This is a genomic window from Streptomyces sp. AM25 (genome assembly GCF_058146165.1).
This window is the reverse complement of the sequence record NZ_JBKIWN010000001.1, coordinates 297127-354797: the sequence shown is the minus strand read 5'-3', so window position 1 is coordinate 354797 and position 57671 is coordinate 297127. Positions and strand designations below refer to the sequence as shown.

The 57671-nt window shown below is 70.5% G+C and carries 42 protein-coding genes and 1 pseudogene (1 of these 43 running past the window's edge); 22 read left to right on the top strand and 21 right to left on the bottom strand.

What is annotated here, in order from left to right:
- Nucleotides 1-304, bottom strand: the 5' portion of a protein-coding gene (locus tag ACLHRZ_RS01300) for a DUF937 domain-containing protein (RefSeq protein WP_490416287.1). Its footprint begins 263 nt before the window's first position; the window shows 304 of its 567 coding nt (coding positions 1-304); its start codon is at nt 302-304; its stop codon lies beyond the left edge, outside the window.
- Nucleotides 305-649: 345 nt separating this feature from the next.
- Between ACLHRZ_RS01300 and ACLHRZ_RS01295 the strand changes: the two genes are divergently transcribed.
- Both ACLHRZ_RS01295 and ACLHRZ_RS01290 read left to right on the top strand, forming a co-directional pair.
- Nucleotides 650-1312: a DUF4232 domain-containing protein gene (locus ACLHRZ_RS01295; protein ID WP_490416286.1), complete on the top strand. Its 663-nt coding sequence runs from the start codon at nt 650-652 to the stop codon at nt 1310-1312.
- Between the two features lie 35 nt (nt 1313-1347).
- Nucleotides 1348-2175: a class I SAM-dependent methyltransferase gene (locus ACLHRZ_RS01290; RefSeq protein WP_490416285.1), complete on the top strand. Its 828-nt coding sequence runs from the start codon at nt 1348-1350 to the stop codon at nt 2173-2175.
- Nucleotides 2176-2192: 17 nt separating this feature from the next.
- On the opposite strand, the gene ACLHRZ_RS01285 is transcribed toward ACLHRZ_RS01290, so the two are convergent.
- Complete coding sequence (locus ACLHRZ_RS01285; RefSeq protein ID WP_490416284.1) at nt 2193-2810, bottom strand: histidine phosphatase family protein; 618 nt, start codon at nt 2808-2810, stop codon at nt 2193-2195.
- A gap of 302 nt (nt 2811-3112) precedes the next feature.
- On the opposite strand from ACLHRZ_RS01285, the gene ACLHRZ_RS01280 reads away from it, so the two are divergent.
- Both ACLHRZ_RS01280 and ACLHRZ_RS01275 read left to right on the top strand, forming a co-directional pair.
- The gene (locus tag ACLHRZ_RS01280) at nt 3113-4432 is read left to right on the top strand and encodes a tetratricopeptide repeat protein (protein ID WP_490416283.1); all 1320 of its coding nucleotides are present in this window, start codon (nt 3113-3115) and stop codon (nt 4430-4432) included.
- Nucleotides 4433-4960: 528 nt separating this feature from the next.
- Nucleotides 4961-6619 carry a hypothetical protein gene (locus tag ACLHRZ_RS01275; protein WP_490416282.1) on the top strand — a complete coding sequence of 553 codons (1659 nt, stop codon included), beginning with the start codon at nt 4961-4963 and terminating at the stop codon, nt 6617-6619.
- Between the two features lie 131 nt (nt 6620-6750).
- Here ACLHRZ_RS01275 and ACLHRZ_RS01270 read toward each other — a convergent pair whose 3' ends face one another.
- Entirely contained in the window at nt 6751-7836 is a 1086-nt protein-coding gene (locus ACLHRZ_RS01270) for a NucA/NucB deoxyribonuclease domain-containing protein (RefSeq protein WP_490416281.1), read from the bottom strand.
- A gap of 1115 nt (nt 7837-8951) precedes the next feature.
- Here ACLHRZ_RS01270 and ACLHRZ_RS01265 point away from each other — a divergent pair.
- Nucleotides 8952-10235, top strand: a complete 1284-nt coding sequence (locus ACLHRZ_RS01265; RefSeq protein WP_490416444.1) for a hypothetical protein — start codon at nt 8952-8954, stop codon at nt 10233-10235.
- Between the two features lie 199 nt (nt 10236-10434).
- Here the strand turns inward: ACLHRZ_RS01265 and ACLHRZ_RS01260 are convergent, their stop codons facing one another.
- Together ACLHRZ_RS01260 and ACLHRZ_RS01255 are read right to left on the bottom strand one after the other, a co-directional pair.
- The gene (locus ACLHRZ_RS01260; protein WP_490416280.1) at nt 10435-11643 is read right to left on the bottom strand and encodes an MFS transporter; all 1209 of its coding nucleotides are present in this window, start codon (nt 11641-11643) and stop codon (nt 10435-10437) included.
- Nucleotides 11640-12449 carry an alpha/beta fold hydrolase gene (locus ACLHRZ_RS01255; RefSeq protein ID WP_490416279.1) on the bottom strand — a complete coding sequence of 270 codons (810 nt, stop codon included), beginning with the start codon at nt 12447-12449 and terminating at the stop codon, nt 11640-11642. The genes ACLHRZ_RS01260 and ACLHRZ_RS01255 overlap by 4 nt, the downstream gene beginning before the upstream one ends.
- Before the next feature lie 80 nt (nt 12450-12529).
- Between ACLHRZ_RS01255 and ACLHRZ_RS01250 the strand changes: the two genes are divergently transcribed.
- The 3 genes from ACLHRZ_RS01250 to ACLHRZ_RS01240 all read left to right on the top strand — a co-directional run bounded on the left by ACLHRZ_RS01250 (nt 12530) and on the right by ACLHRZ_RS01240 (nt 16209).
- Entirely contained in the window at nt 12530-12934 is a 405-nt protein-coding gene (locus tag ACLHRZ_RS01250; RefSeq protein WP_490416278.1) for a MerR family transcriptional regulator, read from the top strand.
- Nucleotides 12935-13995: 1061 nt separating this feature from the next.
- Nucleotides 13996-14832 carry an AfsR/SARP family transcriptional regulator gene (locus ACLHRZ_RS01245; protein ID WP_490416277.1) on the top strand — a complete coding sequence of 279 codons (837 nt, stop codon included), beginning with the start codon at nt 13996-13998 and terminating at the stop codon, nt 14830-14832.
- 126 nt (nt 14833-14958) lie between these two features.
- Nucleotides 14959-16209, top strand: coding sequence for a cation:proton antiporter (locus ACLHRZ_RS01240; protein WP_490416276.1), 1251 nt, complete (start codon nt 14959-14961; stop codon nt 16207-16209).
- Between the two features lie 13 nt (nt 16210-16222).
- On the opposite strand, the gene ACLHRZ_RS01235 is transcribed toward ACLHRZ_RS01240, so the two are convergent.
- The 8 genes from ACLHRZ_RS01235 to ACLHRZ_RS01200 form a co-directional block, all read right to left on the bottom strand.
- Nucleotides 16223-17485 (bottom strand): MFS transporter, encoded by a 1263-nt coding sequence (locus ACLHRZ_RS01235; RefSeq protein WP_490416275.1) that lies wholly within the window; start codon nt 17483-17485, stop codon nt 16223-16225.
- Nucleotides 17482-18636: a pyridoxal phosphate-dependent aminotransferase gene (locus ACLHRZ_RS01230; protein WP_490416274.1), complete on the bottom strand. Its 1155-nt coding sequence runs from the start codon at nt 18634-18636 to the stop codon at nt 17482-17484. The genes ACLHRZ_RS01235 and ACLHRZ_RS01230 overlap by 4 nt, the downstream gene beginning before the upstream one ends.
- 202 nt (nt 18637-18838) lie before the next feature.
- The gene (locus ACLHRZ_RS01225) at nt 18839-20617 is read right to left on the bottom strand and encodes an NAD(P)/FAD-dependent oxidoreductase (protein ID WP_490416273.1); all 1779 of its coding nucleotides are present in this window, start codon (nt 20615-20617) and stop codon (nt 18839-18841) included.
- Nucleotides 20598-24533, bottom strand: a complete 3936-nt coding sequence (locus ACLHRZ_RS01220) for a non-ribosomal peptide synthetase (RefSeq protein ID WP_490416272.1) — start codon at nt 24531-24533, stop codon at nt 20598-20600. The genes ACLHRZ_RS01225 and ACLHRZ_RS01220 overlap by 20 nt, the downstream gene beginning before the upstream one ends.
- On the bottom strand, nt 24530-26173 hold the full coding sequence (locus ACLHRZ_RS01215; protein WP_490416271.1) for an MBL fold metallo-hydrolase: 1644 nt from the start codon (nt 26171-26173) through the stop codon (nt 24530-24532). Before ACLHRZ_RS01215 ends, ACLHRZ_RS01220 begins: the two co-directional genes overlap by 4 nt.
- A complete protein-coding gene (locus tag ACLHRZ_RS01210; protein WP_490416270.1) occupies nt 26170-26904 on the bottom strand; it encodes a hypothetical protein in 735 nt (244 codons plus the stop codon). Before ACLHRZ_RS01210 ends, ACLHRZ_RS01215 begins: the two co-directional genes overlap by 4 nt.
- Nucleotides 26905-26955: 51 nt before the next feature.
- The gene (locus tag ACLHRZ_RS01205) at nt 26956-33933 is read right to left on the bottom strand and encodes an amino acid adenylation domain-containing protein (protein WP_490416269.1); all 6978 of its coding nucleotides are present in this window, start codon (nt 33931-33933) and stop codon (nt 26956-26958) included.
- Nucleotides 33930-35195, bottom strand: a complete 1266-nt coding sequence (locus ACLHRZ_RS01200) for a KamA family radical SAM protein (RefSeq protein ID WP_490416268.1) — start codon at nt 35193-35195, stop codon at nt 33930-33932. The genes ACLHRZ_RS01205 and ACLHRZ_RS01200 overlap by 4 nt, the downstream gene beginning before the upstream one ends.
- 297 nt (nt 35196-35492) lie before the next feature.
- Here ACLHRZ_RS01200 and ACLHRZ_RS01195 point away from each other — a divergent pair, with 297 nt between their 5' ends.
- From ACLHRZ_RS01195 to ACLHRZ_RS01165, 7 genes are all read left to right on the top strand, one after another.
- Nucleotides 35493-36746, top strand: a complete 1254-nt coding sequence (locus ACLHRZ_RS01195; protein WP_490416267.1) for a hydroxymethylglutaryl-CoA lyase-like TIM-barrel protein — start codon at nt 35493-35495, stop codon at nt 36744-36746.
- Nucleotides 36743-38011 carry a 3-isopropylmalate dehydratase large subunit gene (locus ACLHRZ_RS01190; protein WP_490416266.1) on the top strand — a complete coding sequence of 423 codons (1269 nt, stop codon included), beginning with the start codon at nt 36743-36745 and terminating at the stop codon, nt 38009-38011. Before ACLHRZ_RS01195 ends, ACLHRZ_RS01190 begins: the two co-directional genes overlap by 4 nt.
- Before the next feature lie 6 nt (nt 38012-38017).
- On the top strand, nt 38018-39100 hold the full coding sequence (locus tag ACLHRZ_RS01185) for an isocitrate/isopropylmalate dehydrogenase family protein (protein ID WP_490416265.1): 1083 nt from the start codon (nt 38018-38020) through the stop codon (nt 39098-39100).
- On the top strand, nt 39097-40164 hold the full coding sequence (gene speB, locus ACLHRZ_RS01180; RefSeq protein ID WP_490416264.1) for an agmatinase: 1068 nt from the start codon (nt 39097-39099) through the stop codon (nt 40162-40164). The genes ACLHRZ_RS01185 and speB overlap by 4 nt, the downstream gene beginning before the upstream one ends.
- A complete protein-coding gene (locus tag ACLHRZ_RS01175; RefSeq protein ID WP_490416263.1) occupies nt 40161-40685 on the top strand; it encodes a 3-isopropylmalate dehydratase small subunit in 525 nt (174 codons plus the stop codon). The genes speB and ACLHRZ_RS01175 overlap by 4 nt, the downstream gene beginning before the upstream one ends.
- A complete protein-coding gene (locus ACLHRZ_RS01170; protein WP_490416262.1) occupies nt 40682-42292 on the top strand; it encodes an MBL fold metallo-hydrolase in 1611 nt (536 codons plus the stop codon). Before ACLHRZ_RS01175 ends, ACLHRZ_RS01170 begins: the two co-directional genes overlap by 4 nt.
- A 61-nt stretch (nt 42293-42353) precedes the next feature.
- Nucleotides 42354-43028, top strand: coding sequence for a nitroreductase (locus tag ACLHRZ_RS01165; protein WP_490416261.1), 675 nt, complete (start codon nt 42354-42356; stop codon nt 43026-43028).
- Between the two features lie 34 nt (nt 43029-43062).
- Here ACLHRZ_RS01165 and ACLHRZ_RS01160 read toward each other — a convergent pair whose 3' ends face one another.
- From ACLHRZ_RS01160 to ACLHRZ_RS01150, 3 genes and pseudogenes are all read right to left on the bottom strand, one after another.
- Nucleotides 43063-44268 carry an acyl-CoA dehydrogenase family protein gene (locus ACLHRZ_RS01160; RefSeq protein WP_490416260.1) on the bottom strand — a complete coding sequence of 402 codons (1206 nt, stop codon included), beginning with the start codon at nt 44266-44268 and terminating at the stop codon, nt 43063-43065.
- On the bottom strand, nt 44265-44516 hold the full coding sequence (locus ACLHRZ_RS01155) for a hypothetical protein (RefSeq protein WP_490416259.1): 252 nt from the start codon (nt 44514-44516) through the stop codon (nt 44265-44267). Before ACLHRZ_RS01155 ends, ACLHRZ_RS01160 begins: the two co-directional genes overlap by 4 nt.
- A pseudogene (locus ACLHRZ_RS01150) lies at nt 44479-44979 on the bottom strand (cysteine hydrolase family protein); the annotation flags it as partial. The gene ACLHRZ_RS01155 and the pseudogene ACLHRZ_RS01150, both read right to left, overlap by 38 nt.
- Nucleotides 44980-45254: 275 nt before the next feature.
- Here ACLHRZ_RS01150 and ACLHRZ_RS01145 point away from each other — a divergent pair.
- Nucleotides 45255-45692, top strand: coding sequence for a MarR family winged helix-turn-helix transcriptional regulator (locus ACLHRZ_RS01145; protein WP_490416258.1), 438 nt, complete (start codon nt 45255-45257; stop codon nt 45690-45692).
- Nucleotides 45693-45941: 249 nt separating this feature from the next.
- Here ACLHRZ_RS01145 and ACLHRZ_RS01140 read toward each other — a convergent pair whose 3' ends face one another.
- On the bottom strand, nt 45942-46475 hold the full coding sequence (locus ACLHRZ_RS01140; RefSeq protein ID WP_490416257.1) for a GNAT family N-acetyltransferase: 534 nt from the start codon (nt 46473-46475) through the stop codon (nt 45942-45944).
- Between the two features lie 118 nt (nt 46476-46593).
- Entirely contained in the window at nt 46594-48006 is a 1413-nt protein-coding gene (locus ACLHRZ_RS01135; RefSeq protein WP_490416256.1) for an amidase, read from the bottom strand.
- A gap of 301 nt (nt 48007-48307) precedes the next feature.
- On the opposite strand from ACLHRZ_RS01135, the gene ACLHRZ_RS01130 reads away from it, so the two are divergent.
- Nucleotides 48308-48940, top strand: a complete 633-nt coding sequence (locus ACLHRZ_RS01130; protein ID WP_490416255.1) for a DJ-1/PfpI family protein — start codon at nt 48308-48310, stop codon at nt 48938-48940.
- 78 nt (nt 48941-49018) lie between these two features.
- On the opposite strand, the gene ACLHRZ_RS01125 is transcribed toward ACLHRZ_RS01130, so the two are convergent.
- The 3 genes from ACLHRZ_RS01125 to ACLHRZ_RS01115 are packed head-to-tail and all read right to left on the bottom strand — an operon-like array spanning nt 49019 to nt 51716.
- Nucleotides 49019-49885 carry a TauD/TfdA dioxygenase family protein gene (locus tag ACLHRZ_RS01125; protein ID WP_490416254.1) on the bottom strand — a complete coding sequence of 289 codons (867 nt, stop codon included), beginning with the start codon at nt 49883-49885 and terminating at the stop codon, nt 49019-49021.
- 17 nt (nt 49886-49902) lie between these two features.
- Nucleotides 49903-50952, bottom strand: coding sequence for a threonine ammonia-lyase (locus tag ACLHRZ_RS01120; RefSeq protein WP_490416253.1), 1050 nt, complete (start codon nt 50950-50952; stop codon nt 49903-49905).
- Nucleotides 50949-51716 (bottom strand): GNAT family N-acetyltransferase, encoded by a 768-nt coding sequence (locus ACLHRZ_RS01115; protein ID WP_490416252.1) that lies wholly within the window; start codon nt 51714-51716, stop codon nt 50949-50951. The genes ACLHRZ_RS01120 and ACLHRZ_RS01115 overlap by 4 nt, the downstream gene beginning before the upstream one ends.
- Before the next feature lie 447 nt (nt 51717-52163).
- On the opposite strand from ACLHRZ_RS01115, the gene ACLHRZ_RS01110 reads away from it, so the two are divergent.
- The 5 genes from ACLHRZ_RS01110 to ACLHRZ_RS01090 all read left to right on the top strand — a co-directional run bounded on the left by ACLHRZ_RS01110 (nt 52164) and on the right by ACLHRZ_RS01090 (nt 57640).
- Entirely contained in the window at nt 52164-53543 is a 1380-nt protein-coding gene (locus tag ACLHRZ_RS01110) for an aminotransferase family protein (RefSeq protein WP_490416251.1), read from the top strand.
- Between the two features lie 86 nt (nt 53544-53629).
- Complete coding sequence (locus ACLHRZ_RS01105; RefSeq protein ID WP_490416250.1) at nt 53630-54274, top strand: nitroreductase family protein; 645 nt, start codon at nt 53630-53632, stop codon at nt 54272-54274.
- Between the two features lie 11 nt (nt 54275-54285).
- The gene (locus ACLHRZ_RS01100; protein ID WP_490416249.1) at nt 54286-55293 is read left to right on the top strand and encodes an aldo/keto reductase; all 1008 of its coding nucleotides are present in this window, start codon (nt 54286-54288) and stop codon (nt 55291-55293) included.
- A gap of 191 nt (nt 55294-55484) precedes the next feature.
- Entirely contained in the window at nt 55485-56624 is a 1140-nt protein-coding gene (locus tag ACLHRZ_RS01095) for an acyl-CoA dehydrogenase (protein ID WP_490416248.1), read from the top strand.
- Between the two features lie 56 nt (nt 56625-56680).
- Nucleotides 56681-57640: a 3-oxoacyl-ACP synthase III family protein gene (locus ACLHRZ_RS01090; RefSeq protein WP_490416247.1), complete on the top strand. Its 960-nt coding sequence runs from the start codon at nt 56681-56683 to the stop codon at nt 57638-57640.
- Nucleotides 57641-57671: the final 31 nt, after the last annotated feature.

The window sequence follows — 57671 nt, the reverse complement described above, 5'->3', positions numbered from 1 at the left end:
CGAGGGCGTTGATGACGGTGTGCTTCTCCTCGCCGAAGACATCGTCGACAATCTCGGCCCCTGCTTTGGCGTCGACCTGGTCGATGTCGACGCCGCCGTCGAGCAGACCGTCTTCCTGGTGCCGGTCGATCAGGCCCCGTACGGACTGGCCCTGTTGGGGACTGCCGGCCCGTGCCTGGAGCCCGCCGAGCAGGGCAGGCAGGGCCTTGTGCACGGCATCGGAGGCGGTGGCCCCGTCGACGCCGAGCTTCGCGGCGATCTGCCCGACCGGGACCTGGGACAGCAGGTCATCGAAGGTAGTCATGGCTTCACCTGTACTTGTCGGCGGTGGCCCGCAACAGTTGGCATCGAGGACAACGCGCGCCCGGCGGCTGCCCCGGGCGCGCGGCGAGGCGGGTTGAGGAGGGCATGTCACCGGCTGCCGTCAAGGTCCGCCGGGTCACGGGTCTGTCCCAGTGCCCGGAGGCCGTGAACACGTGGGAAGACGGCATGGCATGCTGCGCCCGGCTGTGCCTGTAACAGGCATGTATCAGGGGGTGGTTGGGCGGAACGGTTCGCCCCGCCACGCCGGTCCTGGTGATCAGAATCGCTCGCTCGTACCGACTCGTACCGAGCGGCCGGCACCCCAACCGATACCGAGGAAGAATCGATGCGCGTTCACAACCTCACCTTCGCTGTCCTGGCCGTTGCCGCGGGGCTCTCGCTCACGGCCTGTCAGAACGACGATGGCGGCACAGGGCGGAGCGACCCGTCGTCCGCGTCCTCCGCGTCTTCCTCGGGCGGCGGTTCGGGCTCGGCCGGTTCGGATCAGGGCAGCGGGAAGAACTCCGCCGGAAAGAGCTCGGGCGGGCAGGGCACGGCAGCCGGCACCGGCTCCCACGAGAGCGGAAAGGTCTCCAAGTGCCGTACCGACGGGCTGGAGATCACGGCCAAGGACGGCACCATCGACGGCGATCCCGACGGAACCGTCGTGGTGCAGCTGAAGAATCGCGGCAGCCATGACTGCGCGATCTCCGGGTACGCGGGCGTCGACCTGAAGACCAACGCGGGGTCGATTTCCGCGAAGCGCACCGGTGAGCAGGCTCCCTCGGCCGTCCTCAAGGTCGGGCAGCCGACGTTCTTCGGCATCACCTACCCGATCAACAAGTCGGGCGGATCCGGCGTCCGCATCACGGAGCTGCTGGTGACCCCGCCGAACGAGACGAAGACGGTCACCCTCCGCTGGCCTGGCGCCGCCACGCTGCCCGTCACGGACACCCCCGGCTCCCCGGTGAAGGTCGGTCCGATCGGAAGCGCCGGTCAGGGCGGCTGATCGGCACGCCCCCGAAGTCGCCCTAGTGTGCTGCCATGCGCGACGACACACCTGACGAAACGTCCCGCGTCCACCTGAGCCGGACCTTCGACGAGGACCCCGAACTGTACGACCGGGCCAGGCCCGGGTATCCGCGGGAGCTGTTCGACGACCTCGCCGGGACGGCCGGTACCGGCCCCGGCGTCCGGGTGCTGGAAGTGGGGGCCGGCACCGGCAAGGCGACCGTGCCGCTCGCCGAGCGCGGTTGCCGGATCACCGCCGTCGAGCGGGGTGCGGGCATGGCCGCCGTCGCCCGGCGCAAGCTGGCCGGGTTCGGGGCCGTGGAGGTCGTGACGGCGGACTTCGAGACCTGGCCTCTGCCCGCGGAGCCGTTCGACGTGGTCGTCGCGGCGACGGCGTTCCACTGGATCGATCCCGCAGTCCGGATGGTCAAGACCGCCGACGCGCTGCGGGCCGGAGGCGCCCTCGCCGTGGTCGCCACGCAGCATGTGGCGGGCGGCAGCGAGGAGTTCTTCGCCGAGGTCCAGGGCTGCTACGAGCGGTACGATCCGGCCACCTCTCCGGGGCTGCGGCTTCCTGCCGCGGAGGACGTCGACACCTCGGAGTACGTGGACGAGGTTGCACGCAGCGGCCGGTTCGGCCCTGTCGTCTTCCGGCGTTATGAGTGGGACCTGACGTACACCACGGCCGCTTACCTGGACGTGCTGCGGACCTACTCGGGCCACCGGGCATTGCCGCTGCAGGCCAGGGAGGGGCTGCTGGGGTGCATCGCCGGGCTGATCGACGGACGGTACGGAGGCCGGGTCACCAAGCGGTACTTGACGGAACTGCGGGTGTCGCGAACGGTCCCGTGCTCACGCTAGCGGCGGCGCACCGCCTTTCAGTGCTGCCGCCCGAACTCGACCAGCCGCAGACGGTCACCGTCGCGGACCCACTGCGAGACGGAGGCGTTCGGAACGGGCCACGGAACGGCGGGCCGTTCACCGCAGGCCACGTACCGCAATGCCACCACCACGGCGTCGTGCGCCACGAACAGCACCCGCTGCCCGGCGAGTTCGCCCAGCAACCCGTGGAGGCGCTCGGCGACATCGGGCAACGACTCCCCGCCGGGCGGCCGGTAGTCCCAATCGCCCATGCATTGCGGGGCCTGCTCGCGCAGGGCGACCTCGTTGAGCCCGTGGAACACGCCCATGCTCCGATCGCGCAGGCGCTCGTCGAAGCGGGCCGTCGGCAGGCCGGCGCACCGCGCCATCGCCGTCCAGGTCTGCCGGGCCCGCAGATAGGGTGACACGACGACCGTCTCCGGTGGCTCCTGGTCTGCCAGCCATCGCCCGACCCGGGCGGCTTGCTCCCACCCGGCCTCCGTCAGGGGCACGCCGGGATCGCTTCCGGTCGGCAGCGCCACGGGCACGCCTTCTGCCCGGGCCTGCTCGAACAGCATGTTCGCCAGGCTCTGCCCGTGCCGCACGGCGACCACGTGCTCAGGCAGAACCGGCATCAGTCCGACGAGTCGTCCGTTGTTCCGGACTGCTTCCGGGCCTTGTACGAACCGGACGGCGCGGCGCTTTGCCCCTCAGAGGTATGTCACCCGGCGGCGCACTCATGAGGCAAGTACTGCCCAGGTGCGGCACGTCGGACACGTCCGGCGCGCTCGCCGCTGCTCCCTCCGGACCCTCGGCAAGGTACTCAGGTGCCGTGGTGTGGTGTCCGTCCCTCCGGTACGGGGCAGGGATGGCCCCGGTGCGAGGCAATCCGACCCGGCGGGAGGGCACAGTGGTCACGGACCGGCACGCTCATGCGATGACCCACACCGACGCCGATGCGGCGCGGCATTACGAGCAGGCCCTCGACAGCCTGCTCCACTTCCGTGAAGACGTCGCCGCCGAGTCCGCGGCGGTGCTCCAGGCCTCGCCGAGGTCCGTCATGGGGAGCGTCTTCCGGACGTATCTCGGCCTGCTGGGCACGGAGGAGAAGGACGCGGCCGAGGCGGCCACCGCCTTCGAGGCGTACCGCCAGGACGTGTCTCCAGTCGGCCTGACCGCGCGTGAACGTATGCACGTCGAGGCGGCCTCCTGCTGGCTGGACGGTGACATGCACCGGGCGGGGCGCATCCTCGCCGACCTCGTCGTGGCGCACCCGCAGGACGCCCTCGCCCTCGCGGTCGGCCACCAGATCGACTTCCTCACCGGCAACGCCGTGCTGCTGCGTGACCGCATCGGCGGCGCACTGTCCGCCTGGGATGCCGACGATCCCCACTACGGCCTGCTCCAGGGCATGTACGCGTTCGGCCTGGAGGAGGCCGGGCACTACACCCTCGCCGAACACGTCGGCCTGGAGGCCGTGGAACGCAACGCGCGCGATGTCTGGGGCATCCACGCCGTCGTGCACGCCTACGAGATGCAGGGGCGGCACGAGGACGGCATCCGCTACCTCGACGCCCGCACCGACGACTGGTCGACCGGCAACTACCTCAACGTGCACAACTGGTGGCACTACGCGCTCTATCAGCTGGCGACGGACCGCACGGACAACGTCCTGGCCGTCTACGACGCCTCCGTGCACCACGACGGCTCGGCCGGGGCCGCCATGGAACTCCTGGACGCCGCATCGCTGCTCTGGCGGCTGTACCTGGCGGGCACCGACACCGGCCACCGCTGGCCCGCACTGGCCGACGCCTGGGCGCAGCGGGGCGACGGCGCCTACTACGCCTTCAACGACGTCCACGCCGTCATGGCCTACGTCGGAGCCGACCGCATCTCCGATGCCGAACGCCTCGTCCGTGACCGGGAGATGTGGTTGAGGAAGGCCGGCACCGGTCGCCCGGAGCCGTCCAACGTCGTGATGACCGCGGAGATCGGCCTGCCGGTGTGCCGCGCGCTCGTGGCCTACGGACAGCGACGGTACGCCGCCGCGGTCGACCTGCTCCTTCCCGTACGACATCGCCTCCACGGGTTCGGCGGCAGTCACGCCCAACGGGACGCCGTGCAGCGGACGTTGGTCGAGGCGTCTCTGCACGCGGGACGCCGCGACCTGGCCCGCACCCTGCTGAGCGAACGCCTCAACCTGCGCCCCCAGTGCCCCTATGGCCGGGGTGCGCGGGCCCGGCTGCTGCGCTCATAGCGTTTGCCGACCAGCGCTTGGAGGCGCTGGACGATGCGGCGCACCACGAAATCCAGGGCTTGACAACACTACTGCGGGGACTGGTGCAGGCAGCCGGGGCACATAGTTTGCAGCATGCTGCACGGCCCGACGCGGCAGGGTGAGCGATCGCCCGTCACATCCGTGCGGACCAGCACACGGTGGGTTCGGCGGTCCCTCACCGACGTCCACGCGATCGGGCCGTGCCAGCCGCTACTGATGATGGACAGAGGAGGCTTTGTGCCGGCGCACCCTGCTCGCATGCCCGCTACCGACCGCGGTAGCCCGGACTCGTGGCCGGCGGACCGGTTCCAACGGGGTTCGGGCAGCTGGTCGACCGCTGTGGCAGAACCGGAGCACGAGCCGGACGCCCTCGATCCGCTGGCACAGCGCGTCCACGCATCCGAGGACCAGCGGGCGGGCCGGACGGCGGCACACTGCGGACAAGGCCCAACAGGCCTGGGAACCTCTGCAGCACGGCTGACCGCGCCGTCCCATTCCGAGCCCGGTGTGTCCGCCCGCTTGGACGTGCTGTGGACCCGCAAGCGCGCGGCCGGTTCGGCCCTGGCGGCCCATGTCGCGCAGGTGCGCCGCCGCCTGGCCCACAGCCCGACGTCCCAACGCCCCGGCGGCTGGGTCTGCGACCCCGAGGGGACCTTGGCCGCGATGAGGCGCGATCCGGCCGCATGGGGGGAACGGTATGCGCCGTGGATGATGGAATGCGGGGAAGTGGTCGAGCACGGGCGGGTGCTGCTCGACGAGATCCGCAGTGTGCGCGGCGCCGTCGCCGGGGTGAGCGCCTCAGGACGGGCCGGGCTGGTCCCGGTCAAAGTGGGCGCGGACCGCGCGGGGGCGCTGATCGGCCGGGCCCGGCTCGGTGAGAATGCGGGTCGCTCCACCAAGTCGAATCTCTCCCCGTGCGGCACCTCGGAGTGGGCCGCTGTCATGCAGGAGTTCGGGCTCCAGGGGGTGGCGGCGTATCCGAATTTCGCAGCCGGCTGCTGGGGCGGGGGCCTGATGCCGGACATCTACGACGACTGGCGTCAGGACTACGTCGCCATGCTCATCTACGGCTTCTATCTCGAGTACAACGTCGACACCGCGTACGGCGGGGTGGAAAACCGCCTGCAACACGAGATCCTTGCACTGTGGGACATGCCCGACCTTCCCCCCGACCTGCAGGCACGGCGGGCGCACGTGGCAGCCGACCTCGCCTTCTTCGACAGCAAACGACGAGACGAGGCCGACGTCCACGATCTGCCCACCAGCGGCCTGAATGCCTGGGTCTACCGTGACCGCGACCTGTGGCGCGACTTCAAAGCCGCCGACAGCGGCTACTTCACCTACTATCTCTCCTTCATGCCCGGCTCCTGCGGCCGCGACGACATGATGCTCACCGGCCTGGTCGCCGACTGGGCCGACCTCGGACCGGACCTGCGCTTCCAGGAATGCGGCCAGTCGGTTCTCGCGCTGACCCGCGGCTCGGTGGCCATGCCGGACCTGCTGGCCTGCTACGAGCGCACCGTCTGGATGTTCAATGCGCACTGGACCGAGGAAGGCGGCGTCCGCGCCGAGCGCTACGCCGCGTGCATGGCGGTCCTGGCTGTCGGACCGTGGCTGCTGGGCAATCACCGCCACGACGTGTGGCGGTACTACTCCCTGGCCGCCGACCTGTGCGCCGCGGCGCAAGAGCGGGACCTGTACGCCTCCGGCCAGCTTGCCGACTGCTATGCCGAGGACCTGACCCCGACCATGCCGGCCGGCAGATCGCGCGTGCACGTCCCGCGCCGTGACCTGCCGTTCAGCATCGAGGTCGACGGTATCCGGCACACCGGCTCCGTCAGCCTGCACACAGTGGTCTGCGACGCCGTGGCCGACGGCGTGCTGCCCATGGGCATCGTCGACCACGAGTTCGTCGTCCCCTGGCTGCTGAGCGAGGGCAGAATCTCCCCCGCGAGCTTCCTCAGGCACATGGACCGCACCTACTGCCGCCACTTCGCCCAGCTCATGCGCTGCGGCCACGGAAGCGACTTCAAACGCGCCTTCAGCGAGCCGGTCGCGGCACTGATCATGGAGCAGTGGTGGCACGGCATGTACTTCGCGATCGGCGTCGGCAGCCTGATCGAGGCCCAGTCGGACCGGGTCGCCGGCGACCGCGCGCACGCCTGACCGGCCTATGTCTTCTACGGCACTGTGGCCGTTGCGGCCATCCACCTGTGGCTTCGTGCATGACCCGTCAGACGGAACCTGACCGGCCCCTGGTCGGCCTCCCCGGGTGCCTGGGGAGGCAGACCCGCCGCCTACGGGGTGATGATCACCTGGTAATTCTCACCGATGAGGATGCGGTCGGACTGCACCGCCCGCCCGAGCTCGCCCCCCGCATTGGTGTTGTCTTCGAGGTCGACATGGGCCCGTATGCAGGGCGCGTTGTACGGGCTTACGCCGGTGCCCCGGTCGACGGTGACGCCCGCAACGTCCCATACACCGCCGATCTGGCGCGGGGTGATGTCGATACACTGTTGACCGTCGTTCCCGCCCTGCACGGACCTGGCGAAGGGGTACTCGTCGCAGGAGTCGTTGGGGACACCGGTGGCGCCGTTGACGAATTTGAACTTCCCCCGGTAACAGGTCTTGGCACGCCTGTCCTTGGCTTCCGGGTCGAGCGGGTCGTAGAACCGGATCAGCGGGTGGTCGGCGTCGCCGTAATGGCCCAAGAGGTTCTTCTGCGCCCACTCGTAGGCGACGGCCGCCCCGTGGAATTGCGATTTCGAGAAGGTCACGTTGGCCATGTGGCCCGTGACGATGCAGCCGGAGGTGCCGCCTACCGACTGGTCACAGCGCAGGAGGGGCCCGAAGAAGCTCCCGTCGTTGGTGACGGGGCGCGCGCCGATGGTTTGCCCGTGCACGTGGTAGGAGAGCTGAACCTCAAGGCTCAAGTCCTTGGGGGTATTGGAGGTGTAGGTGATGCGTCCGGTGGCGTCGGCCCCGGTCTCGCTCCCTTCCGGGCCCAGGACCAGGGCCGCGCCGCCCCAGGCCGGTCCGCCTGTGGAGCAGCCGCCGCTGCAAAAGGAGTCGAGGGACATTTCCACGCCCTCGGTGCCGGGTGTCATTTCCTCGGTTATGGCGGTGATGTGCTCGGTCCAGCGCCCGCCCGGCTCGGAGTTGGGCTCGCCCATGATCATGAGCGCGACCAGGGTGTATCCGATCAGATTTCCCTTACCGTCGGTGACCGGGAACTCGACCCGCTCCCGCACGCAGTAGGCGAGCCGGGTGGAGACGACCTCAACACCGGATTTGTCGTAGCAGAGTTCCGCCGGAGTCGGCCTCTCCGGACTGCGCTCGGTGGCAGGGCCGCGCACGGTGGCGGGTGCGGGAAGGTTGTGCACGGGGCCCGGGGATACCTTCATGCAGGACCAGGCCGCGCCCTGGCGGTGGAGTTTGGATCCGGGGGCGACGGGCTGACAGGTGCCTTTCCCCTGAGGGGGAGCCGCCGGTGCGGCGGCTGCGGGGGAGGCGCCCAGCAAGGTACACAGCGCTGCGGTGAGGGCGAGCGAGGCTATCGCCGCCAGCAGTCGTCTGACGCGTTTCAAAGGTGGTCCCCCTTTTTCCGGTGGCATGTAAATCCACTCGGGATCGAACCGGCGTAGTGCCAGAATCTTCCACGTTCGTTCTTCGGCCCGTTCGGACCTCACACCGCCGCCCGTCTTCGCGACGGCACTACCGCGGTCGGCAGGATGCGCGGGCCCGGCGGCCGTCGCTGGACCGCTGAATGCGGCAGCGGCGGCCGGCGTCGCCCCTGACAGGGCACGGCACCGCCTGTTCGGTCTTCGGTCCCGTTCCTCCGTGGTGACGATGTAAACCTGGTACGGACATGTTCGCTTTCTCCTTGTTTTCCGATTGGTTGTGTTCCGTGCCTGCACTGGATGCGGTCGGGGCTCATACGGACGCTGTCGGTCGGCCGTCAGGATCGACGCTCCTCCTTCCGGCTCACCGCCGGACACCGTCCGGCTCGATTCGCTGGATTCTCTTCGGTCGCGCCGATGCCCCTCTGCCCCCGTCGTTCATAGGGCCGTTCACGCCGGCGCGCAAACATTCAAGGCACCACGGCCGCCGAAGGTCCTCGGTTTCAGAATGGGCAAGTTGGCCGAATATCGTGATGGTTTGGTGGCGGCCGGCCGCGTCGGCGGACGATGAGAGGCCGGTCCGGCAGTCGCCGGCCGTCGAGGTGACGGCAGCGGAATCACGGCTGAAACGGTCCGTCTGTGCGGCGGCGGTGGCGGATCGTAGCTTCGCAGATGAAATTCTGATGGCCCCCGGGCAGGTCAAGGCTGCGTAACAGCCCATGAAAGGTCATGGGTTTCACCTCGGACCGGCCGATTCCGTCATCGTCACTGCGTCGCTGCCGACGCTAAGTTCGCCTCGATCGACCACCGCTCCCCACCACATAACTGGCAGAGCTCCGGCCTGGGGCGTCATGGCGCCCGGCCAGGGAAAGGGCATGATGAGCCACTTAAGATCTTCCGGCCGCTGGACCAGAGGGCTGGTAGCCCTCACCGTAACCGCTGCATCGACGCTTGCCGCCCTCACTGCCGTGGCCGGCCCCGCCGCCGCGGCAGGGCATCCGAAACCCGCCACAACCGCCGACAAGCCGAAGCCCGGCGACGCCTGCACCTCCGCCGATCTCGGTACCCGCCACCCGATCATCAAGAGCGCCGAAGTCGCTCCCACCATCACGCACTTCAAGGGCTGGTACGTCACCGAAGGCTCGACCGGCAACCAGAGCGTCAGCACGAACACCACGGAGACCATCTCCGTCTCCGTCGGCCTCAACGGCACCGTTCAGGGCAGCTTCGCCGTCGAGACCCTCGGCTCCGTCGGCGCGAGCCTGGGCCTGAACGTCCAGGTCAACTACACCCACACATCCAGCACCTCCCAGTCGATCTCGTGGAACTTCCGCCAGCCCGGCTACTACGGCCTGTACGAGGGGACGAAGAAGGTCACCGGCACCTACGGCAGCCTCAACTGCAACCGCTCGGACGCGGGCGGCCTGAAGTGGACCGAGGGCCCCGACACCGGCAGCTACACCACCTACACCACCCTCGAAGAAGGCGCAGTGCGCTGCGAGGACAAAGTCCCCGCCAACAGCATCATGGCCAAGGCAAAGGGCCTGTTGGACTGCGGGACCCCCGCCGCCACCGCGAAGCACCCGGCAGGTCCCGTCCCCTCGGCCAAGGCCGACCAGGCCAAGCATGACGCCGACAACGCCGCAGCGGCCGCCAAGGCCGCCCAGAGCATGAAGGCCACCCGGGCCGCCAAGCCCGCCCCGCACGCCGCGCTGAACTGCCAACCCGGCGCCTACAGGATCGACGTCCCCGGCAAGGTCCTGAACTGGAGCGCACCGCTCCTGCCCAACGACGGCATCCGCCTGCGCGAATCCACCTTCTTCAGCGCCCACCTGGACAACTGGCGCCTGTGCAACGTGACCGAGCACAACGGGGTCATCGAGGCGTCCCTGTGGAACTGGGGCAACGGCGGGTGCGCGACCATCCCGGCGGACATCGCCAACCAGGAACAGGCCTACCTGACCACGGCCAACTGCGGTGAAGACGACCTCCAGCGGTTCTACATCTACCGCGACGTACCCGGCAGCTCGAACATCGGTCTGCAGAACAAGTACACCGGCTCCATGATGGGCCACGACCGGTACGCGGACGGGGAGTTGATCCGCCAGTACTCCAGCGGCAGGCAGGACGGTACGGGTACGTACGCCCTGACCGGAGTCTGACGGCCCACATCCCGTGAGCGCGGCCCCGCACGTGAATCCCAGGCCTCCCGGTTTCGTGCGGGGCCCTCCGGGTCTCTGTTCCGAGCCCGGCCTTGGGGGCCGGTGGAGCAGCCGATATCGGCTGCTCCACCGGCCCGCCGCCGGCTCGAACTCCTCCGTTCCTCGAAGGCCACCGCCTGCCCGAGCGGACGTCCGGCATTTACCGCGACAGCGGATGCGGGAAAGCGGCCCGCGTGGTCCAGGCAAAGACGAAGGCCGGTACCACGGGGAGCAGGGCCGTCCACGGGAGCATCGTGAGCGGAGAGGTGCTCAGCAGTCCGCCCGTCAGTGCTCCTCCTCCGATGCCCAGGTTGAACGCGGAGACGTACCAGGAGGACGCGGCGTCGGGTGCGGTAACTCCCAGGCGGAGAACGCTCGATTGCAGTGTTACCGGCAGTGCGCCGAAGGCGACGCCCCACAGGGCCACGGCCACCACAGTGAGTGGCTGCAGCCGGACGCTCGCACCGAGCAGAGCCAGTGAGCCGGCCATCAGGGCGATGGTGCCGAGCAGGACGGTGTGCGGGCGACGGTCCCCCAGGACACCGCCGAGCCAGGTTCCCAGGAAGCCTGCCAGTCCGTACAAGGCAAGAAGCATGCTGGTGGCGGCCTCGCCGAAGGCAGCGGCGTCGTGCAGGAGCGGGGTCACGTAGGTGTAGACGGTGAAGTGTCCGAGGACGAGCAGCGCGGTCGCTGTCACCATGTGTCGCAGGCCAGGCAGGCGCAGCGCCCCGCCGAGGCCTGTCGACCGCGGCGGGGTGGGGCGGTTGGGAATGTCGGGCAAGAGCCGCTGGGCGGCGGCGAGTGCCCCGAGACCGAGGGCCGCCGCGCCGCAGAAGGCACCGCGCCATCCGAGGACGCCGCCGAGGACGGTGCCCAGGGGGATGCCCAGGACGAGGGCCGTCGAGTTTCCGAAGAAGACGACGGCTGTTGCGTGGCCCGAGCGGCCGGGCGTGGCGAGTGCGGCGGCGTATCCCGCGACGATCGACCAGAAGACCCCGTGCGCCATCCCGCATAGGAACCGGCCGATCGCCAGCATCGGATAGCTTACTGCGGCCGCAGAGAGCACCGTGCCGAGGGAGAAGACCGCACTCACGGTGATGTAGAGGCGCTTGCGCGGCCAGCCCGCGGTCCGATGGGTGAGCGGAGCTGCCGTGAGCCCGACGGTGAAGGCGTACACGGTGACCAGCAGCCCCACCCGTGATCGCGCGACTCCCAGATCGTCGCTGATCGGTGTCAGCAGCCCGACCGGCAGCAACTCTGTGGTGACGACGACGAAGGTTGTAGTGGCGAGGACGAGCAGGCCGGCCCGGCGCCGGGCCGGCGACTTCGTGGGCGGGCCGGCCTGATCCGTGAGGAGCGGTGCGTTCACGCTGACGTGGCGGGCAGAGCGGCGAGGAACTCGCGGACGTGGCGGAGCCAGGTCGCTCGGTCTGTCGTGTTCAGGATGTGGGCGGCGCCGGGCAGTTCGATCAGCTGGGCGTCCGGGATGCCGGCCGCCAGGCGGTACGAGCTTTCGGGCAGCACCAGCCGGTCGCCGGTCGGCGCCACCACCAGGGTGGGTGCGGACACCTTCGCCAGGTCGGTCCGGACGTCCACGCGGGACACCAAGTCGAAGTGGTCCACCATGCCCGGCGGCATCGCGGCCAGGGTCCGGGCGACCGGTGCGTCGAGGTCGGCCGGTTCCACGTCCGCCAGATCTGCCGGAGACATGCAGGACAGGAGGGCGAGTCGTGCGAGGTCGTCCCACTGACCCGCGGCCGCCAGGGACTTGATCAGCTGGGCGGCGAGGGCCAGGACGGGGTCGGCGGTGGGGAAGCCGGCGGTGAGGACGAGGGCCCGTACACGGCTGGGGTGTCGTGTGGCGATCCGGACGGCCACGGCACTTCCGAGGGACTCTCCGAGGACGGCGAAGGAGTCCTGGCCGGCTGCCACGGCGGCCGCGACCAGGTGGTCGGCGAGGTCGTCCAGGTCCAGTGGTCCGACGGCGGCGGGGGAGCCGCCCGCTCCGGGGTAGTGCGGACCGACGAGGGTGTGGTCCCGGGCGAGGTCGTCGAGGACGAGGCCGAAGTTTCCCTCGATGCTGCCGCCGGCGCCGTGCGCGAGCAGGAGTGCGGGGCCGCGCCCCTGCACGAGGACATCGAGGTGAGAGGTGGGAAGCGCATGATCAGTGGTCATGCAGCCGACGCTAAACTCCGACATCAGTGTCAGAGTCAAGTAGCGGCGTGTGCAAGGGGAGCAGGGATGAGGCAAGCGGTATGCGCATGAAGGAGATGGTGCGGCGCACCGGGGTCCATGAGCGACTGCTGCGCTACTACGAGCAGCAAGGACTGCTGACGCCCGAGCGGCTGCCCAGCGGCTACCGCGTCTACGGCGAGTCGGACGTCGAGACGGTGCGCCGTATTCGCTGTCTGCTGGCGGCAGGTCTTCCGACCGCTCTGATCGCTCAGGTTCTGCCGTGCATTCGGACGGACGGCGAGCGCCTGGTGCCCACCTGCCCGGAGCTGCTTGCCCAACTGCGCCGGGAGGGCCGGCGGATCACTCGTGCCATCGAGGACCTGCAGGCGTCGCGCACGATGCTCGACGCCATCATCGCCGCCGCGCCCCCTGTGGGCGCCGGGACGCCGAGGGCGACTCGGCCGGGCGTTGCCGAGGCAAGCTGACAGGGGACACTCGGCGAGCCGCCGGGCCACCGTCGCGGTCTGCGCCATGCTCGCGCGACTCGGGCCATGTCGTAGAGCCCGCCCCCCGAACGGCGGGGCACCGTGGGCCCGTTGCCCATCCGGTCGGCGCAACCTGAGTGACGGGTCTCGGGCGGATGCGTGCGTCGTTGCCCGGGCGGGTCCCCAGCGGGCACGATGGGAGCACTCCACCGGTCGTTGCGTCGAGGAAGCCGCCCTTGTTGGATCCGCATGCTTGACGGACGGCCTCGACGAGGCCGATATCGCCCTGATCAACGACGCTTTGGCGCTCGTCGGGCCGGCGGACGTACGCGCGGCCGTGCGGGGCCTGCTGCCGCGGCTCACGGAGGGGGAGCCGGAGTCTGCGGCCGCTCACCGCGATGTGGCTCATGCCGCCGCGCCGGTGGTCACGAACCTGCACATACGGGCGCCTGCCGGGCGAGAGCCGTGCGAGGCCGGGCTCTTCGTCCTGAGGGCGGCACCTGCCGGATCGGCGGGAACGGCGGCGATCGGCCGGACAGCCCGGCGATTCGCGTGGGCCTGCATCGTTGTTCTGTGTCATGCAAGGCGCGGGCGTCCAGGACTGGTTTCCACGGGACAGGGCATAGTGTCACCGGGAGTATGGGCCGGACAGCATTGTTCCTGGGGGAATTTATGCCGGGCAGGGGGGCGAACGCGGAGCACGATGTCGTGGCCCGCGGGGGGAGCCTGGACTCGGCAGTCGACCGAGTGTTCGACTTTTGTGGTGGTTGCAGCGATGCCGCCACCGTAGGCGTCTGCGGCTTCACCGGAAACTTTCGTGCCCGTTTCCTCACGCGGAACGTTTGCCTGCGCCTGGTGCACGGCCCGCGCCGAAGATCCTGTCCCGGACATCTGCTGCCGCACGGCAGCGAAATGTTGGCCACCAGCCGCCCACTGACTCACTGAAGGCCGTCTGACCCGGTGGCCTGCCACGCGGGCAGAACCCGAGGTGAGTTCTCTTCGCCTTCGACGAAGTCGCGACATTCTCCGCAACCCGTTTGATATGTGAAGGGATCGGCTCCGTGTATTACGCAGTCCTCGGACCGCTCCACCTGGTCGCCAATGGCGAAACCCGATCCATGAGATCCCGGAACTCGTCCATTATTCTGGCCACGCTCCTCGTGAATGCAGGAAGCGTCGTCACCGTCGACGATCTCATCGGTGAGGTGTGGGCGCGGCCGCCGTTGCGGGCACGCGATGCGATTTACGTGAACATCTCCAAGTTGCGCCAAAAACTTGGCGACACGTCACAGGAGGGTGTTTTACGGAGCCAGTTTCCCGGCTATGTCATGCGGCTTCATGACGAGCAGCTCGACCTCCAGCTGTTCCACCGTCATCGCGTCGAGGGGCATCGCCTCATGGCGAAGGGTGACTACAAGATGGCGATACGGGCGTGGAAAGCCGGGCTTTCGCTCTGCCGGGGCACCCCGCTCGGCGGGGCCCACTCGGGGCCGATCCTCGGCAGTTTCGACTCGTGGCTGCAGCAGTCGCGCGCGGACTGTATCGAGCTGACCGCCTGGTCGCAGCTTCGCGCTGGTCAGTCCCACTCGGCGGTCGACTTCCTCTCTCTGCATCTGGCGCAGTATCCGTTGAACGAGACCTTGTACCAGCAGCTCATGCTCGCGTTCTACCTGTCGCACCACCGTGCCCAGTCCCTCGGGGTATTTCAAAGGGCCTGCCGGGCACTTGGTGACGAACTCGGTGTCGGACCCAGCCGGGAGCTGCAGTTGATGCAGGACATCGTGGTGACCGACGACGTAGTCCGGGCCGAGCGCGTGCTCTCGACCGCTGTGGCGTCGCATGTCAGCAGCCTGCGGCCGTCAGGTGAGCTCTGGTGCCGCGCCAACTCGGTCGGCTAGTGCGTGCAGTTGGTGCGCATCGGAGCCGACTTGCCGAGTCGCTCCAACGGTGCGGCTGCGCCGGCCTCGCGAACAGGAAAGGGAAAACGTGGTCCTCCTGCCCCTTCGCTCCGTACCCGTGATGCGATGAGCGCCCCGGACGCGAGCTCGTTACTGCTCGCCTTTGCCGTTCTCGTCCTCGTCTGCCAGGCGATGGCTGCCCTCGCGCGCCGCCTCGGTCAGCCCTCGGTGGTCGGGGAGATAGTCGGCGGCCTGCTCCTCGGCCCCACCCTGTTCGGGGGCAGGCTCACCGACGCGCTCTTCCCGGCCGATGTCCGCCCGTCGCTCGGTGCCTTTGCGAATGTCGGCGTGGCGCTGTTCATGTTCCTGGTGGGACTCGAGTTCGATCCGCGTGTCGTGCGTCGGCACGCGGGCACGATGGGCCGGCTCTGCGCCGGGTCGCTCGTGGTGCCGTTCGGGCTCGGGGCCCTGCTCGCGTTCTGGTTGCTCGGCAATCACCCGAGCCGGCAGCCGGTGGTGTTCGTGGTGTTCCTCGGAACGGCCATGGCCGTCACCGCCTTTCCCGTCCTTGCCCGGATCATCGTCGACTTCGGTCTGCTCACCAGTCGGGTCGGCGGACTTGCACTGGCGCTGGCGGCCGTTGGCGACGTGATCGCCTGGACCGTGCTCGCCGTCGTCGCCATCGTCAGGGCGGGTGGGCACTCCTGGCACCTGTTGCTGCTCCTTCCCTACGCCGCGGCCATGGTGTTCGCCGTCCCCTGGCTGTTGCGCGGCCGGGTCGTGGGCAGACTGCCCCGGTCCGTGGTCGTGTCGCTCGTGGTGGCGGGTGCGCTCGCCTCCGGCGGTGCGACGGAGTGGATGGGGCTGCATCTGATCTTCGGGGCCTTCCTGTTCGGCCTCGTCGTACCCCGCACCGGACTGCGCGCCGGGTTCCGGGAGAGCCTTGGTATCTCGATCGAGCCGCTGGCGTCGTTCCTCATGCCGATCTACTTCGTGGTCGCCGGCTTCCGCGTGGACCTCTCGCACCTCAACGTCACTGCGATCGGCGAGCTGTTGCTGATTCTGCTCGTCGCGGGCGGCGGGAAGCTCCTCGGCGTCTACGGCGGGGCCCGGGCCGCCCGCCTCGATCACCGGTCGGCCGCGATGCTCGCCACGCTGATGAACGTGCGGGGCCTGACCGAGCTGGTGCTGCTCACGGTCGGTCTCTCCCTGGGGATCCTGGATCCCGACCTCTACTCGCTGATGGTCGTGATGGCCGTCGTGACCACGGTCGTGTCGGGCCCGCTGTTGCGATGGAGCAGCGGCTCGTCGCTGAAGGGCCAAGCAGCACCGGGTGCCCGGCTCCCGACGCCGAGCCGGAGCGAGCGGGACGGATAGCGCCTTCCGCCGCTCAAGCGGCCTCCCACACGAAACTCCTTATGCGCGGGACCGGGGAGAACAGGATCGGTACCACGGCCGAGGCGAAGAGCAGCGCGGCCACCAGGAGAATGGTGCGCGTGTCGGCGAAGCCGCCGAGCCATGAGGTGACCAGGCCGCCGAGGGAAATGCCCCCGAACACCAGGGTCCGGTAGCCCGCCACGACCCGCCCCAGGAGCCCGTCGGGAGTGACGCTCTGCCGCAGCGTCGCGGTGAGGACGTTGTAGACCGCCAGACCACCGTTTATGACGGTCAACAAGGCGGTGAGAACGACGGCGAGAGACGTCTGCCGTTCCGAGACGGCAGGGATGAGCAGGGCGGGAACGGTGCCGGCGGCGGCCGCCGCGAGGAAGGCGACGCCCACGGGAAGGCGCCGGGAGAGCCAGGGCGCGCCCGCGGCCCCGGCCAGGCCGCCGGTCGCGCCCACTGCGAGGACGATGCCGATGACGCCGATGTCGAACCCGAGAACACGGTTCGTGTAGACGAGGAATGCGGTCTGGAAGATGGCCCACGCCAGGTTGTAGAGGCTCCCGGCCAGGGTGACCGCCCGCATCGGGGGCGTGCTCACGAGGAAGTGCAGCCCGTCGCAGAGGTCCCGCCAGGGGGTGCCGGCACGTCGGGTCGGTCCGGGCTCCCGTCGCTTGATGAGCAGGAGGGAGAAGACGGACACAACATAGGAACCCGCGTCGACGGCCAGGCACATCGGCGCGGAGAGCACCTGCACGAGCAGTCCGAACAGCCCCGGCCCCGCGACCTCCGCCGCCGCCTGGCTCACGGACATGCGTCCGTTGGCCAACAGCAGGTCCTCGGCGGCCACGAACTTCGGCAGGTACGCCACGAGGCACAGGTCGAACAGCACGGTGAACGCCCCGATGCCCGTGGAGAGGGCCAACAGCCAGGCCAGGGTCAGCCACCCGAATGCCGCGAGCACCGGGACGGCGCCGACGAGCAGGGCGCGGGCGGCGTTGGCGATCATCAGCAGCGGGCGGCATCTTATGCGGTCGACGAGAACTCCGAGCGGCAGCGCCAGGACGAGAAAGGGAAAGTACTCGACGAACCGCAGCAGGCCCAGGCCGGTGGCGTCGGCGCCGACCACGACGAGGGCGGTGATCGGCAGGCCCAGGAGACTGACCTCGGCACCGAACATCGAGACCGTCTCGCCCGTCCAGAGGATCTGGAAGTCACGGTTGCGTCGCAGCCCCGTTCGGGGCGGGGCATGGGTCTCCGGTGGCGTCACCGCGGTACCTGCTGTCCCGGCCGGTTCGTGCGCGGGCGGGTTTCGCGTTCTCCCGCGCTCGCCGGAACGGGACCGGTCAGTTGCCGAAGACGGTCGAATGCTGCGTGGAGGCAGTCGGGGACCGCGCCGAACGAGAGGCGCACCCGGTCGTCCGTGCCTTGCCAGAAACCGCTGCCGGGCATCAGCCGCACGCCTGCCTCCGCCAGCGCCCGGTCGCAGAGTCGCCGGGCGTCGTCGTCCGGGTCGGCCAGCCTCAGCCAGAGGAACGGGCCGCCCGCCGGAGGCGCCGCCGCCTCGAAGACGTCGAGCATGGGCAGGGCCTTCATGGCGATGGCCCGGCGCTCGGCCAGTACCGGCAGGTTCCCGTCCACCGGCTGTTCCAGCAGAGCCGCCGCCGCCTGCTGAGCCACCAGCGACGGGCCCATGCGCAGACGTTCGGCCACCCCGGTGAGCACTTCGGCGTTCGCCGGCGCGGTGGAGATCCAGCCGATGCGGATGCCGGGGCATCCGAAGCTCTTCGACACCGAGTTGACCTTCGCGACATGGCCGCTGTCGATCAGGGCCTGGTCCTCGCGGGGGCGTGCACCCCCGACGATCAGCTCGTCGTACACCTGGTCCATGACGAGCAGCGCGCCGTCCGTGCACGCTGCGTCGGCGTGCAGGGCCACGGCGCCCTCGGTGAGGAGACGGCCGTCGGGGTTCGACGGGCTGTGCACCAGCCGTATCCGCGCGGGAGCGGCACCTCGGGGTGCTGCGTCCAGCGGGACGACGGTGGCGCCGAGGTTCTCGAGGATCTCCCGGTAGAAGAGGACGCTCGGTGCCTGGACGGCGGCCCGGTCGCCGGAGGTCAGGAAGGTGTGGGTGACCAGGAACAGTGCCTCGGTCGCACCGTGGGTCACCACGATGTGGCGCTCGTCCAGCGCCAGGCCGTACTTCGCGTTCTCCCGGGCCGCGATCCGGCGCCGGAGGTCCCGCATTCCCTGCGGGTCGGGATAGGTCTCGGCGCTGAACGAGACCCGGCCGGTCGATGTCGGCAGACCTCGCATCAGGGCTTCCGCGAGATCCCACGTGGGCCGTCCGCTCTTCTGCGCCGCACGTGCCTGACGCTCGATCACGGACAGCTCGTGCCATCGACGGCTCGGCACAATCATGGGCACTCCTCGGGAGTGGAGAGGTGTGGCTCGACGGCGGTGGTCCCGGCGCCGCCACCGAGCCTTCTGACGGGTCGCCCCGGGCCAGGGAACATGATCACCACATGACCGTGACCGATTTCTGGAACACGCCCTGGACGCGCCATGAGAAGTGCGGTTCGGTCCCTGCGGGCCGCTGGGGTCCGCACTTCGGCAGGATCGTTCAGAGCTGCAGGTGGATCGGCAGCGCGGATGGCGTCGTGCCGGGTTCCGGTGGCGGGGCGTCGAACAGCGCCGTGAGACCCGCGTACGCCTGGTGGAGCGATCGCGGTGTCGTCGTGGGCTCGAACAGCCCGTCGGACTGCCATCGTTCGGGGTCCAGGCCGATCGCCCAGGCGTTGAGCCAGGGGTGCCGGTCCAGGTGTGCCCGCCGCTCGGGCAGGGCGTCCTCCACGGCGATGAGGAAGATGGCCAGGGCCACTTCCTCGAGCACGGCCATCGAGTGGCGGTGGTCGTCCACGAGTTCGGCCACCGACTTGCCTTCGACGAGGTTGCGTTCATAGGCCTCGCGCAGGAACGGGATCTTGTAGTAGTCGATGAAGCGGAAGTCCCGGCCCTGCCCCGCCGCGCGCTCCCACTGCTTGAACAGCCGCTTGACCTGGACGGCCAGCGGGTACAGGCCCGGGGTCGCGGCACGGACCGCGGCGGCCTTCTCCTCGTCGAGGAAGATGCCGTTGAACATCTGCGGGGTCGCCGTGGTCCAGGAGAGCAGCGTGTCCCAGATGAAGGACAGTGCCATGATCAGCGGTTCGCCGAAGTACGAGTAGGAGCTGTGGATGTTGTACTCGAGCCAGTCGTTCTGGCCGAGCACGAAGCGGCTCAGCTCCTCGGCCCGCTCCGGGCGCAGTCCCCTCCGGGCGTCCTCGCCGATCAGCTCGATCAGTGCCGAGTTCTCGAAGGCGATCATGTTGGAGCCGGGGGAGTAGAACGGGTCGGCGAAGGCCGCGGCCTCCCCGATGCAGCCCCAGCGGTCCTCGGAGAACACCTGGGCGGAGGTGTAGCTGTAGTCGCGGACCGCCAGGAAGTCGAGCACCTCGTGACGGCTCAGCGCGGGCACGACCACCGGTTCGTGCCGTTCCAGCCATGCGACGGCGCCGGGAAGGGTGCTCATGGCGTCGATGTCGTGGAGGTCGCCGGACGTCACGATGCCGACGCTCGTGTTGCCGGAGCCGAGCGGGATCAGCCAGACCCAGTAACCGGGGCCCATGAGATGGACGGTGGAGAGCCGGCGCTGTCGGCCCGGCACCCGCTCGTGCCAGCCGGCCTGGTCGTCGGGGACGAAGTCCTCGACGTCGAGCCGGCCCGTGACGCGGAACCACGCGGCGTTGAACTCGCCCTCGGTGGGGCGCAGCAGGCCCAGTTTGCGCTGGAGGAACCGGGCCCGCCCCATGGCGTCGACCACCCACCGGCAGCGTGCGCTGCGGGTAGCTCCCGCCCCGTCGACGTACGTCACCAGGTGCGGGGTCCGGCCGGGGCCCAGGCCGATGTCGCGGACCTTGCTGCCGGTGGCGATCTCGACACCGGCCTTGAGGTTCATCTCGTAGAGGTCGTTCTCCAGGACCCCGCGGTCGATCTGGTAGGTGGACCGCCCGGGGAACGCCGACAGCCCGATCTCGGAGGCGTGCGCGAACGGCTCGCCCGCCCGCCCGAAGAAGTAGCGCAGGCCCAGCTTGGGGAGATGTTTCTCCGCCATGTAATCGGCGAGCCCGAGGACCGAGGAGAAGTAGAAGCCCGCGATGTCCACCGTCGATTCGCCGACCTTGTGGGCCGCCAGCGGCACCGGGTAGGTCTGGCCGTCGATGGTCAGGACCGAGGCGTCGGGCTGCTCCCGGCGCAGGTGGCGGGAGAACGTGGCGCCCGCGAGTCCGCCGCCGCAGACCACGACGTCGTACCAGGGGATGCCGTCGCGGGTCTCGGAGTGTTCAGGGCTGAACAGTGTCACGGGAGTCCTCCGGATCGCCGGGTACGGTGCCGCTGCCCGGGGTGTCGGCCGTCGGCCGGGACAGTGCTTCGGACCACAGGGCCAACAGCCGTGCGGCTTCGGTCTCGTCGAGCCGGTCGAGGTCGTGTTCGAGGGTGGCGACGAGCCGGGGAGCGCCGCCGGGAACGGACGGTTCGAGCGACACCCCGAGCACGAGCGGGTGGTGGAGCTGCCCGAGGGCGACGCACTCCTCGACCACGGTCAGCCGGCCGACGGCCCCACGGGCGTGATGGAAGTGCACGAAGTTGAACCACCCCGCGACCGCCCGGTCGTCCGCGACGCGGTCGGCGAGGGGGAACCCCGCGTAGGGCTCCAGCGCCTCGAGTCCGGCCTGGACCGCCTGCGCCGCAGGGGGTGGCGCGCCGGCGTCCCACCGGGAGGTGACGGGCAGGATGTTCCAGAACAGGCCGGTGGTGCGGAGCGGTTCGGTCAGCCGCTCCGAGCGGCCGTTGGCGACGACGCCGACCGTCAGGGACGGTGTGCCGGTGTGCCGGTGGAGGGCGGAGACGAACGCGGTCAGACAGCGGGCCTTGGGGGAGACACCCTCGGTCCGGGCACCCGCGAGGATCGCCTCGGTGCGCTCCGGGGGCACGACGGTCTCCGTGCTGCCCACGCGCTGCATCACCCGGTGCCGCGAGGCCGTCGAGGCGTCCGGGAGCGCGGCGAGGGCCTCGGCCCAGAAGCCCCGCGCCTGCGAGTCGTCGGCGAGCGCCCGTTCGAGTGCGACGAACTCCCGGTACGAGTCCACTGCGGGCGCCGTGGTGTCCGGGCGGCCGCCGTCGCGGAGCGCTTCGTAGTCCTCGAGCAGTTCGTTGCGCAACTGGACCCCGCTCCACCCGTCCGTCATCGCGTGATGCGCGGACATCACGACGTCGGCCTCGGTCGCGGAGCGCACCACGATGCGGAAGCGGGTCCACGGCACGGCGCCTTCGGTGGTGAACGGGGCGGCGAGATCGGCCTCGACGACGGCGTTCAGCACCTGTTCGGCGTTGCCCTCCGGGCCGGTGACGACGGTCTCGACGAGGGTGTCCTCCGCGGGCAGCACGCACTGCAGCAGCCGCCCCGAACCGGGGACATCGACCACGGCCGTGCGCAGCGACCGGTGCCGCTCGACCAGACCGCGCAGCGCCCGCCGCAGTACGCCGACGTCCAAGTCGTCGTCGCGCAGCCGCCATCCCGCGACGCAGTGGTAGGCGTGCAGTGCCCGCAGGGCCGGCTCGGCGGACCAGGCCACCATGCGCTCCTGGAGGTGCGTCAGCGGGTAGGCGTCCTCGCACCGCTCCGGCAGGTTCCGGGCCTCGACGTCGGTCAGGGCCACCGCCGGGCGCACGGCCGGTGCCACGGGCCCGGTGTCGTCGGCGCGTCCGGCGACCATGTGCGCGAGCGCCCGCACGGTCCGGTGCTCGATGACGTCGCTGGTGCGCAGGGCGATCCCCGCGCGCTGCGCGGCCTGCACGGCCTGGATCAGCCGGATCGAGTCGCCGCCGAGCCGGAAGAAGTCGTCCTCGGCGCCGACCACGGACAGGCCCAGTACCTCCGCCCACGCCTCGGCCAGAGCCGATTCGAGCGGGTTGACGGGCCGGCTGACCGGGCGTTCGGCCATCCGCTGCGTGTGCACGTCCATGAGGGCGCGGTGATCCACCTTGCCGTGCTCGGTGGTGGGAAAGACGTCGATGCCGTGCACGGCACCCGGGATCATGTAGGCGGGGAGCATCCGGGCGAGGTGCCCGGAGAGCTCGTGCGCCAGCACCTCGTCGTGCTTCGGGCCGTGGGCGCCCGGCCCGCGGACGAAGGCCACGAGAACCCCGCGCGCGGAATCGGCCACCACGACGGCGTCCTCGACGCGGTCGTGCGTGCGCAGCGCGTTCGCGATCTCGGCGGGTTCCACCCGGAAACCACGGATCTTCACCTGCCGGTCCCGTCGCCCGGCGAAGACCAGTTCCCCGTTCTCGTCCCAGGCGCCGAGGTCGCCGGTGAGGTGCAGCATGCCGCCGTCCGGGCGGAACGGGTGCGGGACGAACCGGCGGGCGCTCTGGTCCGGGTCCCCGACGTACCCCGATGTCACGCCGCGCCCGGAGATCGCGATCTCGCCGATGACGTGACGGGGCAACAGACGCCTGTCCCGGTCCAGGACGTAGACCTGCTTGTTGGCGCGCGGCCGGCCGATCGGCACGCTGCGGTAGGCGCGCGCCGGGTCCACCCGGTGCAGAGTCGTGTTCACGCACGCCTCGGTCGGGCCGTACCCGTTGTAGGCCGCGACGCCGCGGGCCGCGTATGCCGCCAGGTCCGACGCGTTCGCCGGCTCCGCTGCCGAGATGACCACGCGCAGGTCCGTCAGCCGCGACGGGTCGAGGCCACTGAGGTAGGAGGGGGTGATGGTGGTCGCCGTGACGGCGTGCTCGGCCATCAGGCCTTCGAGACGGCGCGGGTCGGCGAGGTCCTGCTCGTCGGGGAGGACCAGCGCCGCCCCGGCGAGGTGGGTCATGACGATGTCGAGCAGGGCGCCGTCGAAGGAGAGCGCCATGAACTGGAGGTAGCGGTCGCCCGGGCCGAGACCGAGCTCGGTCACGTGGTCGAGACCGACGTTCACCAGACCGGCGTGGTCGAGGACGACCGTGCGGGGGGTTCCGCCCGAGCCCGAGGTCGTGATCACTGCGGCGGCGTCGTCGCCCCGCGGGTCCGGCCAGGACGGGTCGGGCGACGGTCCGGCCGCGGTCGCGGGGAACTGGAGGTCCGGGCAGCACACGGCGAGCGCTGGCAGGTCGGTGAGGCGGTCCAGCAGGCTGGAGTGCAGTGCCAGGGCCTTCGCCTTCGTCGCCTCCACGATCCCTGCGATGCGGTCGGCCGGGGCCTGCGGGTCGATGGGGACGTAGGCCGCACCGGCGGTCACGCACCCCCACAGCGCCACGAGGGTGTCCTCGGTGCGGGTGATGAGGACGGCGACCGCTTCTCCGGGGGCGAGGCCCAGGTCGTTGCGCAGGTGACGGGCGAACTGCCCGGCCCGGGAACACAGTTCGCCGTAGCTCACCGTCCGGCCGCCGGCGAGGACGGCGGGGGCGTCGGGGGCCGTGGCGGCCACCGCCCGGAACCGGGTCGCCAACGAATCGTCCGGGGTGTGGGAGGGGACGTCGGTGGCGTTGAGGGTGTCGAGCTGATGGCGGATCTCGTCGTCGTCGAGCAGCTCCAGACCGGCCACCGTGACGTCGGGGTCGGCGAGGTGCCCCAGCACCCGCTCGACCAGCCGGACGATGTGGCCGGCGAACCAGGACGGGAACCGGCCGTGCCGGTCCTCGACCTCGAAGCTGCCCCGGTGGGCGTCGATCCTGATCACCAGCTCCGTGGTGTCGTCGGCCGTCACCGCCTCGTGCAGGCCGGCCTCGGCGATCACCAGGCCGGTCTCCGCCGGTCCGTCCGCCTGTGCCCACAGGTCGCGGACGGGAAAGCCCTGGATCGGGTAGGAGGTGGCGACCTGGTCGCGCACGTGCTCGAGCAGGGACCGGAAACTGCCGTGCCGCTCCGGGCGGAAGACCAGCGGCACGTGGGTGTCGTGCGCATAGGGGCTGTCCACTCCGCGGAGCAGGGGAGTGGACAGCCAGACCACGTCGCGCGCCGACGTGCGCTGGATGACGGCCACGAGGGCGGCGAGGAGGACGACGAAGTCGCCGAGGGCCTGTCCGCCGGTCACGGCGGTGACCCGGCGACGGGTCTCCGGCCCGATGGCGGCGCTGTGGCGTGTTCCCGGCGCGGCCGTCGTGGTGGTCACGAAGGAGTCGGCCCAGTGCAGGGCGTCCTCGGCGGACGGCATGGCCGTCAGCCAGGCGGCGCGCTGGCGGTGGTGGGCCGGGCCCTGCAGAGCCTCGATGCGCGAGGTGGTCATGACCAGCTCCAACGCTTGGCACCGTAGAGCCGCTCGGCGTGGCGGCCTTGCGCCTGGCAGGTCTTGACCAGGCGCTCGGCTTCCTGAAGGGCCAGGGACTCGGTGGTGTAGGGGATGCCCAACAGGGGGTAGAGCCAGGGCTCTTCCCCCATCGCGTACACATAGACCTCCGAGCCGTTGAAGCGTTCGACGACGTCGAGGGCCTCGGCGCACGTGGATGCGCGCCCTCTGCGGCTGCGGTCGTGGTCCCGGTCGAGCGGGTGGGCGAAGTACGGGCCGTAGACCCAGCTCGCCGGAGCGCCCTCGCACTCCATGCCCAGGAACAACAGGTCGATGTCGCCGACCAGATCGTGCACGCGGTCGTACAGCGCCGGGTTGATGTTGGCGGTGTCGGCCCCGACGAGGACCGTCCGGCCGCCGAGGCGGAGGTGGTAGGTGGACTTCGACCGGATCGCCAGGTCGTGGTGCTCGCCGACGAACGGCACGGCGGTGACCGCCCCGTGGGGAAGGGGGATCACGTCGAGCTCGCGCACCTCCCGGACGTCGGGGAAGCCCAGGTGCTCGACGACCAGACGCAGCGACGGGTCCATGAGCCCGCCGCCGTCGTTGCCCGGCACGATCACCGTTCCCACCCTGTGCCGGATCTGCAGCAGCGTCTCGGGCAGGACATGGTCGTGGTGGGCGTGGGTGATCAGTACGTAGTCGATCCGGTCGGGCAGCTCGGCGTAGGAGAAGCGCGGCACGTCGGACGCGTGGTCGTAGGCGATGACGGGGTCGGTGAGGATGCTGACGCCGTCGGCCTCGAACAGCACGCAGGCGTGCCCGAAGTAGGTCACCCGGGCCGCTCCGCGTCCGGCCGGTGAATCCTTGCCGTCGGTCGGCGTCCGCGGAGGCGTGGAGGTGAACAGCTCCCGGAAGCGAGGACGGGTGCCGGCGTCCAGGTCCAGTTCCTCGGCGAGCGCGTCCGGGTCGACGGGTTCGGTGCGGGCGCGGAACAGCGTGTCGAGGGCCGGTGCGGCGAAGGGCACCGTGAGCTCCACGGCGTCGTCGGCGGTGCCCGAAGGCGCCGCGGGCAGGCGGGGGGTGGAGAACGCGAAGGGGCGGTCGCCGTCGCGGTCCGAGGGCACCAGGCGCACACACTGCCCCGAGGGGTCGGCCAACGCGTCGGTGTAGAGCAGCCGTTCGTAGAGCCGGCAGCGTGCCCGGTTGTGGCGGTCGTACTCCAGCTCGACCAGGCCCTGCAACGCGGCCGGGACGTCGGGGTACAGCGGCTCCAGGGCGTTGCCGGTCGTGCCCTCGAGGAGCTTGTCGAGCTCGGCGAACGCCGACACGAAGTCCTGCCGGTGACGGGCCTTGGCACGCGTCGCGTCCAGCAGCTCCTGGACCTCGGCGACCTTGGCGCCGCCGAGGTCGAGGAACGGGCCGCTGCGCGTCGCCGGGTTCGCCGCCGCGGCCGCGTGCATCGCCGGAGAGCGGATGTAGGACTCCATCATCCGCAGGTGGCGTTCGACGACGACGAAGGCGGCCGTCGCGGGCGAGACGAGGTGCACCCACGCGTACCAGCGGTCGACCAGAGGCTCGACCTCGACGTCGCCACGGAGGAAGGACCTCGCGGCCGCTTGCGTCTCCGTCCCGGTCACGAGCGGTCTCCGTCGGACGCCGGCGCGTCCAGGGCCGCCAGGGCCGACTCGATCTGCTCCAGGCCCTCGACGACGAAGTACCGGTTCTGGAGCCGGAGGATGTCGTACGTCGCGAACCGCACCACCTCCGGGTCGAAGGGCTCGACCGGGGCGGCGGGGTCGAGGCTCTGCCGGATCTCGTCGGCCGAGGAGAGGACGGCGCCCCCCAGCGCCCGGAGTCCGTCGGGCGTTTGGATCAGGCCGGTCTCCAGAGTGCTCCACAGGATGCTCTGCAGGAGCGCGAAGTCGTCGGGGCGCGTGACGCATTGGACGCCGATGCGGCCGAACTCCTGGTACAGCAGCGCCGTGCGCGTGTGGGCCAGGTAGGGGCCGTGGCCGAACAGGTCGTGGAAGAGATCAGGCAGCTTGGAGAAGCGCACCTCCTCGGGCGTGCGCATCTGGCTGGTCACGGGGAACCGCCGGTTCCGGAGCATGTCGAAGAACTCGGGCCCCTTCACGAGGCCGTTGACCGGCACGAACGTCCAGCCGCTGACCGCGCTCAAGCGCTCGTTCATCTGCTCGAGGTCGGGCACATGATCCGCGGGGAGGCCGAGCAGGGCGAGCCCCTCCAGGTAGAAGGGCGGCGCGGCAGACGGGACGAGGACCGCCTGCTGGTGGTACAGGCGCTGCCAGACCTCCTGGTCGACCGGCTCGTAGTGCTCCTTGACGGGCGGTACTGCCTGGGCGTCCACTGCTGCTCCTCTCGGCGGGCCGGCTCGGCAACCGGTCCCGGGATGTGTGGTTCAGTACCGCAGTTCGATGGTCAGGGAGTCCGTGGCCGGCGTCGGCCGGGCGTTCACGGCCTGGTCCAGCGGATCGTCGGCGTGATCGAGGAGCGTCTCCACGATCTGCAGGAAGGCACGCCCGAGTCGGGCGAGCGTGTCGTCGTCGGTGCGGGCGCGGGGCGCCACGATCTCGACGTCCAGCGTGTCCGCCCGCTCGGTGATGTCGAACCACAGCGCCGTGTGGGCGCCGAAGACGAGGCCCGGCCGGGGAGTGTCTTCGGCGTCGGTCAGCAGGGCCCGGGGCTGGAGGGTCAGGCCGACGTCGGCGAGCGGTGCGTCGGCATCCAGCCCGAGCGCCCGGCCGATGTCCCCCGACGGGACCCATCGGTGGGCGAGGGCGTCGCGAACCGACCGGCGTACGGAGCCCAGGAGCGTGGTGAAGGGGGCGTGCGGCTCGACGCGGTCGCGGATGCCGAGGGTGTTGATCAACGGTCCGAGCTGTTCGTCGAGGACCGGCCCGTCCCGCAGCGAGACAGGTGACATCACGACGAGGTCGGTCTGCCCGGTCGTGGCGAACAGAAAAGCCTTGACGAGGGCGTGCAGTCCGGCGAAGAGCGTCGTGCCGGTGTCCGCGCACAGCGCCCGGAGCATGTGGGTACGACGGGCGTTCACGCTCACCCAGTGGCGGCGCCCGATGAAGTCCCGGGGCCCGGCCCGGTGGGCGATTCCCAGGGGCGTGAGATCGGGGCGGGCGCGGTCGATTCCGGCCAACTGCCCTGTCCACCAGGCGAGTTCGGCGCGCCCGTCCGGGGTGCCGAGACAGGTGAGGTGGTGGGCTGCGATGTCGTGGAACTGCCGCGTCGGCGGCTGGGGGAGGGCGCTGCCGTCACGCTGTGCCCGCCGGTCCTGCTGCCACCACCGGGCGAGGACGTCGCAGGACATGCCGTCCCACACGATGTGGTGGGCGGTGACCACGGCGAGGACCGATGCGCCGGGCCGCCGGACCAGGTGGAGCCGGAACAGGGGCCCCTGGGCGAGGTCCAGCGGACGGCTCGCCTCCTCCTCGAGGAGTTTGTGCAGGTCCTCGGTGGTGGGGGAGCGGGACAGGTCGGTCAGCCGAAGGGCGTCCTCGTGGCCGTGGGGACGGATCCGCTGCCGGGGGTGGTCGCCGGCCAGGGGAAAATCGGTGCGCAGGATCGCGAAGGACTCGACGAGCCGGGCGAATGTCGCACGGTCGGCCGCGGGGTCCCACGGGGTGCCGAGGTCCAGGACCTCGGGGAGCGCTGCCGGTGTCTCCGGGGCCCGGAACTGGTCGAGCAGCCAGAATTCCGACTGCGCGGGCGACAACGGGTAGTCCTCGGAGGCCGGGGCCCGGGGGATCGTGACCGGCCGGACGGCGGGCTGCTCCACTGCGGGCGTGCGGCGGGCGTCGATCAGCTCCGCCTGGCGGGCGAGTGTGGCGTAGGTGAACACGTCCTCGAGGGCGAGGGGCACGCCCAGCTCTTCCTCGACCCGGGTCACCAGCACCACGGCCAGCAGGGAGTGGCCGCCGACGGAGAAGAAATTGGCGTCCGGACCCAAGCCGGGGCGTCCCAGCAACTCGCCCCACAGCGCCCGCAGTACGGCCACCGTGCCGGGCGTGCCGTCCTCGGCGGGCGGGGGGTCCTCCGGTTTCTGCTCGGCAGAGGTCGGCGTGGGGCCGGAGGAGCGGGCGCGCAGCGCGTCCAGGTCCGCCTTCCCGTTGGCCGTGGTCGGCCAGGTGTCGACGGTGACGAACCGGGTGGGGACCATGGGCGCGGGCAGGAGCTCACGCAGCCGTCGGCGCAGGGCGGGGATCCGTTCCCGGTCGCGGTCGTCGACGTAGGCCACGAGCGTCGGGGCGCCGGTGGTTCCCGCCCAGGCGTCGGTCACGGTGTCGCCGGCCAGCAGTCCGGTGCTCTGGATCGCGGCGCGGACCTCCTCGAGCTCCACCCGGTATCCGCGGATCTTGACCTGGCGGTCCCGCCGTCCCACGAACACCAGGTCACCGGAGGGGAGGCGCCGGGCGAAGTCCCCGGAGCGGTACCACCGCCGGGATCGAGGTCTGTTGCCCGCCCCGTCCTGCAACCGGGGGCCGGGTGCGGGCAGTTCGAAGGCGCGGGCGGTCTCCTCGGGCCGGCCGAGGTAGCCGCGGGCCACGGTGGGCCCGCCGATGACGATCTCGCCGACGCTGCCGTCGGGAACCGGTTTCCCGTCCGGATCCAGCAGGTTCACGCTGATCGTCCCGATCGGGCGGCCGATGTTCTGCGTGTCGGACGACGGCCCGGGCACCTCGGAGGGGTCGAGTCGTTTGAACGTCGTGAAGACGGTGGTCTCGGTGATGCCGTAGCCGTTGACGATGTCCACGCCGGGCACGTGCCCGGCGAAGCGCCGGACGGCCCCGGGGTTGACGGGTTCACCACCGAGCACCACGTAGCGCAGGGAATCCGGTGCCGGTCCGGGTCGGCGGTCGAGTTCGTCCACGAGCCGCTCGAAGGTGCTCGGGACCTGGGACAGCACGGTCACCTGCTCCTGCACGAGGGCGGGGAGCAGCTTGCGCGGGTCCCGGCGGGTGGCCTCGGGCACGATCACGACCCGTGCTCCGCGGGACAGCGGGAGATGGATCTCCCAGACGGAGAAGTCGAAGGCGATCGAATGGGCCGACGTCCAGACGTCGTCGTCCCGGAACACGAACGGCCAGCCGCCGGCCCACAGGAGCGCGAGGGCGTTCGCGTGCTCGAGCACGACGCCCTTGGGGGTTCCGGTGCTGCCGGAGGTGTAGATGATGTAGGCCGGATCGTCCGCGCCGGAGACCGGGGCGAGGTCGGCCACTTCCTCGCCGTCGTCGGACGGGAAGGGTTCCTCGTCGAGGGCGAGCACGGGGAGCCACCCCAGCCCCTCCGGGAGGAGGCCGCGGTCGTGGCCGTCGACCACGAGGAGGACCGGCCGGGCGTCCTCGAGCACGGTCCGGCGGCGTGCCTCGGGATGCATGGGGTCGATCCCCAGGAAGGCGCCGCCCGCCTTGAGGATCGCGAGCTGGGTGACGGGCACGCGCTCGGTGCGCTCGACCGCGTAGCCGACGATCCGCCCGGGGCCCACGCCGAACTCGTCGCGCAGGCGGCGGGCGAGCCGGTTCGCCCTGCGGTTGAGCTCCCCGTAGGTGAGAGTCCGGCCCTCGCACACCACGGCGGGGCGCTCGGGGGTGAGCCGGGCGTGGCGCTCGACCGCCGTGTGCAGCAGGGCCGGTGCTGCCGCGGTCTCCAGCGCCGAGGACGCCACTGCCGCGACGGTGGCGCCGCCGGCGTGCGGGAGGGCGGCGATCGTGCGCGAGAGCCCGTCGAGCCAGCGCTCGATCGTCGTGCTCGCGAAGAGATGGGAGTCGTACTCGAGTTCGCCGCGCAGCCCGCCCTCGTCCTCGACGAACGTCACGATCATGTCGAGTTTGCCGACGCCGCGGTCGACGTCGACCCGGCGCGCGCGGGGCTCCCCCCACACGGACTCCGTGCGGGCTCCGGGCGCGTTCTGCAGGACGAGCATCACGTCGAAGAGGGCCGAGCGTCCGGGGTCGCGCACCAGGCCGAGGTCCCGGACGACGAGGTCGAGGGGGTACTCCTCGTGTGCGAAGGCGTCCAGGGCGGTCGAGCGGACGTGGGCAAGAAGTTCGTCGGGGGATGCTTGCGGGTCCACGTGGGTCCGCAGCGCGATGCTGTTGACGAAGGAGCCGAGGACGTCTTCGAGGTCGACGTGCGGGCGGCCGGCCACCGGGGTGCCGACGATCAGGTCGCGCTGGCCGGTCAACTGGTGCAGCCAGACGGAGGTTGCGGTGAGCAGGGCCATGAACAGTGTGGCCCGGCGGTCCGCGGCCCACGATCGCAGTGCTTCGGTCACGTCCGGGCCGAGTACGAAGCGCTGCACGTCGGCTCCGGGAGCCTGCGCGGTACCTCGCGGGGCGTCCAGCGGGAGGTCGAGAGCCGGCAGCGGCCCGGCCAGCCGGTCGGTCCAGAACTGCCGCAGCCGGTGGCCCACCGGACCGGCGAGCCGTGCGTGCTCCCAGGCGGTGTAGTCGCGGTACTGGAGGCGGGCGGGTGGCGGCTCCGCCGGGCCGTCTCCGGCGGCGAGGGCCCGGCACCGCGCGGCCAGTTCGGTGAGCAGGAGGGTCAACGACCAGGTGTCGCTGATCAGATGATGGATCACCAGGTACAGCACGGTCCCCCGGCCGGACGCCGCCGCCGGGCCCGCCGGGGTGATGAGACCGAGCCGCAGCAGGGGGCCGTCCGCGGTGGCGAAGGGCCGTTCGCCCATCGTGCGCAGACAGCGGGACGGGTCGGCCGCCGTGTCGGCCTCCACGGGTACCCAGCCGGGTTCGGGGGACCGGATGCGCTGGACGAGTTCGCCGTCCACCAGGGAGAACGTCGTGCGGAGGATCTCGTGGCGGGCGGTCAGTCCGTCCACCGCGGTGCGCAGGACGGAGAGGTCGGGGACTTCGGTCAGCTCGGCGCCGACGGCGATGTTGTACGCGGAGGAGGTGGTGTCGAAGCGGCTCGCGATCCAGTGGCGGAGCTGACTGTGGGATGCCGGGACCGTCTCGGCCGGCGGAGTGGGCTCGAGTCGGGCGACCAGGCACGAGGTGTGGTCACACCCGCGTACCACCTGTGCCTGTGCACGGATCGTGGGGTGCGCGAAGATCGTGACGACATCCAGGCGCCCGCACAGGACCACCGCCGCGCGCGTGGCCATCCGGGCGGCGTCCAACGAGGTGGCGCCCTGGGCGATGACGTCGTCGTCCGGGCCGGGCACCACACCCTCCAGGACGTCGCGCCACAGGGCGACGAGAGTTCCCTCGGTCGCATCGGACGGTGACGAGAGCAGGGGGCCGGCCGTCGAGTCGCCCGCAAGGGCCGTGCATGCCGTCGGGAGGGCCTCGATGTCGACCTTGTCGTGCGTGGTGCGGGGAAAGGCGTCCAGCACATGGACGACCTCGGGGACCATGACGGACGGCAGGAGCGCGCCGACGTGCGCGCGGACGGCGCCCGGTTCGGGCGGGTCCGACGAGGCGTCGCGTGTCACCCAGGCGACGAGCCGCTCACTGCCCGCCTCCGCCGACGGGCCGCCGCCCACCGTGCGCACGATGGCGTCGTCCACGGCGGGGTGGCGGCGCAGCGCGGCCTCGATCTCCGCGGGGGCGATCCGCAGCCCGCGGACCGACAACTCGTCGTCGAGCCGCCCCAGGAACTCCAGGTTCCCGTCGGCGCGCCACCGGACGAGGTCCCCGCTGCGGTAGAGCAGTTCCGGCCCGGCGACCGGGCGGCGCACGAAGCGTTCCTCGGTCAGTTCCGCGTCGCCGAGGTATCCGGCGGCGAGGCAGCGTCCGCGTACGAAGAGTTCACCCGGCACCCCGAGCGGGGTGAACCGCCCGTGGCGGTCGAGCACGGCGACCCCGACCCCCGGGATCGGACGGCCGACGGGCACGGGGTCGCCGACCGGTCCGGCCGAGCAGTCGAAGGAGGTGACGTCGACGCAGACCTCGGTCGCGCCCCATCCGTTGAGCAGGCGGGCGTCCCCGCGGCGGCCGACGACCTCCTCGAAGAACTCGACCAGCCAGGGATGCAGGGTCTCGGCGCCGGCCAGGACCCACCGCAGCGACGAGAGCGCGGGGTGGAGGCCGAGCGCGGCCACGTGTTCGAGCAGGCTGCGCAGGGGAGAGGGCACCAGGTCCACGACGGTGACCCGTTGGCGCTCGATGGCATCGAGCACGCGCGCCGGGTCGCGCTCGTGGCCGGTGGGCAGGAACCACACGCGTCCCCCGACCGGCAGCAGACGGAACATCTCGCAGATGGCGGGATCGAACGACAGGGCCGTCCGCCCGAGCGAGACGTCCTCGGGGCCGAGGCCGAGGCGGTCGATGAGCCATCGCTGACGGCTGACGAACGACCGGTGGCGCACCAGGACGCCCTTCGGCTCGCCCCGGGAGCCGGACGTGTAGACGACGTAGGCGAGATCGTCGCCGTGCAGGTGCGGGAGGCACCGGACCGCATCGGCCGGCCCGAGGTCCTCGAGGACGATGACGGGGCGGTCCGTGGTGAACGCGGTGCGCCCGGCCCGGGTGGTGACGACCAGGCGCACCCCGGCCGCTGCCAGGAGCCGGGCCCGCCGGGCCTCGGGCAGCGTGGGGTCGAGCAGGAGGAACGCGCCTCCGGCGGTGAGCACGCCGAGGGCCGCGGTGAGCACCGCGCACGACCGCTCGGCGACGACGGCCACGATCTCGCCCCGTGCGACCTCGTGGGCCAGCAGGGCCCCGGCCACGCGCTCGGAGCGCTCGACGAGTTCCCGGTACGTGAGGCTCTCCATGTCGCAGGCCGCCGCGACCCGTTCGGGGTGGCGGTCGGCCGCGGCCCGGACGAGCCCGTGGATGGTCGTCCCGGCGGGCACCGGGGACGGCCGGCCCGCGAGCCGCTGTTGCTGGAGGCCGGTCTCGGCGGAGGAGAGCACCGGGAGCGCGGCCAACTCCTGGCCGGGGCGGGCGCTACCGGCGGCGAGTACGCGGGTGACTGCCTCGCCGAGACCGGTGCCGGACGCGTACGGATGCTCGAGACGAATCGCCGGAGCGGCGCCGGGATGCAGAGTGAACTCGCCCCGCGCCGTGGGCCGGGGGCTCGCGCCCGGGCCGAGGACGTCGGCGTCCGTGATCAGGACGGTCCAGTGACCCGCGGGCCGGGGGGCCGGGAGCCGCTCGGCGATCGAGGACCGTACGCCGTCGAAGGTGGACGAGGGGGAGCAGTCCACGACGACGCGGTGCTGCGCTGCGCCGGCCCCCGGCGCCGTGTCCGTCGGTGCGATCGTGATGTCCAGGACGAGCCGGTCCCGGTCCTCGTACCGCTGGAGCACGGTCACGGCGGCCGCGAGCACCTCGTCGACGGAGGGGCGGGCGCTGTCACCGTCCGGGGCCCGGAGCGCAGCCCCCGAGCCGGCCGGGCTCATGCGCCGGTGCTCTCTGCGTCGCCGGTCGACGGCTGCGGGGCGGACAGCCGGTCGGACACGGTGATCACGTCGGAGGGCGTGCCCGAGGCAGGCGGCTTCGGCCCGCGCAGCGGCGGTGTCGAGCCCGACCGGTAGTCCGACGGCCCGTTGTATTCGGTGATCTCTCCGGCCCAGTTGCGCAGGACCGCCCGCTCCGGCGACAGGCTGAGCAGGTAGTTCGGAGCGATGGGGATCTTCCCGCCGCCACCGGGGCTGTCGATCACGTAGGTCGGGACCGCGAAGCCGGTGATGTGCCCCCGCAGACCTTCCATGATCTCGATGCCCTTGGCGACACTCGTCCGGAAGTGCCCCGCGCCCCGCACCGAGTCGCACTGGTACAGGTAGTACGGACGCACACGGATCCGGACGAGCTCGGTCCACAGCCGGCGCTGTACTTCGACGCTGTCGTTGACCCCTGCGAGCAGGACCGCCTGCGCGCCGATGGGAGCGCCGGCGCGGAGGAGCCGGGAGCAGGCCCGGGCGAGCTCGGGCGTGATCTCGTACGGATGGTTCACGTGAATGTTCACCCACATCGGGTGATTCGCCTCGATGATGTCGCACAGCTCGTCGTCCACGACGAACGGGTTGAACACCGGGGCGCGGGTGCCGAGTCGGATGATCTCGACGTGCGGGATCTCACGGATTTCGGCGATGATTTCGGCCAGCCGGTTCCGTGCCATCGACAAGGGGTCGCCGCCGCTGATCAGGACGTCGCGAACCTGCGGTGATTCACGGACGTAGCGGATCTGCTCCCGCCAGTCGGCGTTTCCGTAGTTCTGCTTTCCGTCGCCGACGAAGCGGCTTCGTGTGCAGTACCGGCAGTACGAGGTGCAGGAACTGGTGACGAGCATGACGAGCCGGTCGGGGTACTTGTGAATGACTCCGCGCACCGGCTCGTTCTCGATCTCCGAATTGGCGTCGGGAAGCCGTCCGTCGAAAGCCTCCATCTCCCGCGAGGTGGGAATGACCTGGCGCCGCAGCGGGCACTGCGGATCGTTCCCGTCGATGAGGCTGAGGAAATACGGGGTGATGTCCACGCGGAACAGTTCGTCCGCGCCGAGCGCGCTCTCCTCCTCCTCGGTGAGCTTCATGACCTCGCGCAACTGCGCAGCGCTCCGCAGCCGGTGGGTCATCTGCCAGCGCGGGTCGCTCCACTCGGCCTCGGGCACGTCCGCCCACCGGGGATGACGAGCACTCGCACCGTTCTGCACACCGATCGGCATGTGAAACCTCCGGCTGAATCCGGGTGGACCGAGTTTCAACGATAGGCACAGCCCCAACGGCCGTTCAAGCATGCCGAATTACTCTTGAGGCGGTGCATCAGGTCTCTTTTAGACGGCGCGTCAGAGCCCTTTAAGGTGCTGCTTAGCAAGTGTTTAGACGGTGCGTCGAGTTCACTTTGCGCCCTCTGGTGCCGCGGGCTTCGGGTCTGGTAGACCGTTTGACCGGTTGTTTTTGTTCGTTCCGGCCGGGCCGATTCCGGCCAGGCCGTCCGGCTCCTCTGGATAAGGGGTGGAGCGGTGTCTGGAAGTACCGGTGAAGTATTCACCTGGAACCCGCGCCCGGGTGGCCTCGATCATGTGGGGATCGAGGACGACAGCCTGCGGGACGGGTTGCAGGGCGCCTTCGTGCGCCACCCCGGCCTCGACGAGAAGAAGGCGCTCCTGGAGTCCTCCGCGGCGATCGGGGTCGAGGCGGCCATGCTCGGCTTCCCCTCCAGCTCACCGGGTGCCCGCGCGGAGGCGGGGCACCTCGTCGAGCACCTCGACCGCTGCGGCATCCCGATGGTCCCGCGCTTCCTGGCGCTGGCGGACCCGGCGAGCATCGCTCCGATCGCCGAGCTCAACCGGGGCACCGACCGGGATGTGTGGGCCGACTTCTTCGTCGGCTGCAGCCCACTGCGACGACGGGTCGAGGGCTGGACCCTCGGCAGCGTTCTCGACCGCATCACGTCGGCCGGGGCGGCCGCTCGCGACGGAGACACGAGGTTCGGCGTCAGCCTCGAGGACGCCACGCGCACACCGCCCGAAGAACTCGAACAGATGGTCCATGCGGCGGTCGGTGTGGGGGCCGAGGTGCTCACCGTCTGCGACACGGTGGGAGAGTCGACACCCGAGGGCGCCGCACGCATCGTGCGAGCGGTACGCACGGCCGTCCAGCGCGCCGTGGCCGATCGCACACCGGCCCTCGACCGCGCCGGCGAGGTGCAGATCTGGTGGCACGGCCACGACGACCGCGGCCTCGCCCTGGCGAACGCCCTCGCCGCCGCCGAGGCCGGGGCGGATGCGATCAGCGGCGCGTTCCTCGGCCTGGGCGAGCGCGCGGGCAACACCCCCCTCGAACAGGTCGTGATGTACCTGTACCAGGCCGGGCACAAGGGCTACCGGCTGGACCGGATCCCCGGTCACTGCCGGCGGCTCGCGGAGGCGACGGGCACCCCTGTACGGCGGAACGCCCCCCTGATCGGCGATCAGGCCTTCGCCACGTGCACGGGGACACACGTCGCGGCCCTGGTCAAGGCCCGCCGATGGGGACGTGAGACGGAGGACCTGGTGTTCTCCGGCGTGCCCGCCGCCGTGCTCGGACGACAACAGTCGATCATGGTCGGCCCGGCGAGCGGACGGGCCGCCGCCCGCGAGGCCCTCGCCTCGATCGGAGCTCCGGCCGACAAGAAGAACGTCGACGCGGTGCTGGACCGGGCACGGTCGCGGGACCGATGGCTCGAACCGTCGGAGATCCGCGCACTGTTCGAGGCCGGAGGTGAACCGGCATGATCCCGCAGACCATGACCCACAAGATCCTCGCCCGGGCGGCGGGCCGGGACCACGTGGCCGCCGGGGAGATCGTCGAGGTCGGCATCGACATGGCCTTCACCCACGACCCGGTGTGCGAGGGCCTCCGCCACGAGTTCCACGACGCGTTCGGCCCGGACGCGACCGTGTGGGACCCCGACCGGATCGCCCTCTTCGAGGACCACCTCGTGCCGGCCAAGGACGCCGAGTCGCGGCGGCTGGCCGCGAGCATGGCACGGTTCGCCACCGAGCAGGGCATCACGCACTACTACCCGTACGGGGAGAACTACGGCATCTGCCACGTGATGATGTGCGACGAAGGGCTCGTCCAGCCCGGCACGGTGGTGCTCGGCACGGACTCCCACTCGGTGACCTACGGGGCGTTCAACGCCTTCGGCTCCGGCGTCGGCATGATCGACATGGTGAACGCCTTCTACACCGGCGACCTGTGGTTCCGCGTCCCCGAGACCATCGAGGTCCGGATCGAGGGCGAACTCGCCCCGGGCGTACTGGCGAAGGACGTGATCCTGACCCTGATCGGCGACCTCGGCATGGGGGGCGCCTCGGGCCGGTCGATCGAGTTCTGCGGCTCCACGGTCGACGCGATGTCCGTCGAGGAGCGCATGACGCTGTGCAACATGGTCGTGGAGGCCGGAGCGGTCAACGGGATCATGGCCCTGTCGCCCGCCGCCGCCGACTACCTGGCCGCACGGCCACGGACCGTCGACCACGAACCGGTGACCAGCGACCCCGGCGCCCCGGTCGAACGGCGCCTCGCCTACCGCGCCGAGAGCCTGCGCCCCGCCGTCGCCTACCCGCACCGGCCGGACAACGTACGCTCGATCGACGAGGCGATGGCCGACCGCATCCGGGTCGACCAGGTCTACATCGGATCCTGCACCGGCGCGAAGTACGACGACATCGAGGTGGCCGCCGCCGAACTGGCGGGCAAACACGTGGCACCCGGGGTCCGGCTCATGATCGTGCCCGCCACCATGGGGATCTACCGCCGGCTGATCCTCTCCGGCGTGACGGCGACGCTGCTCGAGGCCGGGGCCGTGATCGAGTCGCCCGGCTGCAAGGCCTGTTACGGCGCGCACGGCGGGGTCACCGGCGACGGCGAGGTCTGCCTGTCCACCACCAACCGCAACTTCCGCGGCCGCATGGGCAACCCCAAGTCGTTCGTCTACCTGGCCTCGCCCATCGTCGCCGCGCGGAGTGCGCTCGCCGGCCGGATCACGGAGTAGACCAGGATGGCGACCACAGCACCCACGGTACTCGTCCTCCCCGGCGAGGGGATCGGACCCGAAGTCGTACACGTCGCGCGCGACATCCTCGAACACGTCCTGGACCGGGCCGGACTGGACGCCACGATCAGCGAACACGCCGTCGGACGCCCGGCCTACGAGCGCACCGGACAGTGGCTGCCCGACCCGGTGCGCGACGCACTCGACGAGGCCGCGGCGACACCGCACGGCGCAGTCCTGTTCGGCGCGACGGCCGACGAACCGATCGGCGAACTCCGCAGCCGCTACGACCTGTTCGCCAACCTCCGCCCCGCCCGCCCGCTCCCGGCACTGCGCACCGTCTCGCCCCTCAGACCGGAGCGCCTCGAAGGCGTCGACCTGCTGATCGTGCGCGAACTCGTGTCGGACGTCTACTACGGGCGCCGCCGCACGGGGACCGACGCCGGACGACGCTGGGCCGGTCAGGAGATGTACTACCGCGAGGACGAGATCCGCCGCATCGTGCGCTGCGCCTTCCAGCACGCCGAATCCCGCCGCCGCCACCTCACCCTGGTGCACAAGGCGAACGCCATCCCCGACGTCTTCGGACTGTGGCTGGACATCCTCGCCGAAGAGCGCCCGGCCCACCCGCACGTCGAGGTCCAGGACATGTACGCCGACACCATGGCGATGGAACTCGTCCTGCGCCCGGCGGACTTCGACGTCATCGTCACCAGCAACCTGTTCGGCGACCTGCTCTCCGAGATCACCGGCGCAGTGCTGGGATCACTGGGACTCCTCCCCTCGGCGACCCTGAGCCCCACCGGATTCGCGCTCTACGAGCCGGTCGGCGGCACAGCCCCCGACATCGCCGGCACCGGGCGCGCCAACCCGCTCGGGACGATCGGCTCCGTGGAACTGATGCTGCGCCACACCTTCGACGCTCCACGCTGGGCCGACTTCCTGGCCGACGCCGTCGCCCGGGCCGTCGAGTCGTGGCGCACCCCCGACATCGCCGGCCCCGGGAACGGGCCGTGCACCACCGACGAGTTGGGCGCCGCGGTCCGCGACGCATTCGACGCCGTGGTGGCAGAGGAGGCAACGCGATGACCCCACCCACGTCCGGCGGGTCGCACCGACCCGCGGAGGACGCCCCGCAGGACTACGACGACGCGGTCCGCCAGGCCGACTACCGCGGGGTGTTCGGCCCGGAGACCTCGTTCCTCGGACTGCCGCGGTGCGAACAGAGCCCCGCCGGGTACGCGGGCGCCGACGTCGTGATCCTCGGAGCGCCCTTCGACGGAACCACGTCCCACCGGCCGGGAACGCGGTTCGGCCCCCAGGCCATCCGCCGGACCGACTACCTGCCCCACGTCCCGTACCGGCCCCACCTGGGCCTCGGGATCGACCCGTTCACCGAGCTCACCGTCGTGGACGCGGGAGACGTGCCCACCCCGCCGGGCGAGACCGAGCGGGCCCACCAACTCCTCGAACGCGCGGTGAGCGACGTCGTGGACGCGGAAGCCGTCCCCCTCACGCTGGGCGGAGACCACAGCGTCGCCTGGCCGACCATGCGGGGAATCGCCGGCCGGCGCGGTGCCGGGACGTTCTCGGTGATCCACTTCGACGCCCATGCCGACATCGGCGACACCAGCGACTTCGGATCGAAGTACGGCCACGGCACCGTCATGCGCCGGTTGCTGGAGTCCGGCACCGTACCGGGCGACCGCTTCGCCCAGATCGGACTGCGCGGGTACTGGCCCGGACCGCGCACCCTCGCATGGGCGGCCGAACTGGGCGTGCGGTCGGTCACGATGCACGAGCTGCGCTCGCGCGGCCTCGACGCCTGCCTGGACGAGGTCCTCGGCCGGCTCGGGCACGGACCCACATACCTGACGATCGACATCGACGTCGTCGACCCGGGCATGGCCCCGGGAACCGGCACGCCCGAACCGGGCGGGCTGACCAGCCGCGAACTCCTCGACGCGGCACGGACCTGCGCCCAGCGCACGGACCTCGTCGGCGCGGAGATCGTCGAACTCTCACCGCCCTACGACGGGCCGGGCGAGATCACGGCCTTCCTCGCGAACAGGGTCGTACTGGAAGTGCTGTCGGGGATGGCATGGAGGCGCCGCGCTGCGGCGCCGGCCGAGGACGGAGGGATGCCGTCGTGATTCTCAGCGGTCTCGCCTACGGAGTGGGCGACTTCGTGGACACCGACGTGATGAGTCCGGGCCGCTTCGAGCCCTACGAAGGACCGGAGCAGCTCGCCCGGATCGCACTCGTCGACTACCCGGCCGACACCCCGTTCGTCGACCCGCAGACCGGCCGTTCACCGTACACAGTGATCTTCGCCGGGACGGAGTTCGGCTGCGGCTCCAGCCGTGAGACCGCGCCCCAGGCGCTGTACCACGCCGGCGCCCGCGTAGTGGTCGCCAAGTCCTTCGGCAACATCTTCTTCCGCAACTGCGTCAACATGGGCCTGCTGTTCCCCGTCGCCCTCGACCACGGCTTCGACGAGTCGGTCACCGGCGAACCCGTCACCGTGGACCTCACCCGCCGGGTCGTCACCTGCGCGGACCGACAGCTGGAGTTCGCCGACCTCGGGCCCCTCCAGGGCATCGTCGACGTCGGCGGCCTGACCCCGTACACCCTCGGCCGCGTCCGGTCGGGCCGGCGAAGGGGCGGACGATGAGCGCGCCGCCGGATGCGCTCCAGCCCGTCTCGCTGCGCCCCGATGTCGTCGCCGAACCCCTCGTCGACCGCTGGTACGCCTGGTCCCATCTGCTCTCGCCCGCCACGGCGGCACGCAACATCGCCCGTCGCCACCTGCCGATCATGACCTCCTACCTGGCATCACCGGCGGTGCACCAGCAATCGGCCCGGACCCCGGCCCTGGCCGGAGGCCCCTTCATGGACCTCGGCGGGGACCGCTCGGCGGACGTCGGCGCCCTGATCCAGGCCACCCGGCGACGGGCGGCGCGGCTGCTCCAACTCGACGCCGCGGTGGACGTATTGCAGGACCTGCTCGCGAACGCAGCCCCCGGTGCGCCGCTCGAGCAGCTCTACCCCCTGGTGCCGGAGCCGCTGAAAGGATATGTGGAACTGGTCTACGACCTGCAGGACAACGCCTCGTTCCGGCTGATCGAGGCACTGCTGTACCGCAGCGAATACGCCGCGCCCGACGGCCAGTCCCTCGCACTGTCGCCCCTCCGGACCGACCGCCGCCCCTTCGTCCTTTCCACACCCCGTCTCGACGCCGACGACCGGACCGTGCTGCCCGTCGCCTTCCGCCACCCCGGCATCGACGTCATGTTCTCGACCATGCGCTCACCGAGGCCCCTCGGCGAGGTGGCCGAAGCCCTGGAGCTCACTCCCGACGCCGCGGCGACGCTCGCGCCGTACTTCACCGCGACGGAGCCCTCCACGACGACCGCGAGAAAAGAGCCGGCCGGGACACCTCGCATCCGCTACCTCGGACACGCCTGTGTCCTGGCCGAGAACGACCAGGGCTCGGTCCTGGTGGACCCACTGCTCCCGCCGGTGTTCCCGGGCGCCGGACCTCGCCTCGCCGACGGCGACCTCCCCGACCACATCGACCACGTCCTGATCACACATGCGCACCAGGACCACCTGGTGCTGGAGACGCTCCTGCGCCTGCGCACCCGGATCGGAACGATCGTCGTGCCCCGCTCGGACTCGGGCTCACTGCAGGATCCGTCACTGAGACTGGCACTGGAGGCCGCGGGATTCCCCCGGGTGACCGAGCTCGGTGAACTGCAGGAGATCGAGACCCCGGTGGGCCGGATCACGGCCGTGCCCTTCTTCGGCGAGCACGGCGACCTCGGCATCTCGGCGAAGTCGGCATGGAGGCTGGAGACGGACGGGAAGACCGTGCTCTTCGCCGCCGACACCTCCACCGTGGACCCCGAGGCATACGCACATGTGCGGCGCGCCATCGGCGAGGTCGACGTGCTCTTCCTGGGCATGGAGTGCGAAGGAGCCCCACTGACCTGGCTCTACGGACCCCTGTTCACCACCACGCCCGACCGCGAGATCGCCGCGCGCCGGCGCCTGAACGGCAACGACGACCTCGGCGCGGTGGCACTCGCCGAGGCCATGGGATGCAGCCGGGCCTACGTCTACGCCATGGGCCACGAACCGTGGGTGTGGTACCTGACGACGACGACCTACCACGAGACCGCCGTACCCGTGCTGGCCGCCGAGCGGTTCGTGACGGCCTGCCGCGCCCGGGGAATCGAGGCACGGCGCCTGCACGGTTCGTGCGACCTGCCCTGGTGAGAACGACCCTGCACCGCCGTGGAAACCGATCAGTGGAACGCACCCGCAGGAGGGAGTGGGCGTGACATCACTCGAGCCATCTCTGGTGGCCGAGCGGCTCATTCGCGGTCGGCGCGCGGTCCGCGCCTACCGGCCCGATCCCGTACCGGACGCAGTGCTCGTCGCGATATTCGACCTGGCGACCGCCGCCCCGTCGAACGGGAACACCCAGCCCTGGTCGGTCGACGTCGTCAGCGCCGGCACCCGTGAACGCCTCGGCGATGCACTGGTCCAGGCCGCCGAGGCGGGGAAACAGACCCCCGACTTCCCGGTGCACCGCTACACGGGCACCGCCGCGGAACGCTGCTCCGAAGCCGGAGCGATCACCCACGCAGCACTGGGGGTTGCACGCGACGACCGTGCCGGCCGACGCCGGGCGTTCCTCGCGGGACTGCGCTTCTACGGCGCGCCGCACGTCGCGCTGCTCTCCGTACCCCCCGACGCGGACGAGCGCATGGCGGCCGACCTCGGCATCTACGCGCAGACCCTCATGCTCGCCATGACGGCCCACGGCATCGCCAGCTGCCCGCAGGGCGTGCTCGGGCTCTACGCCGACGCGGTACGCTCCGTCCTCGGCCCGTCGACCGACAAGCTGCTGTTCGGAATCTCCTTCGGCTACCCGGAGCCGGGGGCCCTGGACGCCATACCGGCCGTCCCCCGCGCACCGCTGGCCGAGACCACGAGATTCCACAAGTGAGCGGGCCCGCCCTCGTCGATCAGCCGGATCACGGTCAGATCAGCGGGGTGACCTGCTCCTCGACGCCGAGGAGGGCCCGGCCGTACATCTCGGTCGTGACGGAGTGGTTGAGCATCGCATGCCGGCTCCCGGTCTCCTGATCCCGCCAGACGCGCTGCAACGGGTTCCCCTCGGCGAAGCTCTTCGCGCCTTCGATACTGAGCAGGATGTCGAGCGCTTCGCGTGAGCGGCGGGCGACGGTGGCGGTGTCCATACGCACCCGGGCCCGGTCGAGGAGGGGCATGCTCCGGCCGCTCGCCGCCCAGGTGTCGACGTCGTCCGCCGCGCGCATCAGGTGCAGGGCGGCGGTATCGATCAGCTGGGCGGCCTCGGCGAGTTGCATCTGCGTGGAGGGCGCCAGCTGTGCCTGCTCGTAGAAGGTGTGCGAAATGCCGCGCCCCTTCGCGAGCGAGGCCAGCACCAGCTCCATCCCGCCGCGGGCCAGGCCCAGCTGCGGGCCGACGAGGGACAGGGAGAGCGTCGGGACGAGCGCCGCGCGGTACAGGGCCTCGTCCTCGAACTCGGTCGGATACGCGCCCTGGAGCGCCTCGGTCACCGACAGGATGCGGTGCCGGGGGACGAACACGTCGTCGGCGACGACCGTGTTGCTCCCGGTACCGCATATCCCGGCCACGTGCCAGGTGTCCTCGATCCTCAGCCGGTCCATCGGGACCAGCGCCAGCCCTTGGGCCGGCCGCTCACCGGAATCGCCGGTGACCGCCATGCCCAGCAGCGCCCAGTCGGCGTGGAGACAGCCGGACACGAAGTCCCACCGTCCGCTGACGATTTGTCCCCCGTCGGCCGGCCTGCTCGTCCCGTGAGGAGGAAGGGCCGAACAGGCACGGGCACGGGGATTCGCCTGGTAGACCTCGCGCTGCGCGCGTTCCGGGTACAGGCCGATGAGCCAGCCGGAGATGTTGATCAAACTGGCGGTCCAGGCGGTGGATCCGCAGCCGCGGCCGAGTTCCGCACTCGCCTCGACGAGGGCGCGTATGCTCGCCTGCCGGCCACCGAGCCGCCGGGGAACGGTGATGTGCAACAGGCCGGCCTCGTCGAGCGCCGCGATGTTCTCCTCGGCAACCCTCCGGTCCTTCTCGGTACGCACGGCATTGGCCCGGAGCAACGGGACCAGGGCGGCGGCCCGTTCGGGCAAGGAGGCCGGATCGGCGTCCGTGGCGGGGTTCCTCGTGCTCGACGTCATGGGGACTCCAGGGCGGTGAGAGTGTCGGCGATCAGGGTGCGTATCCACCGGTGCGCGCCGTCCCGGTCGTGGCGGGCGTGCCATGCCAGGACGGCCGGAACGGCCGGGGCGGGTCCGGGCAGAGGATAGGTGCGCAGCGGTGGCGGGAGTGCGGGCCCGGCGCACAGCCGCGGGGCGACCGCGACCAGGTCATGGGCGGTCGACGTGGACTTACGGCTTTCCGGCCGGGTCGCGGTGGTGACCGGCACGAACGGCGCCGAGTACCTCGCCGGTCGTGGTGTTCTCGCCGATGCGCGGGAAGATCTTCTCGATGCTGTGGCGGTGTGCGGACTCGTCGAAGTCGGTCATGGCGTCGGTGACGAGGACCATGTTGTATCCGAGGTTCCAGCCGCTGCGTGCGGCGGACTCGACGCCGATGCTGGTCATCAGGCCGGTGACGTAGATCTGTGTGACAGCGTGCTGGCGCAGGTCGTAGTCGAGCGACGTGCCGATGAACGGATCCCACATCGGCTTGGTGATCACGAGGTCACCGGGTTCCGGGGCGAGTTCGGGCACGATGTCGTCGAAGTCGTCGGGTACGCCCGGCGACATGGTGTAGCCCCGGTCGATGCGGCCTCCAAGGTTTTCCCCCTTCTTCAGCCGCTTGATGCCGTGTGCGTTGGGCACCTTGGCGTATACGACAGGCCAGCCGCGGTCGCGGAACGCGGCGGCGGCTGGCCGTGCGGGCGATCACATCGGGGAGCGGGACGACGAGCTCGGTCGGCAGACCGCGCCCGAGCTCGTACTGGTTGAGCCGCTGCTGGTCGAACACGATGAGCGCGGCGACTTCGTCCACTGCGGTGAGCGGCATTCCATCCTCCTTGCGGAGAGGCCGAGTACCAGGAGGCGAGCGTAAAATTGCCAACCTGGATTGTCAATCCAATTTGGTGAACTTGGGTTGTCAACATGGGTTGTTGGATCGGTTTGTCGCCCTCTAGGCTCTGCTCATGGCCCGACGCGCGAACCCCGACGACATGGCCGATGCGCTCTATGACGGCGTCAGCCTGCTCGCTCGCCGCCTGCACCAGGCACCGGGCCCGGGCGAGCTCTCGCTGCCCGAACGCTCGGCAATGGGGCGGCTCGCACGGGGAGGTTCGAGCACCGCGGCGGATCTGGCGCGCTCCGAGCAGATCACCCCGCAGGCGATGGCGACGACACTCGGAGCGCTGGAGAGCCGGGGCCTCGTCGAGCGCCGGCCCGATCCCGACGACCGCAGGCGGATCACCGTTTCCCTGACCAAGGCCGGAGTCGAGGTCCTGCGGCGCAGGCGCTACGCCCGAGACCGGCAACTCTCCGAAGCCCTTGCCGAGCACTTCACGCCTGCAGAGAGGGACAAGCTGATCGAGGCGGCGCCGTTGCTCAAGCGCCTCGCCGAAACCCTCTGAGCCTGTGGCGTGACCTGAGAGTGTGGCGCCGACTCCCGCACGGCCACGGCCACGGCCTCTCAGTCGGGCTGAAGCCGAAGTGGGTGGAGAGGCGGACGAGCATTTCGATCTGGCGGTGGGTCTTGCCGCCGCTGAACACCAGGTCGGTCCCGAAGGCGAGCTTCCCCCGTACTTCCGGGCCCACAGGACGGACACCTGCCGCCTGCCAGCCGTGCACGGAGCCGTCCGCAAGGCCAAATGTCGGGTGTGTCAGAGCCGTCTCGTGGTGAACAGGGTGGTCCCGTGCACCGCGTCCACTTCCTTCCGCTCGGTCTCGGTGAACCCGACCTTGGCCAGCACACGGCGAGAAGCGGTGTTCCAGTCCCAGACCGTGGCCCACAGACGTTCGTACCCAGACGATCTCGCCCAGTCCAGAACCGCCAACGAGGCCTCGGTCGCGTATCCCTGACGCCAGACTCGACGCAGCAGCTCGAATGCCAGTTCCGGTTCCCCCGCCGGCCCTCGCCCGCTGTCGATCAGCCCGCAGTAGCCGATGACGTCACGAGAGGCCTTCCGCTCGACCGCCAGCAGCCCGGTCGACCACAGCCGGTTGGTGCGGATCGAATCCTCGAGCTCCGCGACCGTGGGGTGTCCGTCCGCGTCGATCCGGCGGTGCGGCGGCACGCGTGGATCACGTTCGGTCCACAGCTCGCGCTGGACGACAGCCTCGGCCACCCGCCAAGGTCTGAGCAGCAGGCGACTCGTCTCGAGCACGACCTCGCCGCCCGGCGCGCCGACTGTCATGACAGCAACGCTCCTCTCACGGGCGACCGTGCTGTCGTGCCACGGCAGCCCCGCAGTCCCGTTCCAGGTCACACGCGATGCAGCGGTCACATTGTGCCGCCCCCGGGCAGACGAACGCCTACCGTGCGATCCGCGGCTGCTGCTGCCACGTACCGGTCGCGGCCTCCAACGCGGCGGCCATCCGCAGCACCCCCAGGTCGTCCCCCTGCCGGCCGATGATCTGCAGGCCGGTGGGAAGTCCTTGGGGCGTGAAGCCGAAGGGCACCGAGATCGCCGGGAGACCGGCGAGCGTGACGCGTGAGCAGATCCGCATCCACTCCCGGTAGTAGGTCTGCTGCACCCCGGCAACCCACTTCGGCCAGTGCTCGTTCACGTCGAACGGCGGCAGTTGCGTGACCGGGGCGATCAGGAAGCGGAAGTCGTCGAAGAACGCGTGCATCCGGTCGTACACTTGTGAGCGCAGCAGTTCCGCTCCTCCCAGGTCGTCGACCGTGAGCTTGAGCCCCTGCTCGATCTCCCAGGCCGTCTCGTCTCCGATGTTCTCGGGCTGTTCCTTGCAGAACTGCCCGAACGCCTGCCGGTAGTGGGCGGCGCGCAGGATCGAGAAGGATTCGTCGGCGCCGGTGAAGTCCGGTTCGCGCTCCTCGACATGACAGCCCAGGTCCTCCAGGACCTGCATGGCCGGTGCGAGCGTGTCGGTGATCCGTGAGTCAACGGGCAGCCCGTCGAGCGTGGTGGACCAGGCGACCCGGGTCCCGGCCGGATCCCACTCCAGCGGCTGGGCGAAGTCGACGGCGGGTGCGTTGAGCGCGGCGCGGTCGTCGGGACGGGCGATGACCTGCATCTGCAGCGCGACGTCGCCGACCGTCCGCGCCATCGCGCCGTACGTCCCGAGCGTGAAGTGGGTCTGGGGCGACGGCCACAGCGGCACCCGGCCGATGGACGGCCGGAGCCCGACCACGTTGCAGAACGACGCCGGATTGCGCAGCGAGCCGGCCATGTCGGAGCCGTCCGCGATCGGCGCCATGCGACAGGCCAGCGCCACGGCCGCGCCGCCGCTGGAGCCCCCACAGGTCAGGCCGGTGTCGTACGGGTTCCTGGTGGCCCCGAACACCTGGTTGTAGGTCTGCGAACCCGTGCCGAACTCGGGGGTGTTGGTCTTGCCCATGCTCACCGCCCCGGCGTCGACCAGGCGCTGGACCACCAGCGTGTTGTGGACGGGCACGTCGTCCCGGAAGATCACCGAACCCTGTGTGGTGCGGATGCCTTTGGTCGCGGCGAGGTCCTTGTGCACGACCGGCAGACCGTGCAGGGGACCCAGCGGCACCCCGCGGGCGATCGACGCGTCCGCCCGCGCCGCCATCTCCTGCGCGTGCTCCGGCACGCGGGTCACCACGGCGTTGACCGCCGGATCCACCCGCTCGATCTGATCGAGGTGGGCTTCGAGAACCTCCCGCGCGGAGACCTGCCGGGTCACCATCAGCAGCACGAGTTCACGGGCCGTCCTGAAGACCAGGTCCTTGTCCGGCATGACGCTTCGCCCCTCTCGCTTGGTCAACTTCTCTGACGTCCACATCCCACCACCGTGCGGGTGCTCCGGGCGCCGGAAGCCGGTGGCCCGGCGCGAATTCGCCCATGTGAAGGGCGTGGCGTGCCGCGCGTTCAGGCACCTGCAGTGACAACGACAGCCGGGAGCATCTCCCGCTACGAGGGGCGGAGCCGGGCGAGGCCGGATTGTGCGGGGCGGCCTTTTCGTGCGCGAAGGGGCGGTGGAAGAGTCGCAGGCATCTGTGGATGTGGTTCGGCGATGTCCCCGAAAGAGGAGAAGACGAATGAGCCGCAAATCCCCGCTGCGGGTGCAGATCGTGTTGTTCGACGGGGCCGAGGACCAGGACTTCACCGGTCCGTTCGAGGTCTTCTCGGGGGTGAAGTACATACCAGGCCATGAGGACGCTGCCCACGTGACGTACGTGGTGCTGGACAAGGCCCGGACCGTCACGACCGCCTACGGCACGAAGATCGAAGTGGCATCGGTGTTCAAGCCGAAGGATGCCGACATCATCCTCGTGCCCGGCGGTGGTTGGCACCCCGGGATAACGGGTCCCGGGGTGACGGCCGAGATCGATCACAAGGTCATGCCGGACACCCTGAAGTCTGCCGCGCACCAGGGGGCCACGATCGCCTCCGTGTGCACCGGAGCCATGCTCCTGTCCGCGGCCGGGATCACCGAGAGGCGTCCCTGCACGACACACCACTCGGCCAAGAAAGCGCTGGCCGACGCCGGCGGTCTGGCGAAGGACGCCCGGGTCGTCGACGACGGCAAGCTGATCACGTCGGGCGGCGTCACCTCGGGAATCGACCTCGCCCTGTGGCTGGTACAGCGCGAGGTCGGCTCCGACGTGGCCGTGCAGCTGGAGACCCTGCTGGAGTACGAGCTGCGGGGCACGGTCTGGCGCCGAGCATGACGGACGCCCCGGGCGCGGGAGGAAGACCGCACGCCGACACCGCCTCCGGCCCGCGGGCCCGGCCGGCCACGGCGTGGGTCACCGCGTGAGGAACGGCTTCTCCCCGGCGATGTTCATGCGGTGCATGAGCCGCTCGTGCGGGAAGTAGTCGGCCACCGCGAGGTGCTGGGTGCAGCGGTTGTCCCAGACCACGAGATCGCCCGTGGCCCAACGGTGGCGGTAGATCAGCTCGTTGGTCTCGATGTGGTGGTAGAGGAACTCCAGGATCGCGCGGCTCTCGGTCTCCGTCAGCCCGTTGATCCGGGTCACGTACGGCGACGAGATGTAGAGGGCCCGCTTGCCGGTCTCCGGGTGGGTGCGCACCAGCGGGTGTTCCACCGGCTCGTGGTGGGCGAAGTGTTCGTCGGGGTCGATGCCCTGCTTCTTCAACGAGCGCTGCAGATTGGCGTAGTCGGCGCCGAACGCCTTGCGGGTGTCGTGCGTCGCCGTGAGCTGGAGCAGCATCTCCTGCATGGGCTGGGAGAGCGTGTCGAACGCCTTGTACATGCTGGAGTAGAGGGTGTCGCCCCCGATCCTGGGGGTGACCTTGGCGTAGAGGGCGGTGCCGAGCGGGGGTTCGGCCCAGCCGCTGTTGTCGGTGTGCCAGTAGTTGAGCCCCGGCGGCTTCTGCTCGTTGTTGTGGAGGACCATGCACTCGGGGTGGCCCTCCACCGTCATGAACGGCAGATGGGTGTGCTGGAGCAGGTCACCGAAGCGTCCCGCGAACTTCTTCTGCTGCTCGACGGTGAAGTCCTGGCCCGGGAAGACCAGGACGCAGTGCTCGTGGAAGGCGTCCCGGACCGTCTGCCACGCCTCGTCCGAGAGCTCCTGCGACAGGTCGAGGCCGAGCACCTTCGCCCCGAGGGCGGGGCTGACCGGTTCGATGGCGGGGGGTGCAGTGTTCATGTCTCTCCTTGTGCTGTTCAGGACGGCTGTCCCGCCGGGGCGGGCAGGAGGCCGGCGGCCGAGGCGAGTGTGTGCAGCAGCACTTCGCGGTCGATCACGCCGCCGCTGACGACGGCGCAGGGCCGGTGCCAGCCGTGGGCCGTGGCGTACTTCGTCGCTGCGGCGTAGGCCGCGGCACCTGCGCCCTCGCAGACGATCTTGTCGGTGAACGCCAGGCCGGCGAGCGCGTCGGCGATCTCCTGGGGCGTCATGCTGAAGACGCCGGCCAGCTTGTCCTTGACCCGGTGGAATTGTGCGGGTATGACGAAGGCGGCGCCGATGCCGTCCACGAACGACGCCTCGTACGGCACGTCCGTGGGCCGGCCGGCCCGCAGCGACGCGGTCAGGGGAGCGCCCGTGCTGACCTCCACCGCGTAGACCCGGATGTCGCGGCCTGCCGCCCGGAAGAACGAGGCCAGGCTGTAGGCGAGGTTCCCGCCGCCGTAGGGCACGAGCACGGCGTCGACGTCCGGGAGGTCGTCGAGGATCTCGGCCCCCATGGTGGCGGCGCCGAGCGAGCAGTAGGGGTCGCTCTCCGACGAGACGAAGTACCCGGGCAGCTCGGCGCAGACGGAGGTGACCATGGTCCGGCGCCAGGCGTCGTAGGGGGCCCGGACGATCCGCGCCATGGGGTTGAAGCGGGTGATCCGCTCCAGCTTGGCCGGGCGGATGGTCTCCGGCACCACGACCGAGTAGGCGAGGTCGAGTTCGGCGGTGGCGTGGGCGAGGCCCTGGGCGAAATTGCCCGAACTGCACGTCACCACGCCGTGGTCCTCGATGCGCCGCCACACGTCGGGCCGGAAGGCGCGGTAGGCGAGGAGGGCGCTCAACGCCCCCCGGATCTTGAAGGAGTCGGTGGTCTGGAGGTTCTCGCACTTGAGGTAGAGGTCGGCGGGGCCCTCCGCCTTCGACCGCAGCAGCGGGGTGTGCCGGATGTACGGACGGATCAGCCCGTGCACCCGTGCCACGTTGGCGGGGGTGATCCCGGGAGCGCCGTCGTCCAGGGTGGTGTCGGCCGGCTCGGTCACACCAGCTCCGCAACCGGGTAGCGGAACTCCTCGACCAGGCCGAGTCGTTCGACGATGATCAGGCTCGGCTGCTTGCTCTCGTAGCAGGTGGCGACGGTGCGCAGGCCGCGTTCCGCGCCCCAGCGGCTGACCTCGGCCACCATGGCCAGGGGGAGTCCCCGGCGGCGGTGTTCCGGCCGGGTGAAGACGCCCAGCTCGATGAGGTTCCCGCCGACCACCCCGTGGGCGTCGGCCGCGACCCGGCCGTCCTTGCGCAGGCAGAAGCCCACGTGGTGCGCGACGTGGTCGGCGCCATGGCCGAAGATGCTTCTGGCCATGGGCGATTCGAGGCTGTCGAAGGTCTCGGCGTCGATGCGCCCCAGCTCGAACCCGGTGGGGCACTCCACGATCGGCGGGCGCCACTCTCCGTCCGGCTGGCCGAATTGGATCCGTCGTGCGGGGCTGAAGCCCGCCTTTTCCGCCAGTTCACCGAGTCCCGGCTCGTCGGGGTGGACGAGCTGGACGGGGCCCTGCCCCGGGCTGTGCCCCGTCAGGAGGGCACGGGCCTCCTCGAAGAACTCGAAGTCCAGCGATCCCGCCGCGAAGCAGAGCGGGGAGCCCGTGGCGACGAGACAGGCCACCGGTGTGCCCTGTTCGACACGCGCCCATGCGCGCCCGGGTATTCGCTCGTGCAGGACCGCATGCACGAAGGCCGAGTTGGGGTACGAGGGCCCGAACAGCGGCTCGAGCCTTGCGTAGTCCTCGGCCGTCAACTTGTCCAGCACCGTGCGGTCCGCCTTTCTCGCGCTGTCTGACGCAGATCCGAATGGCCGGGAATTATGTACGAAGTACGTCGATTTATGGCGGAAAGCGGTAGGCCTCCGACGCAGGGATTCAGCGTGGGGCATGGTCACGCGGTAACAACAGCACGGAATCAGCCATGATCGGGACGTGATCACCGGCGGCAGACGGCGAGTCCGGCGAGCGGAGTGAAGGCCCCCGCGTATTACCCCGCCTTGCATGTCGCTTGACGTTCCGCTCGCGTCCCGTGCCCGTGGGATGCAACCCCCGGCGGCAACACTGCCCGTCATGCGGCAGCCGTTCACCGTCGCTGCGTGTACCCGCGCATCCTCCGATGGGGACGTCCTTCCGCAGGCGTCGACGCGCCGCGGACAGCGGTGTGACGAAGGGCCGTCCGTGCCAACCGCGCCATCCGCAAAGGAGCTTGCCCCATGCCCACATCCTCGGCGGTACCGACCCCCGGTACGGACAGGACGGCCCAGTGGGTCCGGTCCGACCGCGACCGGCTCGTTCACCCCAATCTCCCGAGCAGCCGCACGGACCGCACCGTCATTGTCGAGGGCCGTGGGTGCTACGTCCGCGACAGTGAGGGAAACCAGTACCTGGACGCCACGGCCGTGCTCGGCATGGTGCAGGTGGGGCACGGGCGGGGCGAGATCGTGCAAGCGGCCGCCGCTCAGATGGGCACACTGGAGTGTTTCCATCTCTGGGAGACCATGAGCAACGACAAGGCCATCGAGCTGGCCGTACGGCTGGCCGATCTCGCACCCGCCGGTCTGGACCGGGTGTTCTTCACCAGCGGGGGAGCGGAGGGCAACGAGATCGCCCTGCGCATGGCCCGGTTCTTCCACTACCGGAGGCAACAGCCCGAGCGGACGTGGATCCTGTCGCGCAAGACGGCCTATCACGGCATCGCGTACGGAGCCGGAAGCGTCTCGGGGCTGCCCGTGTACCACGAGGGCTTCGGCCCCCAACTTCCGCACGTACACCACCTCACGGCTCCCGACCCGTATCAGACCGCCGCGTACGGCGGCGAGGACGTCACCGAGTTCTGCCTGCGCGAGCTGCGGGAGAGCATCGAACGGATAGGGCCGGACCGGATCGCGGCGATGATCGGTGAGCCGGTCATGAGCGTCGGGGGAGCGGTCGTCCCGCCGCCGGACTACTGGCCCCGGGTCGCCGAACTGCTGCGCTCCCACGGCATCCTGCTGATATTCGACGAGGTGGTCACCGCCTACGGACGGACCGGGCACTGGTTCGCCGCCGAACACTTCGGGGTGCGGCCGGACCTACTGGTCACGGCGAAGGGCATCACCTCCGGGTACGTGCCGCACGGTGCGGTGCTCGTCACCGAGGAGGTCGCGGCCGCAGTGACCGCCTCCACCGGCTTCCCCATCGGGTTCACCTACACCGGGCATCCCACCGCCTGCGCAGTCGCGCTGGCCAACCTGGACCTCATCGAGCGGGAGAAACTGCTCGACAACGCGACGGCGATGGGCGGCTACCTGGCGGACCGGCTGGCGGCGCTCCGCGACCTGCCCGTCGTGGGCGATGTACGACAGATCGGCCTGATGATGGGCATCGAACTCGTCGCGGACAAGACGGCACGGACCCAACTGCCCAGCGGGACGGCCCCGGTGGCCCAGGCACTGCGGGAGGACGCCGGCATCATCCTGCGCGGCAACCCGCGGTCCCTCCTGATCAACCCCCCTCTGGTGCTGGACCGCACAGCGGCGGACGAACTGGCCGACGGACTGTACTCGGTCCTCGCCCGCGTCGAGCCCGACGGCCGGGTCCGGTCCCAGGGGTGAAGCCCGAAGCGGCCGGCCTCTGAAGCGGCCGAGACTCCACGCGGCCGACGCCGTCGTATCCACCGCCCGCAGATCGAAGGAACCTCATGGCGCTCTTGGACCTCACCCCGGACCAACTCCTCACCACCACCCGCTCCGTGCGCAAACGGCTCGACCTGGCGCGGCCGGTGCCGCTGGAACTGGTCAAGGAATGCATCCGGATCGCCTTGCAGGCCCCCTCGGGAAGCAACCGGCAGACCTGGCACTGGATGGTCGTGACGGACGAGGCACAGCGGGCCGATATCGGCCGCTACTACCAGCGTGCGGTCCAGACGTATCTGTCGTCGGAAGGGACCTGCGGATCGCTGTTTCCCGAGGACCCGGTACGCCACGCCGTGCAGCAGCGCGTGGGCGACAGCGTCGCCTACTTGGGCGACCACTTGGGTGAGGTGCCCGTACTCGTGATCCCCTGTCTCGACGCGAACGAGGCTCCCGAGTACAACGAGGCGGGCAAGTGGGGGTCGATCATCCAGGCCGCGTGGAGCTACATGCTCGCCGCCCGGGCGCGTCGGCTGGGCACCGCCTGGACCACCTTGCACCTGATGTACGAGAAGGAGATCGCAGGACTCCTCGGCCTGCCGGACGGTGTCGTCCAGGCGGCGCTGATCCCGACGGCGTACTCGCTCGGTACGCGGTTCAAGCCCGCCGCGCGCCAGCCGCTGGAGCAGGTGCTCCACCTCGACACCTGGTGAGGGGCAGCCGCATGAAGGAGAACGACGGCACACCGCTGCCGACACGCAAACTCGGTGAACTGGGCCTCCCCGCCCAGGGATTGGGCTGTCTGAGCATGACGTCGTTCTACGCACTCGCCGACCCCGCAGAGGCCCGTGCCACCGTGCACCGGGCGATCGACCGGGGCGTCACACTGCTGGACACGGCGGACGTCCAGGGGCTGGGCGAAGGGGAGCGCCTGCTCGGCAAGGCCGTCGCGGGTCGGCGTGACCGCGTGCTGATCTCCACGAAGGTCGGCCTGGAACGCGACCGGGACGGGGAGTTTCTGGGCGTACGGGGTGACCGGGCCTACATCCGGCAGCGCTGCCACGATTCGCTGCGCCGCCTCGGCGTCGATCACCTCGACTTCTATGTGAAGCACTGGGCGGCTCCCGGCGAACGGATCGAGGAGGCGTTCGGCGCCCTGGCGGAACTCGTCGCCGAGGGCAAGGTGCGCCATCTGTGCCTGTCGGAGGTTTCCGCCGACACCATCCGGCGCGCCCACGCCGTGCACCCCGTCACTGCGGTCCAGAGCGAGTGGTCGCTGTGGAGCCGGGGCATCGAGGCGGAAGTGGTGCCGGTCTGCCGGGAGTTGGGCATCGGCATCATCGCGTCGTCCCCGCTGGGAAGGGGCTTCCTGGCCGGGCGGATCGGCTCGGCCGTCGACCTCGGCCCTGCGCAGGACTTCCGACACGGGCTGCCGCGCTTCAGCGCAGCCAACCTCGCACGCAACCAGGCTGTCCTGGAGGCCCTGAGGCCCCTGGCCGCGAGCCGTGACCTGACGGTCGCCCAGCTCGCCCTGGCCTGGCTCCACCAGCAGGGCGACGACGTCGTGCCCATCCCGGGCACTGCCCGCCGCGACCACCTGGAGGAGAACCTGGGAGCTGCGCTCGTCGAACTGAGCCCCGACGAGCAGCAGGCCGTGGCGGCCGCGGTGCCCTCCGCGGCCGTCCACGGCGATCGGTACCCGCCCTTCCTGATGCGGCTCGTCGACAACTGAGCCGCCGCCCGGCACGAGGCAGCCTCGGCCCCAAGCGCTCCGCTGGAAGTGCAGTTCGACGGCCGCGGGCCGTCCGTGGCCGGTCGCGCCCACGCGGCGGAGCCGCATATCGAATGCAGCCCCGCGCCCCTACGGGGCGTGGTACCGCACCGGACTTCGGCAAGCCCGTTTAGCAGTAGGGACGAGAGAGCGTGAGATTCCTGCAACGCGACTACGACACCTGTGAAGAGCTCCTGCCCGGACTGGTCGGCCGTCTGTCCGGCGTGCCGTTCGACCGGTTGGAGTCCCGGGAGAGCCCCGCCATCGCGCTCTTCCGGGAATGCAACGGCACCAATCTCCTCGTCCCCCGTGATCACGGGGGGATCGGAGCCTCCGCGCTCGAAGCGGTCAGGGCGATCCGCGCGCTGGCGTCGCTCGCGCCGTCCATGGCGGTGGCGACCGCCATGCACCACTTCTCGGTCGGCATGCTCTTCTCCGTGGCCCCGCTCTGCGAGAGCGGGGCCTCCCTCCGCACCTCCGTGCTCGACGTGGTCGCGAAGAACCGGTCGCTCATCGCGTCGGGCTACGCGGAAGGGCGTTCCGGGCACGGCATCCTCAGCCCGACCGTCGAGGCCCGTGAGACGACCGGCGGCTACCTCGTCAGCGGCTCCAAGAAGCCCTGCAGCCTTTCGCGTTCGATGGACCTCCTCACCGCGAGCGTCGCGTTGCGCGGGCACGACGGCGAGACCGCGATGGGTCTGCTGGTACTCCCCGCCGATACGCCGGGCATCTCCGTCCACGACTTCTGGTCGACGTTTCCGCTGGTCGCCGCCGAGAGCCACGAGGTGCGCCTCACCGACGTGTTCGCTGAAGAGGAGCACATTCTGCGTGCGCCGGCCAATGCCTCCGAGAAGCTGGACGCGCTCAACGAAGCCGGTGTGATCTGGTTCCAGATGATCGTCGCCGCCACGTACACCGGGGTGGCCAGCGCGCTTGTCGATCTCGTCCTGCGCAATAAGCGAGGATCGGCCGAAGAACGCGCCGGGCTGTGCCTCCTCATCGAATCCGCGGCGTCTCTGGTGGAGGGCGTCGCCCGCAGGATCATGGACGACGACCTCGGCAACGACTGCGCGGCGGCCTCCCTGTTCATCCGCTTCTCGGCGCAGCCCATCGTCACCAGGGCCGTCGCCCAGGCGGTGGAGATGCTGGGCGGGATGGCCTTCATCACCTCGCCGAAGATCGCCTACCTGGCTTCCGCCGCGCAGGCCGTCGTCTTCCACCCTCCGTCCCGCATGAGCATGAGCGAAGCGGTCGTCGACTACTACACCGGGAAGCCACTGCTCTTCTCCTAGCAGGCCACCGCGCCGCGCCCAGGAGAAGACCACGTACACAGAGGGAGAGGTGGGCAATGGCGGGGATCGTCGATTTCGACATCGTGTTGCCGTCGGCCCGGATCACCGTCAAGGAGATGGCCGCGAAGTCCGGCCTGTCGGAGGAGGACATCCGCGCCGTCACCACGTGCGACAGCATTCCGGTGCTCGCAGCGGGCGAGCGGGAGTGGGAACTGGCCCTGCGCGCCGCCCGGACGGTGCTGGGACGAACCGGTGCCCCGCCGTCCGCCATCCGCACGGTGATCTACGCCGGCTCGGGCCATTGGGAGACCCCGTTCTGGTCACCGGCGGCCCGGGTGGCCCGTGAACTCGGGATCGAGGGCGCGTTCTGCTTCGAGCTGGCGAACTACTGCAACGCCGTGACGGCCGCGGTGCAGTACGCCTGTGCCACGATCGCGTCGAGCCACGACGCGTACGCGCTCGTCCTGATCGGCGACCGGACCAGCACGCTGCTGGACTACGGCGAACCCGCGGCCAAGGAGCTGTTCAACAACGGGGACGCGGGCGGAGCGATCCTCCTGTCGGCGTCCGCCCCGCTGGCCGAGGTGCTCGGCTCGCGCATGGTCACCGAACCGAGTTGGTGCGACTACTACACCGGAGTCCACGAGGGCGACAAGGTGGTCGTGCGGCGCCATGGCTACCGCGACGGTCTCGGCGATGCCTACATGCAGCACTTCGGCGAGCTCACCGCCGACGTACTCGACGCGCTCGACAGGAAGATCACCGATGTCGACCACATGCTGGTCACCCACGGCAACCGGCACATCCACGAAGGCCTGTTGCGGCAGCTGGGCCTGCCCGCGAGCAAGAGCGTGTTCCTGTACGACCGGCAGGGCCACCTGGGCAACGCGGACACCCTCATCGCGATGCGGGACCTGATCAACCGCGACAGCCTCAAGCACGGCGACCTGGTTCTGCACGCCACCAGTGCCCTGGGCTTCAGCTGGGGGGTCATGGCCATGGAGTACCGCGGCTGATCGCGGGGCATGGGTGTGGGGGCCGCCGACG

Bases quoted from the DNA above. Each gene is read 5' to 3' on its own strand.
- ACLHRZ_RS01090 (WP_490416247.1), top strand. From the start codon at position 56,681: ATGGCGGGGATCGTCGATTTCGACATCGTGTTGCCGTCGGCCCGGATC.
- ACLHRZ_RS01280 (WP_490416283.1), top strand. From the start codon at position 3,113: ATGACCCACACCGACGCCGATGCGGCGCGGCATTACGAGCAGGCCCTC.
- ACLHRZ_RS01205 (WP_490416269.1), bottom strand. From the start codon at position 33,933: ATGAGCCCGGCCGGCTCGGGGGCTGCGCTCCGGGCCCCGGACGGTGAC.
- ACLHRZ_RS01110 (WP_490416251.1), top strand. From the start codon at position 52,164: ATGCCCACATCCTCGGCGGTACCGACCCCCGGTACGGACAGGACGGCC.
- ACLHRZ_RS01145 (WP_490416258.1), top strand. From the start codon at position 45,255: ATGGCCCGACGCGCGAACCCCGACGACATGGCCGATGCGCTCTATGAC.
- ACLHRZ_RS01230 (WP_490416274.1), bottom strand. From the start codon at position 18,636: ATGATTGTGCCGAGCCGTCGATGGCACGAGCTGTCCGTGATCGAGCGT.
- ACLHRZ_RS01130 (WP_490416255.1), top strand. From the start codon at position 48,308: ATGAGCCGCAAATCCCCGCTGCGGGTGCAGATCGTGTTGTTCGACGGG.
- ACLHRZ_RS01140 (WP_490416257.1), bottom strand. From the start codon at position 46,475: ATGACAGTCGGCGCGCCGGGCGGCGAGGTCGTGCTCGAGACGAGTCGC.
- ACLHRZ_RS01285 (WP_490416284.1), bottom strand. From the start codon at position 2,810: ATGCCGGTTCTGCCTGAGCACGTGGTCGCCGTGCGGCACGGGCAGAGC.
- ACLHRZ_RS01125 (WP_490416254.1), bottom strand. From the start codon at position 49,885: ATGAACACTGCACCCCCCGCCATCGAACCGGTCAGCCCCGCCCTCGGG.
- ACLHRZ_RS01265 (WP_490416444.1), top strand. From the start codon at position 8,952: ATGAGCCACTTAAGATCTTCCGGCCGCTGGACCAGAGGGCTGGTAGCC.
- ACLHRZ_RS01185 (WP_490416265.1), top strand. From the start codon at position 38,018: ATGGCGACCACAGCACCCACGGTACTCGTCCTCCCCGGCGAGGGGATC.
- ACLHRZ_RS01290 (WP_490416285.1), top strand. From the start codon at position 1,348: ATGCGCGACGACACACCTGACGAAACGTCCCGCGTCCACCTGAGCCGG.
- ACLHRZ_RS01160 (WP_490416260.1), bottom strand. From the start codon at position 44,268: ATGACGTCGAGCACGAGGAACCCCGCCACGGACGCCGATCCGGCCTCC.
- ACLHRZ_RS01255 (WP_490416279.1), bottom strand. From the start codon at position 12,449: ATGACCACTGATCATGCGCTTCCCACCTCTCACCTCGATGTCCTCGTG.
- ACLHRZ_RS01100 (WP_490416249.1), top strand. From the start codon at position 54,286: ATGAAGGAGAACGACGGCACACCGCTGCCGACACGCAAACTCGGTGAA.
- ACLHRZ_RS01190 (WP_490416266.1), top strand. From the start codon at position 36,743: ATGATCCCGCAGACCATGACCCACAAGATCCTCGCCCGGGCGGCGGGC.
- ACLHRZ_RS01220 (WP_490416272.1), bottom strand. From the start codon at position 24,533: ATGACCACCTCGCGCATCGAGGCTCTGCAGGGCCCGGCCCACCACCGC.
- ACLHRZ_RS01240 (WP_490416276.1), top strand. From the start codon at position 14,959: ATGAGCGCCCCGGACGCGAGCTCGTTACTGCTCGCCTTTGCCGTTCTC.
- speB (WP_490416264.1), top strand. From the start codon at position 39,097: ATGACCCCACCCACGTCCGGCGGGTCGCACCGACCCGCGGAGGACGCC.
- ACLHRZ_RS01105 (WP_490416250.1), top strand. From the start codon at position 53,630: ATGGCGCTCTTGGACCTCACCCCGGACCAACTCCTCACCACCACCCGC.
- ACLHRZ_RS01250 (WP_490416278.1), top strand. From the start codon at position 12,530: ATGCGCATGAAGGAGATGGTGCGGCGCACCGGGGTCCATGAGCGACTG.
- ACLHRZ_RS01295 (WP_490416286.1), top strand. From the start codon at position 650: ATGCGCGTTCACAACCTCACCTTCGCTGTCCTGGCCGTTGCCGCGGGG.
- ACLHRZ_RS01135 (WP_490416256.1), bottom strand. From the start codon at position 48,006: ATGCCGGACAAGGACCTGGTCTTCAGGACGGCCCGTGAACTCGTGCTG.
- ACLHRZ_RS01170 (WP_490416262.1), top strand. From the start codon at position 40,682: ATGAGCGCGCCGCCGGATGCGCTCCAGCCCGTCTCGCTGCGCCCCGAT.
- ACLHRZ_RS01200 (WP_490416268.1), bottom strand. From the start codon at position 35,195: ATGCCGATCGGTGTGCAGAACGGTGCGAGTGCTCGTCATCCCCGGTGG.